The organism is Psychrobacillus faecigallinarum, assembly GCF_014836595.1.
Taxonomy (GTDB): domain Bacteria; phylum Bacillota; class Bacilli; order Bacillales_A; family Planococcaceae; genus Psychrobacillus; species Psychrobacillus faecigallinarum.
This window is the reverse complement of sequence record NZ_JACSQO010000014.1, coordinates 1-57,671: the sequence shown is the minus strand read 5'-3', so window position 1 is coordinate 57,671 and position 57,671 is coordinate 1. Positions and strand designations below refer to the sequence as shown.

At 37.0% G+C, this 57,671-nt stretch carries 56 protein-coding genes and 1 riboswitch (1 of these 57 running past the window's edge); of the genes, 30 read left to right on the top strand and 26 right to left on the bottom strand.

From position 1 onward, the window contains the following. Positions 1–677, bottom strand: partial view of a M20 family metallopeptidase gene (locus tag H9650_RS19145; RefSeq protein WP_144541369.1) — the 5' portion only. 388 nt of this gene lie to the left of the window's left edge; 677 of the gene's 1,065 nt are visible here — the first part of the coding sequence; it begins with the start codon at positions 675–677; the stop codon falls past the left edge of the window. Positions 678–779: 102 nt separating this feature from the next. After that, a riboswitch (TPP riboswitch) is annotated at positions 780–871 on the top strand. 62 nt (positions 872–933) lie between these two features. Between H9650_RS19145 and thiT the strand changes: the two genes are divergently transcribed. Both thiT and map read left to right on the top strand, forming a co-directional pair. Beyond that, a complete protein-coding gene (gene thiT / locus H9650_RS19140) occupies positions 934–1,512 on the top strand; it encodes an energy-coupled thiamine transporter ThiT (RefSeq protein ID WP_144541371.1) in 579 nt (192 codons plus the stop codon). Positions 1,513–1,563: 51 nt separating this feature from the next. Then, the gene (map, locus tag H9650_RS19135) at positions 1,564–2,313 is read left to right on the top strand and encodes a type I methionyl aminopeptidase (protein WP_144541373.1); all 750 of its coding nucleotides are present in this window, start codon (positions 1,564–1,566) and stop codon (positions 2,311–2,313) included. A 97-nt stretch (positions 2,314–2,410) separates the two neighbouring features. Here map and H9650_RS19130 read toward each other — a convergent pair whose 3' ends face one another. Further along, entirely contained in the window at positions 2,411–3,139 is a 729-nt protein-coding gene (locus H9650_RS19130) for a tryptophan-rich sensory protein (protein WP_144541374.1), read from the bottom strand. A gap of 158 nt (positions 3,140–3,297) precedes the next feature. On the opposite strand from H9650_RS19130, the gene H9650_RS19125 reads away from it, so the two are divergent. Both H9650_RS19125 and H9650_RS19120 read left to right on the top strand, forming a co-directional pair. Further along, positions 3,298–5,100: a M3 family oligoendopeptidase gene (locus H9650_RS19125; protein ID WP_191697923.1), complete on the top strand. Its 1,803-nt coding sequence runs from the start codon at positions 3,298–3,300 to the stop codon at positions 5,098–5,100. A 6-nt stretch (positions 5,101–5,106) separates the two neighbouring features. Then, positions 5,107–5,652: a GNAT family N-acetyltransferase gene (locus tag H9650_RS19120; protein WP_144541378.1), complete on the top strand. Its 546-nt coding sequence runs from the start codon at positions 5,107–5,109 to the stop codon at positions 5,650–5,652. 158 nt (positions 5,653–5,810) lie between these two features. Here the strand turns inward: H9650_RS19120 and H9650_RS19115 are convergent, their stop codons facing one another. The 4 genes from H9650_RS19115 to H9650_RS19100 form a co-directional block, all read right to left on the bottom strand. Continuing rightward, a complete protein-coding gene (locus H9650_RS19115; protein WP_144541380.1) occupies positions 5,811–6,380 on the bottom strand; it encodes a beta-class carbonic anhydrase in 570 nt (189 codons plus the stop codon). A gap of 87 nt (positions 6,381–6,467) precedes the next feature. Continuing rightward, on the bottom strand, positions 6,468–7,475 hold the full coding sequence (gene mreBH / locus H9650_RS19110) for a rod-share determining protein MreBH (RefSeq protein ID WP_144541382.1): 1,008 nt from the start codon (positions 7,473–7,475) through the stop codon (positions 6,468–6,470). A gap of 257 nt (positions 7,476–7,732) precedes the next feature. Then, entirely contained in the window at positions 7,733–7,873 is a 141-nt protein-coding gene (locus H9650_RS19105) for a hypothetical protein (RefSeq protein ID WP_154310020.1), read from the bottom strand. Positions 7,874–7,965: 92 nt separating this feature from the next. After that, on the bottom strand, positions 7,966–9,198 hold the full coding sequence (locus H9650_RS19100) for an aminopeptidase (protein WP_144541384.1): 1,233 nt from the start codon (positions 9,196–9,198) through the stop codon (positions 7,966–7,968). A 189-nt stretch (positions 9,199–9,387) separates the two neighbouring features. On the opposite strand from H9650_RS19100, the gene motA reads away from it, so the two are divergent. The 4 genes from motA (at position 9,388) to H9650_RS19080 (ending at position 13,055) form a co-directional block, all read left to right on the top strand. Continuing rightward, positions 9,388–10,191, top strand: coding sequence for a flagellar motor stator protein MotA (motA, locus tag H9650_RS19095; protein WP_144541386.1), 804 nt, complete (start codon positions 9,388–9,390; stop codon positions 10,189–10,191). Further along, the gene (gene motB / locus H9650_RS19090; protein ID WP_144541388.1) at positions 10,175–10,939 is read left to right on the top strand and encodes a flagellar motor protein MotB; all 765 of its coding nucleotides are present in this window, start codon (positions 10,175–10,177) and stop codon (positions 10,937–10,939) included. Before motA ends, motB begins: the two co-directional genes overlap by 17 nt. Before the next feature lie 104 nt (positions 10,940–11,043). Next, the gene (locus H9650_RS19085) at positions 11,044–12,144 is read left to right on the top strand and encodes a carbohydrate kinase (RefSeq protein WP_151112898.1); all 1,101 of its coding nucleotides are present in this window, start codon (positions 11,044–11,046) and stop codon (positions 12,142–12,144) included. After that, entirely contained in the window at positions 12,141–13,055 is a 915-nt protein-coding gene (locus H9650_RS19080) for a pseudouridine-5'-phosphate glycosidase (RefSeq protein WP_144541392.1), read from the top strand. The genes H9650_RS19085 and H9650_RS19080 overlap by 4 nt, the downstream gene beginning before the upstream one ends. Positions 13,056–13,390: 335 nt before the next feature. Here H9650_RS19080 and H9650_RS19075 read toward each other — a convergent pair whose 3' ends face one another. Both H9650_RS19075 and H9650_RS19070 read right to left on the bottom strand, forming a co-directional pair. Further along, positions 13,391–13,612, bottom strand: coding sequence for a DUF1128 domain-containing protein (locus H9650_RS19075; RefSeq protein WP_144541394.1), 222 nt, complete (start codon positions 13,610–13,612; stop codon positions 13,391–13,393). A gap of 68 nt (positions 13,613–13,680) precedes the next feature. Continuing rightward, positions 13,681–15,036: an alanine/glycine:cation symporter family protein gene (locus H9650_RS19070; protein ID WP_144541396.1), complete on the bottom strand. Its 1,356-nt coding sequence runs from the start codon at positions 15,034–15,036 to the stop codon at positions 13,681–13,683. 260 nt (positions 15,037–15,296) lie between these two features. Between H9650_RS19070 and H9650_RS19065 the strand changes: the two genes are divergently transcribed. Both H9650_RS19065 and H9650_RS19060 read left to right on the top strand, forming a co-directional pair. Then, the gene (locus H9650_RS19065) at positions 15,297–15,689 is read left to right on the top strand and encodes a YtxH domain-containing protein (RefSeq protein ID WP_191697922.1); all 393 of its coding nucleotides are present in this window, start codon (positions 15,297–15,299) and stop codon (positions 15,687–15,689) included. Positions 15,690–15,708: 19 nt separating this feature from the next. After that, on the top strand, positions 15,709–16,680 hold the full coding sequence (locus tag H9650_RS19060; RefSeq protein WP_191697921.1) for a YihY/virulence factor BrkB family protein: 972 nt from the start codon (positions 15,709–15,711) through the stop codon (positions 16,678–16,680). 1,040 nt (positions 16,681–17,720) lie between these two features. Here the strand turns inward: H9650_RS19060 and H9650_RS19055 are convergent. From H9650_RS19055 to H9650_RS19045, 3 genes are all read right to left on the bottom strand, one after another. After that, positions 17,721–19,622, bottom strand: a complete 1,902-nt coding sequence (locus H9650_RS19055) for a heavy metal translocating P-type ATPase (protein WP_191697920.1) — start codon at positions 19,620–19,622, stop codon at positions 17,721–17,723. Between the two features lie 152 nt (positions 19,623–19,774). Continuing rightward, complete coding sequence (locus H9650_RS19050; RefSeq protein ID WP_318245423.1) at positions 19,775–21,304, bottom strand: fumarate hydratase; 1,530 nt, start codon at positions 21,302–21,304, stop codon at positions 19,775–19,777. A 226-nt stretch (positions 21,305–21,530) separates the two neighbouring features. Next, positions 21,531–21,716 carry an SE1561 family protein gene (locus H9650_RS19045; RefSeq protein WP_144541402.1) on the bottom strand — a complete coding sequence of 62 codons (186 nt, stop codon included), beginning with the start codon at positions 21,714–21,716 and terminating at the stop codon, positions 21,531–21,533. A 373-nt stretch (positions 21,717–22,089) separates the two neighbouring features. On the opposite strand from H9650_RS19045, the gene H9650_RS19040 reads away from it, so the two are divergent. Together H9650_RS19040 and H9650_RS19035 are read left to right on the top strand one after the other, a co-directional pair. Beyond that, positions 22,090–23,277, top strand: coding sequence for an MFS transporter (locus H9650_RS19040; RefSeq protein ID WP_151112908.1), 1,188 nt, complete (start codon positions 22,090–22,092; stop codon positions 23,275–23,277). A 163-nt stretch (positions 23,278–23,440) separates the two neighbouring features. Further along, a complete protein-coding gene (locus H9650_RS19035) occupies positions 23,441–24,349 on the top strand; it encodes an EamA family transporter (protein ID WP_151112910.1) in 909 nt (302 codons plus the stop codon). A 34-nt stretch (positions 24,350–24,383) separates the two neighbouring features. On the opposite strand, the gene H9650_RS19030 is transcribed toward H9650_RS19035, so the two are convergent. Together H9650_RS19030 and H9650_RS19025 are read right to left on the bottom strand one after the other, a co-directional pair. Continuing rightward, positions 24,384–25,523 (bottom strand): zinc-dependent alcohol dehydrogenase, encoded by a 1,140-nt coding sequence (locus H9650_RS19030; protein ID WP_151112912.1) that lies wholly within the window; start codon positions 25,521–25,523, stop codon positions 24,384–24,386. Between the two features lie 115 nt (positions 25,524–25,638). Then, the gene (locus H9650_RS19025) at positions 25,639–25,935 is read right to left on the bottom strand and encodes a YetF domain-containing protein (protein WP_191697919.1); all 297 of its coding nucleotides are present in this window, start codon (positions 25,933–25,935) and stop codon (positions 25,639–25,641) included. A 305-nt stretch (positions 25,936–26,240) separates the two neighbouring features. Here H9650_RS19025 and H9650_RS19020 point away from each other — a divergent pair, with 305 nt between their 5' ends. After that, on the top strand, positions 26,241–26,933 hold the full coding sequence (locus tag H9650_RS19020; protein WP_151112916.1) for a hypothetical protein: 693 nt from the start codon (positions 26,241–26,243) through the stop codon (positions 26,931–26,933). Positions 26,934–27,197: 264 nt separating this feature from the next. Here the strand turns inward: H9650_RS19020 and H9650_RS19015 are convergent, their stop codons facing one another. The 8 genes from H9650_RS19015 to H9650_RS18980 all read right to left on the bottom strand — a co-directional run bounded on the left by H9650_RS19015 (position 27,198) and on the right by H9650_RS18980 (position 36,058). Continuing rightward, positions 27,198–27,773 carry a DNA-3-methyladenine glycosylase I gene (locus tag H9650_RS19015; protein WP_151112918.1) on the bottom strand — a complete coding sequence of 192 codons (576 nt, stop codon included), beginning with the start codon at positions 27,771–27,773 and terminating at the stop codon, positions 27,198–27,200. Between the two features lie 119 nt (positions 27,774–27,892). Further along, the gene (locus tag H9650_RS19010) at positions 27,893–29,308 is read right to left on the bottom strand and encodes an alanine/glycine:cation symporter family protein (RefSeq protein WP_151112919.1); all 1,416 of its coding nucleotides are present in this window, start codon (positions 29,306–29,308) and stop codon (positions 27,893–27,895) included. A gap of 296 nt (positions 29,309–29,604) precedes the next feature. Further along, entirely contained in the window at positions 29,605–29,964 is a 360-nt protein-coding gene (locus H9650_RS19005) for a DUF779 domain-containing protein (RefSeq protein ID WP_151112921.1), read from the bottom strand. Between the two features lie 23 nt (positions 29,965–29,987). Continuing rightward, positions 29,988–31,508, bottom strand: coding sequence for an acetaldehyde dehydrogenase ExaC (gene exaC, locus H9650_RS19000; protein ID WP_151112923.1), 1,521 nt, complete (start codon positions 31,506–31,508; stop codon positions 29,988–29,990). A gap of 551 nt (positions 31,509–32,059) precedes the next feature. Next, the gene (locus H9650_RS18995) at positions 32,060–32,584 is read right to left on the bottom strand and encodes a YehS family protein (RefSeq protein ID WP_191697918.1); all 525 of its coding nucleotides are present in this window, start codon (positions 32,582–32,584) and stop codon (positions 32,060–32,062) included. A 136-nt stretch (positions 32,585–32,720) separates the two neighbouring features. Continuing rightward, the gene (rlmD, locus tag H9650_RS18990; protein ID WP_151112927.1) at positions 32,721–34,094 is read right to left on the bottom strand and encodes a 23S rRNA (uracil(1939)-C(5))-methyltransferase RlmD; all 1,374 of its coding nucleotides are present in this window, start codon (positions 34,092–34,094) and stop codon (positions 32,721–32,723) included. A gap of 126 nt (positions 34,095–34,220) precedes the next feature. After that, positions 34,221–35,030, bottom strand: a complete 810-nt coding sequence (locus H9650_RS18985; RefSeq protein WP_151112929.1) for a polysaccharide deacetylase family protein — start codon at positions 35,028–35,030, stop codon at positions 34,221–34,223. A 131-nt stretch (positions 35,031–35,161) separates the two neighbouring features. Then, on the bottom strand, positions 35,162–36,058 hold the full coding sequence (locus H9650_RS18980) for a TIGR01777 family oxidoreductase (RefSeq protein ID WP_191697917.1): 897 nt from the start codon (positions 36,056–36,058) through the stop codon (positions 35,162–35,164). A gap of 101 nt (positions 36,059–36,159) precedes the next feature. On the opposite strand from H9650_RS18980, the gene recX reads away from it, so the two are divergent. The 3 genes from recX to H9650_RS18965 are packed head-to-tail and all read left to right on the top strand — an operon-like array spanning position 36,160 to position 37,550. Next, positions 36,160–36,975, top strand: coding sequence for a recombination regulator RecX (gene recX / locus H9650_RS18975; RefSeq protein ID WP_191697916.1), 816 nt, complete (start codon positions 36,160–36,162; stop codon positions 36,973–36,975). Further along, positions 36,965–37,294, top strand: a complete 330-nt coding sequence (locus tag H9650_RS18970; RefSeq protein WP_144541426.1) for a YfhH family protein — start codon at positions 36,965–36,967, stop codon at positions 37,292–37,294. The genes recX and H9650_RS18970 overlap by 11 nt, the downstream gene beginning before the upstream one ends. 1 nt (position 37,295) lies before the next feature. Then, the gene (locus H9650_RS18965; RefSeq protein WP_144541428.1) at positions 37,296–37,550 is read left to right on the top strand and encodes a YfhJ family protein; all 255 of its coding nucleotides are present in this window, start codon (positions 37,296–37,298) and stop codon (positions 37,548–37,550) included. A gap of 32 nt (positions 37,551–37,582) precedes the next feature. Here H9650_RS18965 and H9650_RS18960 read toward each other — a convergent pair whose 3' ends face one another. Beyond that, positions 37,583–38,563, bottom strand: a complete 981-nt coding sequence (locus H9650_RS18960) for a metal-dependent hydrolase (protein WP_191697915.1) — start codon at positions 38,561–38,563, stop codon at positions 37,583–37,585. A gap of 126 nt (positions 38,564–38,689) precedes the next feature. Between H9650_RS18960 and mutY the strand changes: the two genes are divergently transcribed. The 10 genes from mutY to H9650_RS18910 all read left to right on the top strand — a co-directional run bounded on the left by mutY (position 38,690) and on the right by H9650_RS18910 (position 49,145). Continuing rightward, a complete protein-coding gene (gene mutY, locus H9650_RS18955; RefSeq protein WP_191697914.1) occupies positions 38,690–39,760 on the top strand; it encodes an A/G-specific adenine glycosylase in 1,071 nt (356 codons plus the stop codon). Continuing rightward, the gene (fabL, locus tag H9650_RS18950) at positions 39,757–40,500 is read left to right on the top strand and encodes an enoyl-[acyl-carrier-protein] reductase FabL (RefSeq protein ID WP_144541434.1); all 744 of its coding nucleotides are present in this window, start codon (positions 39,757–39,759) and stop codon (positions 40,498–40,500) included. The genes mutY and fabL overlap by 4 nt, the downstream gene beginning before the upstream one ends. Before the next feature lie 104 nt (positions 40,501–40,604). After that, positions 40,605–40,814 (top strand): gamma-type small acid-soluble spore protein, encoded by a 210-nt coding sequence (locus tag H9650_RS18945; RefSeq protein WP_225216174.1) that lies wholly within the window; start codon positions 40,605–40,607, stop codon positions 40,812–40,814. A 135-nt stretch (positions 40,815–40,949) separates the two neighbouring features. Further along, entirely contained in the window at positions 40,950–41,489 is a 540-nt protein-coding gene (gene ntdP, locus H9650_RS18940) for a nucleoside tri-diphosphate phosphatase (RefSeq protein ID WP_144541438.1), read from the top strand. A 57-nt stretch (positions 41,490–41,546) separates the two neighbouring features. Further along, positions 41,547–43,298, top strand: a complete 1,752-nt coding sequence (locus tag H9650_RS18935) for an ABC transporter ATP-binding protein (protein ID WP_144541440.1) — start codon at positions 41,547–41,549, stop codon at positions 43,296–43,298. 189 nt (positions 43,299–43,487) lie between these two features. Next, positions 43,488–44,507, top strand: coding sequence for an ABC transporter ATP-binding protein (locus tag H9650_RS18930; protein WP_151112939.1), 1,020 nt, complete (start codon positions 43,488–43,490; stop codon positions 44,505–44,507). Next, a complete protein-coding gene (locus H9650_RS18925) occupies positions 44,482–45,465 on the top strand; it encodes an ABC transporter ATP-binding protein (RefSeq protein ID WP_191697913.1) in 984 nt (327 codons plus the stop codon). The genes H9650_RS18930 and H9650_RS18925 overlap by 26 nt, the downstream gene beginning before the upstream one ends. Positions 45,466–45,489: 24 nt before the next feature. Next, positions 45,490–47,100 carry an ABC transporter substrate-binding protein gene (locus H9650_RS18920; protein WP_151112943.1) on the top strand — a complete coding sequence of 537 codons (1,611 nt, stop codon included), beginning with the start codon at positions 45,490–45,492 and terminating at the stop codon, positions 47,098–47,100. 123 nt (positions 47,101–47,223) lie between these two features. Next, positions 47,224–48,228, top strand: a complete 1,005-nt coding sequence (locus tag H9650_RS18915; RefSeq protein ID WP_144541449.1) for an ABC transporter permease — start codon at positions 47,224–47,226, stop codon at positions 48,226–48,228. 23 nt (positions 48,229–48,251) lie between these two features. Beyond that, positions 48,252–49,145 (top strand): ABC transporter permease, encoded by an 894-nt coding sequence (locus H9650_RS18910; protein WP_225216176.1) that lies wholly within the window; start codon positions 48,252–48,254, stop codon positions 49,143–49,145. Positions 49,146–49,202: 57 nt separating this feature from the next. On the opposite strand, the gene H9650_RS18905 is transcribed toward H9650_RS18910, so the two are convergent. Both H9650_RS18905 and H9650_RS18900 read right to left on the bottom strand, forming a co-directional pair. Continuing rightward, positions 49,203–50,285: an FUSC family protein gene (locus H9650_RS18905; RefSeq protein WP_144541452.1), complete on the bottom strand. Its 1,083-nt coding sequence runs from the start codon at positions 50,283–50,285 to the stop codon at positions 49,203–49,205. A gap of 26 nt (positions 50,286–50,311) precedes the next feature. Next, the gene (locus tag H9650_RS18900) at positions 50,312–51,610 is read right to left on the bottom strand and encodes a glutamate-1-semialdehyde 2,1-aminomutase (protein WP_154310031.1); all 1,299 of its coding nucleotides are present in this window, start codon (positions 51,608–51,610) and stop codon (positions 50,312–50,314) included. Positions 51,611–51,788: 178 nt separating this feature from the next. Here H9650_RS18900 and bcp point away from each other — a divergent pair, with 178 nt between their 5' ends. From bcp to perR, 3 genes are all read left to right on the top strand, one after another. Then, entirely contained in the window at positions 51,789–52,271 is a 483-nt protein-coding gene (gene bcp / locus H9650_RS18895; protein ID WP_144541456.1) for a thioredoxin-dependent thiol peroxidase, read from the top strand. 4 nt (positions 52,272–52,275) lie between these two features. Continuing rightward, positions 52,276–53,220: a D-2-hydroxyacid dehydrogenase gene (locus H9650_RS18890; RefSeq protein ID WP_191697912.1), complete on the top strand. Its 945-nt coding sequence runs from the start codon at positions 52,276–52,278 to the stop codon at positions 53,218–53,220. A gap of 112 nt (positions 53,221–53,332) precedes the next feature. Then, positions 53,333–53,776 (top strand): peroxide-responsive transcriptional repressor PerR, encoded by a 444-nt coding sequence (gene perR, locus H9650_RS18885; RefSeq protein WP_151112951.1) that lies wholly within the window; start codon positions 53,333–53,335, stop codon positions 53,774–53,776. Positions 53,777–53,812: 36 nt separating this feature from the next. Here the strand turns inward: perR and H9650_RS18880 are convergent, their stop codons facing one another. Together H9650_RS18880 and H9650_RS18875 are read right to left on the bottom strand one after the other, a co-directional pair. Beyond that, a complete protein-coding gene (locus H9650_RS18880; protein ID WP_154310033.1) occupies positions 53,813–55,498 on the bottom strand; it encodes a methyl-accepting chemotaxis protein in 1,686 nt (561 codons plus the stop codon). Positions 55,499–56,006: 508 nt separating this feature from the next. Then, positions 56,007–56,351, bottom strand: a complete 345-nt coding sequence (locus H9650_RS18875; protein WP_144541464.1) for a YgzB family protein — start codon at positions 56,349–56,351, stop codon at positions 56,007–56,009. 129 nt (positions 56,352–56,480) lie between these two features. Here H9650_RS18875 and H9650_RS18870 point away from each other — a divergent pair, with 129 nt between their 5' ends. Beyond that, positions 56,481–57,347: a nucleotidyltransferase-like protein gene (locus H9650_RS18870; RefSeq protein WP_144541466.1), complete on the top strand. Its 867-nt coding sequence runs from the start codon at positions 56,481–56,483 to the stop codon at positions 57,345–57,347. The last annotated feature ends 324 nt before the right edge of the window (positions 57,348–57,671 follow it).

Here is a 57,671-nt window from a genome sequence, read left to right as displayed (position 1 = left end):
TTATAGCGATCTCCTGCTTCTATTTTTGCCAAGTTTAAGGAAGGATAATCATAATATTCATTGCTTGCCTCCATAAAAGAGCAATTTCTTAGTTCCTTATCGAATAATATTGCTTTTTCAATCGCATTATCTCCTTCCCAAGGACGGCTTCCGTGCGCGGCTTTCCCTTTTAAATGGATATCCCATTGTAAAATTCCTTTAGCCTGAAGACCGATATTAACATGAGTTGGTTCACCACAAATAACGAAGTCTCCACAATGACCTTGTTCAACTAAGTGTTTGGAGGTTTTTCCTCCTGTTTCTTCATCAGTAACTATATGTAGCTGGACTTTTTTTGTAAGCTTATGTTCATCTTGTGAGAGTATATAAAAAGCCTGCATCATTGCAGCAACGCCTGCCTTCATATCTGCAGAACCACGCCCATATAGTCTATCATCAATAATTTTTGGTTCAAATTGCTCGGGATTTCCTGGAACGACATCAATATGGCCATTCCATACGATAGTTTCCTCACCGGCTCCTATTTCAGCTACAAGCATTAGCTTAGTGTTTAATTCATAGGTTTTTGTTGATATGTTTCTCTTTTCTAGCCAGTCCTTACAGTAAAGCAGTGCCTCGTTAGCTCCGTTCAAATCATTACTCTTTATTTTGATTAAATCCATAAGTAAATTTATCAACCAAAACACTCCTAATAATAGATTTATTATTACTACTATAATACCTTTGGGGGTTGCAATATAAACATGTATCGGCTACAATGAACTCAAATCAAATAAATTCTAAACCACAAGGGGCGTCGCTATAGCGGCTGAGATAGTACCCTTAGAACCTGTAAGTTCATGCTTGCGTAGGGATGTGGATGGATACTGACAATCGCGCGATGTCTGGCTCTGTCCCGACGGCGTTTTTTTGTGGTCAAAAAAGGGGATTACAATGAGAAATCAGCGTGTCGTATTGTTAGTAGAAATAGCTATATTCGCAGCATTAGGTTATATATTGGATTTAATAGGATTTGGGATGCCACAGGGTGGAAGTGTTACCTTTGTGCTTGTACCCATTATTTTAATAGCATTTCGCCGTGGTATAGTGGCAGGTGTTGTGACAGGATTTTTGATTGGACTATTGCAGGTAGTTACGGGGCGCTTTTACCCGGCGCCATTATCCTTTGAAATAGTAGTTATTCAAGTAGGAATCGATTATTTTATTGCTTTTATGGTGGCGGGATTGGCAGGTCTATTAAGACCAGCATATATGAAAGCATTTGAAAATCAAAACAAGAAAAAAATGGCGATAGCAATTGTAATAGGTGCCTTAATTGCCTCATTTTTGCGCTACTTGGCACACGTTTTATCAGGGATACTATTTTTTGGTGAATTTGCTGAGGGAGAAAACGTAATTCTTTATTCCTTAATTTATAATTCTACTTATATGATTCCTGTGTTCTTGTTTGCCGCTTTTATTTGTGCGATTCTATTCGTAAAAGCCCCACGCCTATTAATGCCGAATTCATAAGATATATGATATGATAATCATACATCTAAGTGAAGAAGGGATCTTGTAAAGATGATAGCAAAAACAAATGAAGAGTTAGAAATGTTAAAAAAAATAGGCCAAATTGTTGCTGAAGTACGAGAAGCGATGAAGGCTGCAACTAAACCGGGTGTAACTACCAAGGAGCTAGATGAAATAGGCGGCGAGTTATTTAAAGAAAAAGGCGCTATTTCTGGACCTATGGGAGAGTATGATTTCCCGGGGTATACTTGTATAAGTGTGAATGAAGAAGTGGCTCATGGAATTCCAGGCTCCCGTGTGATTAAAGAGGGTGACCTTGTAAATATTGATGTATCCGGTTCATACGAAGGGTTTTTCGCAGATACTGGAATATCATTTGTAGTAGGCGAAGGGTACGAAGACAAGGAAAAGCTTTGTCAAGTAGCGGAAAGTGCATTTAATCGTGCTATGCTGAAGGTAAAAGCAGGTTCTCGTCTAAACCAGATTGGTAAAGCAGTGGAAAGAGAAGCGAAGGATAATGGATTACATGTCATCATGAACCTAACAGGTCATGGTATCGGAAAGTCCCTGCATGAAGCACCCCAGCATGTCTTAAATTATTATGATGCTTGGGATCCAACAATTTTAAAAGAAGGTATGGTTCTAGCAGTAGAGCCCTTCATCTCAGCAAAAGCTGAACATATCGTAGAGTCAGGGGATGGATGGACGTTTGTAACTCCTGATAAATCTCTCGTTGCACAAATTGAACATACAATTATAGTTACAAAAGACGAACCGATTATATTAACTAAATTAATATAAATGAGTGAATTTCATTAAATAGGGCTTTTCTATTAAATACAAAATTTGTCCCTCTGTTAATTTAGCGGCAGTAGGCAATATAAAAAACACCAACGATTTAATTTTTCGTTGGTGTTTTCTTTATAAATAGAATTCCCGCTACTAAGACAGCGCTTAAAAACAGGGAAGCTGTTGAAATTAATAATTCATTTATATTATGACGGACTGCTATACCGATAAAAGCCCATATAAAAACTAATACAATAGCACGATCATCATAATGATACCTAAAATGTAGAGCGATAGCTGTTGCCAATGTTAAGAAAATGACAACCCATAAGGAGATTGTAATGCCAAAACCGCTAAATTCATAATAAGTAAGTACATAATCTAAATTTGCTAGCGTCGCAACAAAAATCCATCCCAAATAGATAGATATTGGCACTCGACTCTTCCAATTGGACTCATTGTTGGAATAAGTTAGATATAGTAAGAATAAGAACCAAAGTAGGGCAATGATTGTAATGAGGGCAAAGCTAAATTTTTCATAATGCCATAGTAAAATCCAAGAGATATTGAATATACATGTTGCTAAAAATAATAATACTCTACGTAGGGGTATCTTCTGTTGATTTCTATATTCTCTTATAACATTCCAAATCCAGAATGCAAGTAATATATAAATAAAGATCCAAATTGAAAATACATAGCCTGCTGGTGTAAAAAGTGCTGGTATTCTAGAAGATATTTCACCAGTTGTTTGACCATTTATAGGTAGAGTATTTGCAAGTATATTAACAATAATCGTTGCAATATAACCACAAATCAAAAGGATAATTTTGATCAATAGATCCCCCTCCTTCTATATTTAATAAGTATACCTTTCAAATAAAGAGCGCACAAATTCAATTATAGAAATAATGTGACAAAAAAACGAATAATTGACATGGTGAAACATGGTATAATAGATTTCAAGGTAATTTTTAAAATAGGGGGAATTTTCTGATGTTAAAACAAAATTATCCAATAGTCTGGGATCTAGATCGTTTTTTTCTAGGTGGCAGTAGCTCGTCAGCTTTACAACAACATTTAGATGAAGTAAAAGTGAAATTAGGTAACTTTGAAGTAAATATAAAAAAATTAGAAGTTCCAACCGCTGTACAAGAGGCGAAACAAATTAGCCAAACAATTGAAGAATTAAGGGATGTAGCAGTAAATTTGTCGGAAGCTAGTGCTGTGATTGGCTGCTATCTAGCTCAAGATACGACAGATAAAAAAGCAACATTATTACAAGGTGAAGTTGGTTCATTGTATGCTAGGTTGTCTTCCTTAATGAATACTATACAACAGGTATTTAGTAAAACGGAAGGGTCAGTTTGGGAAGAACTTTTAAAGACAGATGAACTTTCACAATTCGAGTTTGTATTGAATGAATGGAGAGAGAATGCGAGTAAAATGCTCTCTGAAAAAGAGGAAGATTTAATAACTACACTTGAGGTGGACGGTTATCATGCATGGGGCCAATTATACGATATGCTTGTAGGAGACATTCGTATTAAAATAACTATTGACGGAGAAGAAAAATCTCTTTCAGTAGGACAAGCAAACAATTTGAGCTCCAGTGACAAAGCTGAAATCCGTAAGGAATCGTTTGAAGCATTGGAGCTTGCATGGACAGAAAAAGAAGATTTTATAGCAAAAGCGCTTAATCACTTAGCAGGCTTCCGCCTAGCGACCTATAAAAAGCGGGGCTGGGACAATGTTTTAGAAGAACCACTATCTATTAACCGTATGAAACAAGATACACTAGATGCAATGTGGGGAGCAATCTCTAAAAATAAAGCTCCGTTTGTGGAATATTTAAATAGAAAATCGGCGATGCTAGGCGAAAAAGCGATGCATTGGTATGATCTAGATGCACCAGTTAGTGCCTCTACCGAAAAAATGGATTTTCAACAGGGTGCTGAGTTCATATTAAAGCATTTTAAAGAATTTGGACCAAAGCTAGAAGAGTTTTCTCGTCATGCTTTTGAAAATGGGTGGATTGAAGCAGAGGATCGTCCGAATAAACGCCCTGGTGGGTTTTGTACGGGTATGCCAGTTTCACAAGAATCTCGTATCTTCATGACCTATAGTGGTACTATGTCGAATGTTTCCACACTTGCACATGAATTAGGTCATGCCTTCCATTCATATGCTTTAAGACCGGTTCATTGGATGAATACGAGATATGCAATGGGTGTTGCGGAAACTGCTTCGACCTTTGCTGAAATGATTGTAGCTGATGCCGCTGTTCGTGAATCAAAATCGACAGATGAGAAAATCGCTTTGCTGGAGGATAAAATTCAACGCAGCGTAGCTTTCTTCATGAATATTCACGCTCGCTTCTTGTTTGAAACAAGATTTTATGAGGAACGAAAAGAGGGAATTGTTTCTGCTACACGTTTAAATGAATTAATGGAAGAAGCTCAACGTGAGGCTTATGGAGATGCGTTAGACACAGTCCATCCACATTTCTGGGCTTCTAAATTACATTTCTACATTACCGATGTTCCTTTCTATAATTTCCCGTATACTTTTGGTTACTTGTTCTCTTTAAGTATTTATGCAAAGGCAAAAGAGGAAGGTACAGGTTTTGAAGAAAAGTATATTGCGTTATTACAGGATACAGCGGTCATGTCGGTAGAAGACTTAGCTATGAAACATCTACAAGAGGATATTACAGAGGAAGCGTTTTGGAAGAAGGGTATTGACCTTTGTATACAAGACGTCCAAGAATTCTTGCAATTAACTAATGCTAAAGGGTGACGGTGCTTGATTTATTTAGAAGGAGCTAGTTGTTACTTAAGAACTTTGAATGTGAAAGACGCACCTGCTCTTGCGAATTTAGTGTATGACAATAAAATGTATTGGTCTGTTTTTGAACCATTACATCAAGAAGAATATTATACAGCTAGTGTACAAAGAGAAAAGATTCGAGAATCACTTATGCTCATGCAGGAAAAAAGAGAATATAGTTTTGGAATTTTTACACATGAACGAGATGACTTGATTGGAAGTATATCGCTTTATAGTTTAAAGCGAATGCCTTTTTCAAGTGGCCTCATTGGATACTCTATTGATCAAAGACACGTCGGAAAAGGAATTGCCTCAGAGGCAGTTCGACTTGTTAAACAATTTGGTTTACAGGATGTTCAGTTAAATCGTATCGAGGCATATGTATCTCCAAGAAACTTTGGTTCTATCAAGGTATTGGAAAACAATCACTTTGTTCGTGAAGGCTTACTTCGCAAGCTGTTATTTATCAATGGGAAATGGGAAGACCATTATATGTATTCTTCTATAAGAGGAGAGTTATAGCGTAAAAGAGGAGGCTATTCTAGAATAGCCTTTTTTTATTGGAAGGGTAAAGGAAATTATAATCACTGTAGTAGAGAAGAATTTAAAATAAAAAAGATTTAGCCTCTGACTTTATCAGAAGCTAAATCTCTTATTATGACGATTTCCTGGGAAATATATTATTTTTTGTCGATATTACCATCTGTAACAAGGTCTAATTTGCCAGTGTGAGGGTCAATAATGAGTCCATGAACTGGAACCTCTGGAATCATTAATGGATGACTTCGAATCATATCAACGCTATGTAAGACACTTTCCTTTACGTCTGAAAATCCTTCAAGCCATTCTTCTACCTCGATACCTGAGTTTTTTAGTACATCAAATACACGAGGGTCAACTCCACGAGCTGTCATCTTTTCAAGAATCTTATCCGTTTGTATAGAACTCATTCCACAATCATGATGACCAATTACATAAATCTCATCTGCTTGAAGCTCGTATACAGCAACGATTAAACTACGCATGATTCCACCAAAAGGATGGTTAATAACAGCACCAGCACTTTTAACAATCTTTACATCACCATTTTTCAGGTTCATAGACTTTGGAAGCATTTCAACTAAACGCGTATCCATACAAGTTAGAATAACTATTCGTTTGTCTGGAAATTTAGTCGTTACGTAAGGCTCGTAGAGTTTATTTTCTACAAATGATTTGTTGTAGTTTAAAATGTCGTTCAAACTTGGCATAGTAATTCCTCCTTCTTTATCTATATATTATACGAAAAAAAAGGACTTTACTTAAGATTTGTTTGAAACTTTCCTAATTTTTTTTAATTATCTCATTGCTCTTCTTTTATTAGTGGTAATAAAAAATGATTTACCTGTACCGATAGCTACAGATTGCAATGGTTCTGGAGCAAGGTGGACAGGGACTTCGATTACACTACTTAACCATTCTTCTAAGCCTTTTAATAGAGCGCCTCCACCAGTGAGAACTACACCGTGATCCACAATATCACCTGAAAGCTCAGGAGGACATATTTCTAAAGTAGCACGAATTGCTTCTAAAATAGCCTCTAGAGATTCTCTTAATACTTCTTGAATTTGTGTGGAGGATAGCTTTACTACTTTTGGTAATCCTGTCACAACATCTCTTCCGCGTATTTCCATTACTTCTTCAGTATGAGGAACAAGTGCATATCCAATAGTCATTTTTACTAGTTCAGCTGTAGGTTCTCCAATGATTACATTAAACTCTTTACGGATATAGTGAATGATTGACTCATCCATACGATCACCAGCAGCTTTAACAGTATTTGAAGCAACTACTCCACCGTAAGAAATAATGCCTACTTCTGTTGTACCCCCACCAATGTCTACAATCATACTTGCAACTGGCTCATTAACTGGCAAGCCTGCGCCAATTGCTGCGGCAACAGGCTCTTCCATAAGCTGGACTTCCTTTGCTCCACTTTGACGGACAGCATCCTGAATCGCTCTACGTTCTACAGATGTTGCCCCTGATGGTGTACACACAATAACCGTAGGTTTCCGAAGTGCATTTCCCATTTTCTTGCTCGCTTTTTGCATGATCAACTTTAAAAGCTGAGTTGTGACATCAAAGTCAGCGATTACACCATCCTTAAGAGGTCTAATGACTTCTATAGAGGTTGGTGTTTTACCAATCATTTTCTTTGCTTCTGATCCAAAAGCAACGATTTCTTTTGTTTTTGTGTTTACTGCAACAACAGTTGGTTCATCTATAAGTAAGCCTTTATTTTTCGTATAAACTAAAGTATTAGCAGTTCCTAAATCAATACCAATATGTGAATTTGACAACATATGTCTTCCTCCATTTCAATTGCTCTACGTTATTATAATGGAAAATAAACTAAATGCCATTTGTTACATAATGGAAGATTACATGTGTTTCAATCCTTGCAATTAGTAAAAGACTATTAAAAGGTAGGGAACTGATTATATTAGCCTAATTTGTTTTCATTTTGTAATACAAACGTATTCAAAATGAAATGAAAAAAATAAGAAGTAACAAGCTTTAAAATAAAAAACAACCGCAATTGTCATTGCGGTTGCTAAGATTAAAATTTATTTGTTGGTTTTGGATCTACAATAATTGCATCTTGGTTGTTCATTGGCCCTGAGAAATAGAACATGATTACTGCTCCAATTGCTAGAATACCTCCAGCGAAACCAAGAACTGTTGCTATGAATAAGCCCATTTTTAACACCTCACTATTCATATTACTATCATTATAACTTATTTTCACTAGATTTGTAAAAGGAAAAAGTTATTTTTGTGAACAGATTGTGATTAAAAAGCCCAGTTCCCATTTCGGAAAATCGGTTCTTTTGTGCCATCTTCTTTTATTCCATCAATATTCATATTTTCAGAACCAATCATAAAGTCTACATGAGTAATACTTTCATTTAAACCGTTGGAAGCTAGTTCTTCACGAGTCATTTTTTTACCGCCTTCGATACAGAATGCATATGCACTACCAATCGCTAAGTGGTTTGAAGCATTTTCATCAAATAATGTGTTGTAGAATAATAGATTCGAATTAGAAATCGGAGAATCATGTGGTACAAGTGCTACTTCTCCAAGATAATGGGAGCCTTCGTCTGTTGCAACTAAATGCTCTAATACTTCTTGGCCTTCTTCTGCTTCTACTTTTACAATGCGACCCTTTTCAAAAGTTACGGTAAAATTATCAATAATATTACCACCGTAGCTTAAAGGCTTGCTACTAGCTACGTAACCATCTACGCCAGTTTTTAATGGAACAGTAAACACTTCTTCAGTAGGCATATTGGCCATGAAGTCCTCACCTTTTTCATTAGTGCTACTAGCTCCACACCAAAGATGACCGGTAGGCAACTCAATTGTTAAATCTGTACCAGGTGCCGTGTAATGAAGCTTTTTATAATTTTTGTCATTTAGGTAGTCTACCTTTGTATGCAATAATCGGTCATGCTCTTTCCATGCAGCAACTGGGTCTTCTAAGTCAGCTCTCACCGCACTAAAGATTGCTTCCCATAATGCTGGAACTTGCTCATCTTGAGGTAGGTCTGAAAATACTTTGGCTGCCCATTTTTTTGAAGGTGCTGCAACAACAGACCAACTAATTTTGTCCGATTGAACATATTGACGATATTTAGACATTGCTTGACCTGATGCCTTTTGGAAAGCTGAAATTTTACTAGAATCTATACCTTTTAGTAAATCAGGGCTTTGACTAACAATGCTCATGAACGCAGCTCCAGATTCAGCTAATTGTTCTCTTTCCTGTACTTTCCACGGAGGGAAGAAATCAAAAGAATCTTTAGGGGCTAATTCATATCGCATACGTGTTAACTCGTCATCTGAAAAGTCTACATATACTGTTTTTGCACCAACTTCATAAGCTTTTTTAGTTACTAAGCGAACGAAATCCACACTTTCTGTAGATGCAGCAATATATAAATCTTGCCCCTTTTGAATATTAACTCCTACTTCAACAGCTAAAGCAGCATACTTTTCTAACTTATTTTCAAAGGTTGACATATTCATACTTCCTTTCTTTACTTAAGAATATAGTATCAGTCTTTAGGGTGCTTTATCAATCCTTCACAGATAATTATGACAAAAAATGTCCACATAAATTAAATAAAATTTATAGTTAGAATCTTTTTATTAAAATACTGATAAATTAACCGAAATAAAGTACAGAAATAGAATGTGGGGGTTAATGAATTGGATAAGTCTACAGTAATTGGTCTCATCTTAGGAATAGTAGCTTTAGGAGTAGGAATGGTTCTTAAGGGAGTAGGGTTAGCTGCACTATTGAATCCAGCGGCTATTCTGATTATTATCGTTGGAACCATAGCAACAATTGTCATAGGATTTCCTATGGATGAGTTAAAAAGAATTCCTAAGCTTTTTGGTGTAATTTTTAAAGAAAAAAAATTAGTGCCTGATAGTGAGGTTATTAAATTGTTCTCCAATTGGGCTGATTTGGCTCGTAGAGAAGGGTTACTTGCGTTAGAAAGTAAAACAACAGAAGTAGAGGATCCATTTCTAAAAAACGGCTTAACTTTGGCGATTGACGGTCAAAATGCTGACTATATTAGAGATGTCTTAACAGAAGAGATTAGCGCATTAGAAGAAAGGCATTCAACAGGGGCACAAATTTTCACTCAAGCAGGTACATATGCACCAACCCTTGGAGTACTTGGTGCAGTAGTAGGTTTGGTAGCTGCCTTGGGAGATATGAACGATGTTGAAAAGCTTGGACATGCTATTTCTGCAGCGTTTATCGCTACATTGCTAGGGATTTTTACTGGCTATGTCCTTTGGCATCCGTTTGCAAATAAACTAAAAAGAAAATCAAAACAAGAAATTAGACAAAAAACAATGATGCTAGAGGGAATTCTTTCCGTTTTAGAAGGAGATGCACCTCGCGTGATAGAACAAAAGCTGGCTTCTTATCTATCTATGTCTGAACGTAAAAAAGTTTTAAATGAAAGCGGGGAGGCTGGCCTTGGCAAAGAAGCATAAAAAACATCAACATGAAGAGGAAATGAGTGAATCTTGGCTTCTTCCTTATGCAGATATTTTAACCCTGCTATTGGCATTGTTCATCGTGTTATTTGCTTCTAGTACCGTAGACCAAGAAAAGCTAAACCAAATGTCTGCAGTTTTTAATCAGGTATTTGATGGAGGCACGGGTCTAATGGAACAGCCATCTCCTATGGATGTTCCTAGAAATAACAATAGTGGTGACTCCAATCAAAGCATGGCTTATATTGAAGACCAGCAAGCATTGTCTGAGATTCAAGATAGTGTAGATGAGTATATTGCAGTGAATGCACTCGAAAAACAATTCGCAACTGAATTAACAGATGAAGGATTGTTAGTGACTATTAGAGATAGTATTTTATTTGATATGGGAGAGGCAGAAGTAAAGCAGGAATATAGACAAATTGCAGAAGATATTTCTGATTTGTTAGTATTTGATCCACCTCGAAATGTGGTCATTACAGGACATACAGACAATATTCCGATATCTAGTAACATTTATGCCTCTAACTGGGAGCTAAGTGTTATGCGTTCGGTTAACTTTTTGAAGATATTAGTGAACAATCAAACAATCGATCCGCTATATTTTAGTGCGAAGGGGTATGGAGAGTTTAGGCCAGTTGCGTCAAATGACACGGGGGAAGGACGAGCAAAAAACCGACGTGTTGAAGTATTGATACAACCACGTGTATTAGAGGATGGTAGCTTAAACGATCAGCCACAGTAAAGATGAAACTGACAATTATTTAAAATAGTTGTCAGTTTTTGTTTGACTTTCTTAAACAAAAGTTTATAATTAAAACAAAAGTTCAAAAGAGAGGAGGTAAAGGTTTGGAATCAAAGGAAATTAAAGTTTTAACATATCTCCGTAAAAACCCATATGCTTCGCAGCAGGAAATGGCAGATGAGCTAAAGATGTCTAGGCCAGCTGTAGCTAACATCATTTCTCAGCTTATAAAAAGCGGGAAAATAATTGGACGTGCATATATATTGCCCGAGAATAAAGAAATTATTTGTATAGGTGGAGCGAATGTTGATAGGAAGTATATTGTAAAAGATAAATTACAAATGGGAACTTCCAACCCAACCACAAGTCTCCAAAGCATAGGGGGTGTAGCCAGAAATATCGCCGAAAACTTAGGCAGGCTTGGAAATACCGTTCGCTTGCTTACAGTTGTCGGCAATGATATGGAATATGCCTCGATTGAAAAGGCTTCTAGTCATTGGATGAATTTATTTTCTGTGGAAAAACTTGCAAACTACTCCACGGGAACTTACTCAGCTGTTTTAGACAGAGGAGGAGAAATGTTATTTGCTTTAGCCAATATGGATATTTATGATCAGTTGACAGTAGAATACATGAAAAAACAAGAGGCTTATCTGACCAATGCACAGCTTATTATAATAGACATGAACTGTCCTAAGGATGTCATGGAATACATTCAAGCCTTGGCAGTTGGAAACAAAATACCACTTGCTATTATTCCAGTATCATCTCCAAAGATGAATAGGATGCCAGAATCATTAGAAGGTATAGAATGGCTCATAACTAACAAGGATGAAGCCGAAACTTATTTTCAAAAACAAATTATCGATGAGGATTCATGGAAAAACACTGCTGAAGCATTCGTTCAAAAAGGTATACGTCACGTGATAATCACTAATGGCAGCAAGGGTGTCGTGTTTGCTGGAGAAGAGAAGGAAACTATGTTTATGCCTGCTATACATACTGAGCAGGTTGTTGACGTGACTGGAGCAGGTGATGCATTTGTCTCTGGGACTCTTCATGCGTGGCTAGAGGGAGCAGAGGTACAACAGGCAGTGTTAACAGGAATGATAAACGCAACAAAAACACTACAATCTGCAGAAACAGTAAGAACTGAGCTATCTAAAATGAAGCTAACTAATGAACTGGAGGAATATACACAATGAAAAAATATTTAACATACTCACAAGAAGTAGAACAAGGAATGGCAGAAGGAAAAGCAATAGTAGCACTAGAGTCAACAATCATTTCCCATGGAATGCCTTATCCTCAGAATATAGAGATGGCAAGAAAAGTGGAGCAAATCATCCGTGACAATGGAGCAGTTCCAGCAACAATAGCAATAATGGACGGGAAAATTAAAATTGGACTTTCAAATGAAGAATTAGAAACTCTTGCAACTAGTAGTAATGCTAGAAAAACTTCTAGAAGAGATTTACCTTACGTAGTGGCTTCAAAAGAAATTGGTGCTACTACTGTTGCGACAACAATGATTTGTGCAGATCTTGCAGGAATCCAAATGTTTGTAACTGGAGGTATCGGTGGTGTTCATAGAGGAGCAGAAACTACAATGGATATTTCTGCAGACCTTGAAGAGCTTGCTTCTACAAATGTTGCGGTAGTTTGTGCGGGGGCTAAATCTATTCTAGATATTGGATTAACATTAGAATATTTAGAAACAAAAGGTGTGCCAGTTGTAGGTTTCCAAACAGAAGCATTCCCAGCATTCTATACAGCTACTAGTCCTTTTAAATCTAACTTCCGTATGGATGAGGAAAAAGATGTTGCTGAGATGTTAAGCGTGAAGTGGGAGCTTGGTCTTCAAGGAGGAGCTATTATCGCAAATCCAATTCCAGCAGAGTACTCATTGGATGAGGAATATATGAATGGAGTAATTCAATCGGCATTACAGGAAGCAGAAGCGAATGGTATTAAAGGTAAAGACGTTACACCATTCCTACTTGGAAAAGTAAAAGAGCTAACTGAAGGTAAATCGTTAGAATCTAATATCGAGCTTGTATACAACAATGCAAAAGTTGGGGCAAAAATTGCAGTTGAATTGAATAAATTATCTTAAGTCATAAAATCCTTTCCTAATCTTAGGGAAGGATTTTTTTGTTACATTTACATGAAAAGCATGAATAGATGGCAGATTTCCACTTTCGGCGAGCGCTTTCCGTGGGGTGAGCGAGAAGCCATCCCCGATGCTTGCGCGTTGTATGTGATGACTTATCTGCCTCAATCATCCCACAGGAGTCGCCGATTGTCGCTCCAATTTTGGTTTAGGTAATTGGAATGGTTATAGAAAAGAAAAAGAGAGGTAACCTTGGAATAGACCGGGTTACCTCTCTAATAGTTTGTTTTTCCTGTGATACAGTCGATTTAGACTTGCGAAAAAGACTTATGCTCAGCTTACTTTCTTAAACTACCAAGCTCTGCAACAATTGCTTGCATTTCACTTGGACTAAAAGAATCTCTTTTGTTGACCATTTCATATAAATATACGAGATCTTCATAGGCTGTAGCTTTAAAATCCTCTGATTTCATCGCATCTACATTTACCATACGTAATTTTTCCTTGATTGTTTCAAGCATATAGCTGATATTTTCAACGGAAGGTTGAGTTAGATCCATTCTTTTGTACCTGCCTTTCATACATTAGAAATATCATTTCACGCTACGGATGGAATGTCAAATACTAATTAAGACTTGCTAGCTAGTTTTTCTTCTTTTAGCTTGTTTTTTATACGTTTCGTTTCATAAACTATAACTCCGGATAGGCCAAGTAATCCTATTAAGTTAGGAATAGCCATTAAAGCATTGGTAATATCCGAAAAGGTCCATATCAAATCTAAAGAAACAACGGATCCGATGAACACCATGGCAACAAATGCAATACGATAAATGATTAACAACGACGGATTCTTAAATAAGTACTGGAAGCATTTTTCTCCGTAATAGGCCCATCCGAAAATTGTAGAAGATGCAAAGAAAATTAGACCTACAGCAATTACTATTGGCCCCCAATCCCCAAGGAAGTGACCAAAGGCTGCTGAAGTAAGATCTCCACCAGTTATATTAGGATCTTTATACATCCCAGACATTACAATCGTAACTCCTGTGATTGAACAGATTATAAACGTATCTAGAAATACTTGAGTCATAGAAACGAGAGCCTGTCGACCAGGTAAATCAGTTTTTGCAGCCGCGGCAGCTATTGGAGCGGAACCAAGTCCTGCCTCATTAGAGAATACTCCGCGTGCAATACCATAACGGATAGCTGCACCAACAGCTCCGCCAACAGCTGCTTCTCCTGTAAACGCAGATTTAAAAATAATAGCAAAAGCTTCAGGGACTGCTGTAATATTGGTAACCATTATTACAAGACCTGCGAGTATGTAAAATAAAGCCATTACCGGTACAAATACTGCAGTTACGTTACCAATAGATTTAATACCTCCAAGAATAACGAGTGCGGTAAAAATAGTGAGAACTATGCCAGTAATCCACGTTTCAATTCCAAAGGTAGATTCAACTGCGCTCGAAACTGAATTAGCTTGTGTGCCGTTTCCTATTCCGAATGCAGCTAATGCGCCAAAAATAGCAAACAGCACTGCTAACCACTTTTGTTTTAAGCCATGTTCTATGTAATACATAGGTCCGCCGGCCATTTGACCTTTAGCATCCTTTACACGATATTTAACTGCTAGTATTGCTTCACTATATTTGGTTGCCATCCCAAAGAAAGCGGAGAACCACATCCAGAAAACTGCACCAGGACCTCCTAGTAAAACTGCAGTAGCAACACCGACAATATTACCTGTCCCTACAGTAGCGGCAAGTGCAGTAGTTAGCGCCTGAAATTGTGATATATCTCCTTCCGCTGTCTTATCATGCTTTCTAGAAAAAGTAAGTCTTAAAGCTACTGGCAGCAATCTAATTTGTAGGAAACCGACTCGGATGGTTAAAAAAATTCCTGTCCCTACTATTAGGATGAGTAGAGGGATTCCCCATAGTACATCTGAGACACTTTTTAATATTTCTAGTAACTTATCCAATTAATATCCTCCTTAATTCGTTTTGTTATTAAAGTTTTTGCTAGCATCTCAAAAAATGAGGAAATAACAAAATTTTAATAAACTAAATTTATTTGCATTCAATTCCTTTCACATTAATTTTTATCCTTTTAACAATATTCGTAAAATTCTCTCAAATAGTCAAGCTTATTTTTGTAAAATATTATTATTAATAGTTTGATTCGTAAAAGCCAGGGTATAATAAAATTAATATAAAATAGCTAAATTTGGAGGTCATACGTATGAGTGAAAGCAAATTCGTTAAAGGGATACTATACGGTGCTATTCTTGGTGGGGCGCTTACAATGTTAGATCGAAAAACAAGAGATTCCGTAATGAACCAATCTCGCCGAGTTAAAAACGAGATTAAATATTACAATAAAAACCGTGATGAGCTGAAGCAAACTATTGAACAACAGGTGACTAAATGGCAATCAGTTTATAATCAGTTCACTTCAGATGCAAAATATATTTCACAAAAAGTAAATGAGGTTAAAGAAATTACACCTCAAGTTAAAACTCTTGTTTCTGATACAAAAGATACTTTCTCTCAATCAAAAGAAGAGTATAAATCAATTGTAGTTCCAGAAAATGAGGAACCTAAAAGTATTTACGAACCAAAATTACAATCTTAAATGTAAAGGAGAGGAAGAAATGGTATCAAGGATGGATCAACCTCATAAATCAAATAAGAAATCTTCCTCTCCAGGCTGGTATCAAAAGCTAAAATTTTTAAATTTTAAAAAGAAGGAGAAAAAGAAAGAGGAGCACCATGACTTAACATCGTGGTCTGGGTACTTCAAGCATTTAATCGCTCATATCCAGCGAACGGATATTACTGGTCTGGCAGCACAGTTAGCGTACTTTTTCCTTTTATCATTATTTCCTTTATTAATTTTTATCGTTACATTACTGCCTTATCTCAATTTAGATGAGGCTCAGGTTTTCCGCTTCATAGAAAACTATGCACCAGCAGAGGTTTATAAGTTAATTAATGGTACTGTCTCGGATGTACTAGTCAGCCGGAATGGTGGGTTATTATCTATCGGGATTCTCGGTACGATATGGTCTGCTTCAAATGGGATGAATGCAATTGTGAAATCCTTGAACAGGTCTTATGATATTGAAGAGACTAGACCCTTTTTTATCGTTAGAGCTTTATCTGTAGTCTTTACTTTGCTGATGATACTGCTTTTCGCTGTAGCACTTGTTCTACCGGTTTTTGGTCAACAGATTGGTACTATCCTATTTTCTTATTTTGGTTTCCAAGAGGACTTTGTGAATCTATGGAATAATATCAGATGGACACTTACTCCGATCATAATGTTTATTGTGCTTTGTGCACTATATTGGATTGTCCCAAACATTAAGCTAGGACTAAGAAGTGTTTTCCCTGGAGCAGCATTTGCTACTTTGGGATGGATTCTCGTATCTCTAGTATTCTCTTTCTATGTAAGCAACTTTGCTAACTACTCTGCGACTTATGGAAGTATTGGGGGGATTATCATCCTCATGTTATGGCTCTACTTCACAGGAATAATTCTGTTGGTTGGTGGCCAAATCAATTCTGTAATGCAAGAGAGAAAGTTACAACTAGATAATAAGAAAGGAATGAAAAAAGCTTAATAAACACCCATGGGTTGAAGATATTTATGAATTCAACCCATGGGTGTTTTTTGGGTTAGAGGATTGAAATGGGTCTTTTATCGGGTAAATTGCGCGGACGCCACTAAAAAGATGAAAACGTCACGTAAGTAGGAGAAATGCGCCCGTAAAGTATGGCAAAGTGTCTCGTAACCAAGAAAAGCGCCCCTAAGTAGAGAGAAGTGTCTCCTAACCAAGAAGAAAGCGCCCGTAAAGTATGGCAAAGTGTCTCGTAACCAAGAAAAGCGCCCCTAAGTAGAGAGAAGTGTCTCCTAACCAAGAAGAAAGCGCCCCTAAAGTAAGGCAAAGTGTCTCCTAACCAAGAAAAGCGCCCCTAAGTAGAGAGAAGTGTCTCCTAACCAAGAAGAAAGCGCCTCTAACGTATGGCAAAGTGTCTCCTAACCAAGAAAAGCGCCTCTAACGTATGGCAAAGTGTCTCGTAACCAAGAAAAGGCGCTCCTAAGTAGAGAGAAGTGTCTCCTAACCACGAAGAAAGCACCCCTAAAGTATGGCAAAGTGTCTCCTAACCAAGAAAAGCGCCCCTAAAGTAGAGAGAAGTGTCTCCTAACCACGAAGAAAGCACCCCTAAAGTATGGCAAAGTGTCTCCTAAACAAGAAGAAAGCACCCCTAAAGTATGGCAAAGTGTCTCCTAACCAAGGAAAGCGCCCCTAAGTAAAGAAAAGTGTCTCCTAACCAAGAGGAAAACGCCCCTAAAGTATGGCAAAGTGTCTCCTAACCAAGGAAAGCGCCCTAAGTAGAGAGAAGTGTCTCCTAACCAAGGAAAGCACTCCTAAAGTAGAGAGAAGTGTCTCCTAACCAAGAAGAAAGCGCTCCTAAAGTAGAGAGAAGTGTCTCCTAACCAAGAAGAAAGCGCCCCTAACGGAGGGAGCTGCTCACAAAAAGGTTTGATTAGAAACAATAAAAATCGTTCACTCAAATCAAACAATTTCGCACAGCGCCCGAATTTTTTCTCTTAACAATAAAAAAGCATCCGTCTAAACAAGACGGATGCTATGCTACATTAAATTTTACGATTTAACATTCTTAAGCCATTTAAGATAACGAGAATGGTGCTGCCCTCATGTCCAATAACTCCTAAAGGTAAGTCTACAACCTGTAAGAAGTTGGAAACGATAAGAATGGTGATTACTGCAAGAGAGAAAAAGATATTTTGTTTTACGATTCTTTGCATTTTACGAGACATTTTTACTGCATAGGCAATTTTGCTTAAGTCATTTTTCATTAAGATGACGTCGGCAGTTTCTAACGCCACGTCAGTTCCTTCGCCCATTGCAAAGCCAGTTGTTGCTGTTGCTAGGGCAGGGGCGTCGTTAATTCCATCCCCAACCATTCCGACAAATGAATGCTCCGCTAATAGCTCCTTCATATGCTGAACCTTTGTTTCTGGGAGACATTCGGCAATATATTGGTCTATTCCAGCCTCTTTAGCGATTACCTTTGCTGTTTTTTCATTGTCGCCGGTTAGCATGACCGTTTTGATACCTAGCGATTGTAAAAGCTTAATAGCCTCTTTAGCTTCTTCGCGTACCGTATCTTTCAAGGCAGCAGCAGCTGCAATTCCCTTTTCATCACGCATGAAAATTACTGTTTTTCCTTCATCAGCTAAGGCAGCAGCGACTCCACCTTGGAAAGCAAAAGCATCCGCTTTATTTACGAATTCAGGCTTACCAACTAAAATTTCCTGACCGTCCATTGAAGCTCTCAGCCCGAATCCTGGTCTGTCTTCAATGGAGATGATTGGAAGTTGTGTAATTCCCTCTGTCTTAGCAAATGCCGAAATAGCCTGTGCAAGTGGATGATTGGACTGGGATTCGATTGTAGCAAGAATAGTTAGAGTAGATAAACGATCTAAATCATCCCTTACAAAGAAGTCTGTTACGACTGGTTTCCCTTGAGTCAGTGTACCAGTTTTATCTAGAGCGATTGCTTTCATTTCACTAATATTTTCTAAATGCATTCCACCCTTAAACAATATTCCATTTTTTGCACCGTTTGAAATAGCTGCTAGAGTTGCGGGCATGATAGATGCTACAAGCGCACAAGGCGAGGCAACAACCAATAAAACCATTGCTCGGTAAAAAGTTGTGTTCCAATCCCATCCAAGTAAAAAGTGGGGGAGAACCATCATAACTGCTACTGCAATTAGAACTACTTTTACATAAGTACCCTCAAAACGTTCTATAAATTGTTGGGCAGGAGACTTTTCATCTTGCGCAGTTTGAACAAGATCAATAATCTTTTGGAATAAAGAGTCCTCGTTGGTCTTAGTCATTTCCATTGTAATGGCGCCGCTTAAGTTAACTGTGCCGGCAAATAGAGTGTCGTTTGGTTGCTTGGAAAGGGGAATAGATTCACCACTAATAGCTGCTTCATCAACGGAGGTCATTCCATTAATCACAATCCCATCAGCAGGAATTCTTTCTCCTGGTTTTACTACTAAATTATCACCGACTGCTAAATCCTTTATTGAAACACGTATGGTGCTTCCATCAGCTTGAAGCTTCCATGCTTCTTCTGGTTGGAGCTCCATTAACGAAGAAATCTCTTTTCGACTTTTATTCATCGTATATGTTTCCAAAGCGCCACTTACAGCGAAAATAAAAATAAGAATAGCACCCTCAGTCCAATAACCAATAATGGATGAACCAATTGCTGCAAAAATCATAAGCATTTCTACATTTAATTCTTTTTCCTCTATCGTTGCCTCTATTCCTTCCTTAGCCTTTGCAAATCCACCAATTATAAAAGCTAATACGTAAAAGACGATGGAGACTGTTTCAAAACCTGATTTACCTATAAACCAGGCGATTAATATTAAAATCCCGGAAAATAGAGCCGCAATCAATTCTATATGGGGCATTACTTTTGATAGGAAAGTATTCTTTTCTTCTATAGTCGACATATAAATCCTCCTCTTGATAGTGATTTTCATTATTAATTCTCTGTAAAATAGAGTAAAACTGGATTTTCACTATGGAAAATCCAGTTAATTTAAATTAACTATTACTTTATAATAATTATAATCTAGAGAATTTTAACTGTCAACCATTAAAATTAAGAGAATACAGGCTCTTTATACAATGACAATTTTTCTAAAGATGATTTGTCTACATCTGCATGAAGACTATTACCATGAGAGTCCATGGTCACAACCGCCGTGAAATTTTCTACTCGTAAATGCCACATTGCTTCTGGAATTCCAAATTCCATTAAATCTACGCCTTCTACTTCTTTAATGCAGTCAGCATAGTATTGTGCAGCGCCACCAATTGCGTTTAAGTATACTCCGCCATGCTCGTTAAGTGCAGCTAACGTTTTAGGGCCCATTCCACCTTTACCTACAACTGCACGTATACCAAACTTTTTCATGATATCACCTTGATATGGCTCCTCGCGAATAGAGGTAGTTGGTCCGGCAGCTCGAACATGCCATTTATCATTATTGTCCTTTTGCATTACCGGACCGCAATGATAAATAATATGGCCATCAAGATCTACTGGTGCATCGTGGCTCATAAGGTGGTGATGAATAGCATCGCGACCAGTGTACATACGTCCAGTAATTGAAACGACATCTCCTACTTGAAGGGAACGAATTTGCTCTTCGGTGATAGGGGCAGAAAGCTCTATAACTTTTTTAGGTGCTTCTTTTTGAGTTTCGTCTTTAAATTCAATTTTCTCACCATCTTGATAATGCCATTCTATAATTTCACCTGTGGAAGGATCAATATTAATGGCCATACGGCGATATGCCCAACAATTGTATGCTACCGATACATAGAAACTCGCTGGGATACGGTGCATGACGCCAATTTTACAACCAAGCAGAGTTGCCTCGCCTCCAAAGCCCATCGTACCAATTCCTAATGTATTTGCTTTTTCCACGATATAAGCTTCTAGTTTGGCTAAATCTTCATTTTGATTAATATCATCTACGGAACGGAATAATTGCTCCTTCGCCAAATCATATCCAGAAGAGCGGTCGCCACCTATTCCTACTCCTATAAAGCCGGCTGAGCAGCCTTGACCTTGGGCCTGATACACAGAATGAAGAATGCATTTACGGATGCCATCTAAGTCTCTTCCTGCACGTCCAAGACCTTCTAATTCTGTTGGAAGGCTATATTGGATGTTTTTGTTTTCACATCCGCCACCCTTAAGAATAAGCTTCATTTCTATATAGTCTTTTTCCCATTGTTCAAATTTAACTACAGGTACACCTTCTCCTAAATTATCTCCACTGTTTTTTCCGGTTAAAGAGTCAACGGAGTTTGGACGTAGTTTAGCATCTTTAGTAGCAGTAACGATAGCTCGTTTAATAGCTTCCTTAATTTCTATTTGATTTACACCAACAGGAGTTTTAATCTTGAAGGTTGGTAGTCCTGTATCCTGACAGATAGGTGAAATATTTTCATCTGCCATTTGAATATTATTTGTAATTGTATCTAAGCTCATTGCAGCACGAGTACCTTCATTTTCAGCAGCTTTTGCTTTTTGAATCGCTCTTCTCACATCTTTAGGTAAGTTGGTAGAAGTTTCGGTAATCAAATCATAAATACTTCTCTCTAGTTGTCCCAATTGCATTTGGTAGCGCCCCTTTTATGTATGTAGTAACAAACATTACAAGTATACTATTTTAATGGATTGAAAAAAAGAGCAGCTTAGCGACTGCTCCTTTATACAATGATGACGTTTATATTTCATGAACCTTGTTTCATTGAAAGGAAAATAGAATTCTAGAAACAATAATAATTACTCCAAAAACAAAAGGTATCGGAAATTAATTTTCCGATACCTTTAGCTAAAAATACTACTCTTTAGAGTTTTTAAATTGTTCCATTTTTAGTTCTAAATCATCCATCATTTGAATAAGTCTGTCTATATCTTCTAAATCAGTCGTCTCAGGTTCAATAGAATCAAGTACTTCTAGAAACATTTGAAGTCGGTCTTTTAAATAAGATACTTGTTGTTCTGAATTTGATATTTGATTGCCCACAGAATAACACCTCACTTTATAAGATAAGAATATAACATCAGCGGCATAAAAGATAGGTAAAAAGAGTTATTTTATTAATTAATGCATTCAAAATATTTACACTATTCTGTTTATGTGATAAGGTATGAATAAGTTATACGAAAGGAGGCCGTAGTGAATAGTCGAAACCAATCAATCATTAGAAGGAGGCGGTTCAGACATTTCACCGGCAAAATAGCCGCAAATGCAGTTATGAATACTCACAAGGATTTTAGTAATATATAAAGGCTCGGTCAATCTTAAGTGATATTGACTGAGCCTTTTGTTGTTTAAATAGCATGAAAATTTTGTTATGATAACCTGGATTATATTAAAAAGATGAAGAGGTTATCCAATGCAACAATTTACAGCTTTAGAGAGCAGACGTTTTAAAATATTAGTTATTATAGTTTCCATTTCAGGATTTTCGCAGGGGATGCTCTTGCCTTTAATCTCGGTCATTTTTGAACAGGATGGGGTAAGTGCAACATTAAATGGATTGAGTGCGACAGGTTTATACATAGGTACTTTGTTAATCTCCCCGTTCATCGAGCCACCACTACGCAAATATGGATACAAGCCGATGATTGTTATAGGTGGGCTTATAGTTATAGTTTCACTTCTGCTTTTTCCTTTATGGAAAAGCGTAGCCTTTTGGTTTGTGCTTCGTTTGTTAATAGGAATTGGTGATCACGCACTCCATTTTTCTACTCAAACGTGGATTACTAGTTTTTCTCCTCAGGATCGCTTGGGAAGAAATATAGCCATTTACGGACTTTCTTTTGGGCTAGGCTTTGCAGTTGGACCTTTGTTTGTTCAACTGGTAGAAATTTTTGAGGGTCTTCCGTTTATCGTCTCAGGGCTTTTATGTTTATGTGCCTGGGTTCTAGTATTTTTCTTGAAAAATGAAAAGCCAGAAACAATTTCTTCTTCAACTGTAAACGGGACATGGAAACGATTTGGAGCAACTTTTGCTGTAGCATGGATTGCTTTTATTCCGCCATTTAGTTATGGCTTTTTGGAATCTTCCCTGAATGCTATTTATCCGGTATATGCTCTACGGAACTCGATTGAAATTAGTCATTTATCATATATTTTAGCCGCATTTTCCATTGGGGGAGTAGCTTCTCAATTACCCCTTGGCATGTTGAGTGATCGCTTGGGCAGAAGGCAAGTTTTGTATAGTATGCTTGGATTAGGTGCTTGTACATTTGGAGCAGCTAGCTTTTTTGAAACCTCTGCAATAGTTGTAGGTGCTTTCTTCTTTATAGCGGGAACCTTTGTAGGATCTACCTTTTCTCTCGGCATAGCTTATATGACTGATTTAACCCCAAAAGAGCTATTGCCTACTGGAAATTTAATCTGTGGTATTTTTTTCAGTCTAGGAAGCCTTTCAGGCCCCTTCTTTGGAGGATTGTTTATTCAATTGTTTGAGGGAGTTAGCTTTCTAATTCTCATCGCTATACTTCTCGGTGTTCTTGCTATACTTATATTTTTTACAAAATCTAAGAATCCTATCCACTTTGTGACCGATAAAATGTGAACCAATATTTGGCTACCATCACTCACTTGAGCAATGGTAGCCAAATTTATTTAGTATTCCAACTTATTCCTAGAGTATTGACATTACAAGTTCATTTAATATAATTGTATAGCTTCATTTACATTTGATATCTCAAGAATTGAAAGAGAAAAGGGGAAGACTTATGTGGTTTATATTTGCTCTTTTGACTGCCTTAGCATGGGGAGGAGCAGACTTATTTTATAAAAAGGGTACAGATCCCAAGGATAAATTTAGCCATTTAAAAATAGTTGTAATGGTAGGTTTGGTCATGGGAATTCATGGAACATTGTACATGTTCCTTAAGGGCATTCAATTTGATCCGATGGATATGGTGTTGTATCTACCTGTTTCTGCACTTTACATACTATCAATGGCTATAGGATATATTGGGTTGAGATACTTAGAACTCTCAATAGCATCGCCGGTTCAAAACTCCTCTGGCGCTATTACAACGATACTCTTATTTATCTTTTTTACCCACTCGCTAAGTGCTTTAGAAATAATATCTATTATTATTATTACATTAGGGGTAATCGGACTAGCTGTTTTTGAAAAACAACTGGAAAAACAAGTGCTGCAAGCAAAACCTAAAACTATAGATACTAAATATACTATTGGATTTATGGCTATTATATTTCCAATTTTGTACGCATTAATTGACGGGCTTGGAACGTTTGCTGATGCAGTATATTTAGATGAGCTTAGTTTAATCGGGGAGGACGCAGCTCTACTAGCGTATGAGTTTACATTTTTTATTTGTGCGGTAGTGGCTTTTGTTTATCTGAAGGCTATAAAAAAAGTCAAGTTTAATATATTCAAAGAAAGAGACAAGACAAGTGCAGCTATTTTAGAAACAATAGGTCAGTTCTTTTATGTATTTGCCATGTCTTCAAATGCAATCATTGCGGCTCCAATCATTGCTTCCTATAGTATTTTTTCTGTGTTACTATCTAGAGTCTTTTTAAAAGAGAAGCTAACGAAGAAGCAATACGGTGTAATAATCGTAGTAATCGTGGGCATTGCTTTATTAGGAATAGCAGATGAGTTATAAAAAACGTAAGCTTCTAGCTTACGTTTTTTGTGTTTTATGGTTTTAAGACAAATTTAATACTTTCCTCTTCATGATCATGAAATATTTTATAGGCTTCACTAGCCTGCTCTAACGGGACTCTATGCGTAATAATTTGAGTAGGATCAATATCTCCATTAGTAATCATTTCATATAGTTTAGGCATATAGTGTACAACAGGTGCTTGTCCGGTTTTTATAGTTACATTTCGCTCAAAAATATTACCGAGAGGGAACATATTGTAATTGGAACCATAAACACCGGTTAATTGGATTGTACCGAACTTTCTTACCGCTTCTATTCCAATATCAATGGCGCTTAAAGTACCACCCTGCAATTTAAGCTTTTGTCCGACTTTTTCCATTGTAGACATTTTGCCATCCATACCAACGCAGTCGATAACCACGTCTACACCGCCGTTTGTAATTTCTCTAATGTATTTACCCATATCATCGTATTCTTCGAAGTTGTATGCTTCTACTTTGTTCATTTTAACAGCATGATTTAAACGATATGCTAAATGATCGACCGCTATAACACGTTTTGCGCCTTTCATCCAAGCAAATTGCTGTACCATGAGTCCGATAGGTCCAGAGCCAAGTACTGCAACTGTATCTCCTTGTTTCATCCCTGAGTGCTCGATACTCCAGTAAGCTGTAGGAAGTACGTCTGAAAGGAACAGCAATGACTCATCTTCCAATTCACAGGATTCTGGTATTTTGAAAGGCATATAATTTCCATAGGGCACACGTAAATACTCGGCTTGGCCACCAGGGAAGTTGCCATATCGCTCTGTGTAGCCTAAGTAGGCTCCAGAGTCGATTAGCGGATTATCATTGGAATTATCACACTGACTTTCCATTTCATTTTGACAATAAAAGCATTCTCCACATGAAACGTTAAAAGGAATTACAACCCGGTCACCCTTTTTTACTTTTGTTACTGATGGACCTACTTCTTCCACTATTCCCATGGGTTCATGCCCGATTACAAAATCCTTACGTGTTGGCATACCGCCTCTGTAAATATGTAGGTCTGACCCACAAATAGCAGTAGTAGTAATACGTACAACAATATCGTCGCTTTTTTCAATTTTGGCATCGGGAACTTCTTTAACTTGTATATCCTTTGCACCTTGATAAGTTACTGCCTTCAAGCTATCTCCTCCTTTAAAATGTTTTCTATATTAATTATTACCCTGGAGGAAGTAAAAAAAACTTCAAATTCAAAAAATAGCATAGTGCATTAAATTAACTATCTTGGCTTGCGCGTCATGATCGATTTTTTATGTTAATTATTGTATCTTCCTTGGAATGGTTAGATTTTGGGATGATAGAAAGCTCACCAATGGATTCTAAAATAACGACTTGAACTTCATCCATAGATAAATTACCATCCATTCGAACCGATTGGATAACTTCATCTTCACGTATTCTTTCTTTTTTCATTGTTTTATAAAAATAGCTTCCACTGTAATAAAGCAATGCTACATCTGCAGTTACAATATCATCAAAAGTATCTGATTTTTTACTGCTAAACGAAAATAGCCATTGGAGAGCAATTAACACAAATAAAGCTGCAATTCCATCGAAAATAGAGACCTTACAAGCATAATAGTAGCAAATACTGAACCAATAGATACTGTGATTACAAGTCAAAGGCATTTAACTGTGCTAAGGAGCGTTTTCCAGCAAGTCTCAACATGATGATTTAGACGATATAAGCCATGACACCTAATAGGATTATTCGCCAGATTTCCATCCAGTTTAAATCAAACAATTGACACCCTACTAAAGTTGTTTTTTTATTTCTTTACCACAACATCTATTAGGAAAACATAAGGGACGTCAATATTTATTGAAGGAGAGATGACATGAAGAAAATAAATATATTTTTGTTGGGATTGATAATTTTGAGTATACTTACAGCCTGTGGTAAGGATGAGGAAATTTCTAATGGTACAGGTATAGCTGAGGAGGAGCATGACGGTCATGACCATGATGACCATGAGGGACATAGCCACGAAGGTGAAGAAAATATTGTGGAATTAGATTATGCAAAGTTAGATCAAGCAATTGAACAGGTTTTGGAGGAAATCCCTAGCTTTTCAGTTCAAGAAGAAATTGAAAAGGGTACAGAGGAGAGCCTCTCAACTTACTTCAATGAAGACAAAATGGAGTTCCGCTTAAAGGTAGAAAGCGTTATAGGAAATAAAGAATATGATAAAAAGGAGTTAAAAGTATACTCCCAATATTATGTGAAGGAAAATTTGTTGGCGATAGAAATGGCTAAAAAGAAATATAATATCGAGGTTAAACCTTCAGAGGTTGCTAGCTATATAGAAGAGAATGTAAAGGGCATTGTTCCAGAAGAAAAGGAGCAATATGCTAAAAGCATTGGAGTTACTTTAGAGGAGTTAGATAATATCTTTGATCGAGATATCTATATAATGGATGTACTTTGGTCTAAGCTAACACCAATTTTAATGGAAAAATACCAACAGGGAGACGGAGAAAGTGAAGAGGAATACATGGAGAGGCTCACAAATGAATTCTATAATGCATAAAAGAGTAATCTAAACGATAGCTTTAATCCCTTTGATTATAGGAGAGCATCTTGATCTTAGCTTTAGACATCGTGTTTTGCGGGGAATGATAATCCTTCAGCATTGTAGGAAGTCTACGGACAGGCATATCTATAAGATTATTAAAAAGACGTAAAGTCAGTGGACTCAACAGTCTAAAATTATTCGGCAATGATATAGAATAAGTCTGTCCAAACCTACATTAAAACAAGGGAAATTAGAACTAAAGGGCAAATACAGTATATTTTAACGCTTTTTTAAGTTGGAGGGATGAAGATAACAGTCTATCGTGTGGTCGTTGATCATTCCAACAGCCTGCATATATGAATAGCAAATAGTGCTTCCAACAAAAACAAAGCCATCTTTTTTTAAACGTTTACTCATTGAATCACTTATTTCATTGGAAGTAGGTACATCAGTAACCGAATTCCAATGATTAATAATAGGAGAGCCATCAACAAAATTCCAAATATAATTAGAAAAAGATCCATGTTCCTTTTGAATTTTTAGGAAAGCGTGGGCGTTAGTTATCACACTAAGAATTTTAAGACGGTTTCGAACAATTCCGCTGTTCTCACGAAGAGATTGAATCTTTTCTTCATTGTAATTAATAATTTTGTTGGCCTCAAAGTTATCAAATGCTTGGCGATAATTTTCACGTTTTTGTAGTATTGTCCACCAGCTAAGTCCTGCTTGAGCGCCTTCGAGACATAGCATCTCAAATAGGTGTCTATCATCATAAACGGGGACACCCCATTCTCGGTCATGATATTCTTTGTATAAAGGTTCCTTGCCAACTACCCAATTACATCTATTCTCCATGTTTAAGGTCATCCCCTTTTAATGCGAACGTATATTCTGTTTTCATTGTATTATAGAAAATACTAAATAGCAATAAAAAATGGTTGATAGTGATATTTCACTACCAACCATTTATAATGTTAACGATCTTTGTCTTCATCACCCCAGCATTCTACTTCTCCTATGTCAGGCACATTTTTCTTGTAGAATACAGGATCCAATCCTTTTTTTCGTTGTAACACATAATCATTTATAACACGTTTGGCAATTTTCCATAGCATAAGGATAGCAACTAGGTTAATGATAGCCATTAAAGCCATAAAGAGGTCAGCTAAATCCCATACAAGTTGAACTTTTGCCACAGAACCAAACATAACAAAACCGACTACAAGCACACGGAAAATAAGTAGCATAGTCTTGGACTCCTTGATAAATCCGATGTTTGTTTCGCCGTAATAGTAGTTACCTATTACTGAGCTATAAGCAAACATAAATATCGCGATGGCTAAAAATGTACTTGCCCAGCTACCTAAGCTATCAACTAAAGAAACCTGTGTTAAATTGACCGAAGCCGCTTCAGATTGAAGGTATGCATCGCTTAGTAAAACAATGGCAGCTGTTGATGTACAAACAATTATTGTATCAATAAAAACACCAAGTGTTTGAATGAGACCTTGTTTCACAGGATGAGAAACGGAAGCAGTCGCCGCTGCGTTTGGGGCAGAACCCATCCCTGCTTCATTTGAGAATAATCCTCTTTTAATCCCATTCATGATGGCAGCTCCGACCATCCCTGCAAATGCTTCTTCAAAACCAAATGCTGATTTGAATATAAGAATGAATACATTTGGTAACTCACTAATGTTCAAAAAAACTACAAGAAGAGCAACAGCAATATATGCTAATGCCATCACTGGTACTAGAATTTGCGTAACACTTACTATTCGTTTAAGACCACCGAAAACTATGACTGCAGTAAATATTGATAAAATGATACCAACTACTACTCGACTAGATCCAAAGCTCTCTTCAAAAGCAATAGTGATAGTATTGGCTTGCACTGCATTAAACACAAATCCATATGTAAGAGTAATCACAACTGCAAAAAGAATACCCATCCAACGCTTATTTAATCCTTTTTCCATATAGTACGCTGGTCCACCACGGTACATATTACCATCTTTAACTTTGTACACCTGTGCCAGAGTACTTTCTATTAAAGAAGAAGCACCACCAATAATAGCAATCATCCACATCCAAAATATTGCTCCAGGTCCTCCGAGCGCAATAGCGGTTGCAACACCAGCTATGTTGCCGGTACCAATGCGAGAGGCCGCAGATATTGTAAAAGCCTGAAAGGAAGAGACGCCTTTTTTTCCAGAACTATCAACAGTAGCTTTTTCTGTAACAACACGGAACATTTCTGGTATTAATCTAATTTGAATAAACTTTGTCTTTACTGTGAAAAATATTCCTACTCCTACTAAGAGTATGATTAATATGTAAGAATATAAAGCATTATTCACATCCTGTAACATACTTTCAAACAAACTCATTATTAATTCCTCCTAAAAATCCGTAACGCTAGTTATGTAATACCTATTTTATATAGATTGGTTTAATTTCTCTTATCTAAACATCTCACAAGTACTCATTTTGTAAGATGAATAGTGTTGAGTAAATAAATAGAGTTGGTTTTGTGTAAAAACCAACTCTCTATTTTCAAACAGAAATATTACAATCTAATAATTTTATAATAAAAATTTCAAAGAGGAAAGTCTAATTACACTATTTGTGTAAATAGGTATAAAAAAATATGGATAAAAAGATTATTCTTTTTATCCATATCAAGTTAAAGAGTAGGTAATTCCGCTCTTTCCTCATCTGAAAATACACGAGAATGAATATGAAATGCAATACCTTCTGTGCTTTCGAGAGAAAAGGCGGCCCCCATACCCTCGACGACATCTAATATTAGCTGTGTATGTTGCCAATAAGTGTAGTGAGACTGGTGCATATAGTAGGGCGCATTTCCAACTGTACCAATTAGGAGGTCACGACTTCCGATATAGAAGTCTCCCTGCCTGTAGCACATTGGAGCAGAACCATCGCAGCAGCCAGCAGACTGTACGAACATAATTGCCCCATGCTTTGTCTCAAGCTCATTGATTAGCGTAAGAGCTTTTTCTGTTGCTACGATGCGTTCTACCATTCTTTCATCTCTTTTCTAACTTTTTAGAAGAAGCCCATTGCTGATTTGTTGTAGCTAACTAGCATACATTTAGTTTGTTGATAGTGTTCAAGCATCATTAAGTGGTTTTCACGACCGATACCAGATTGCTTGAATCCTCCGAATGCTGCATGAGCAGGGTATTGGTGGTAAGTGTTTGTCCAAACACGACCAGCTTGGATTGCACGACCAGCACGGTAAGCCGTGTCAATGTTACGAGACCAAACTCCAGCACCTAATCCGAACTCAGAATCATTCGCAATTTCCATTGCTTCGTCAAAGTCTTTGAATGTAGTAACAGAAAGTACTGGTCCAAAGATTTCTTCTTGGAAGATACGCATTTTATTGTTCCCTTTGAATACTGTTGGAGCAACATAGTAACCGCCTTCGTGGTCACCTTCAAGTTTATTTTGAGTTCCGCCGATTAACAATTCTGCGCCTTCTTCTTTACCAATTTCGATGTAAGAAAGAATTTTTTGTAATTGTTGGTTGGAAGCTTGAGCGCCCATCATAGTTTCTGTATCTAATGGGTTACCAATTTTAATAGCTTTAATGCGTTCTAATGCACGTTCCATGAATTTTTCATAAATTGATTCTTGAACAAGTGCACGAGATGGACAAGTACAAATTTCACCAGAGTTAAGAGCGAATAATACCAAGCCTTCGATTGCTTTGTCTAAGAACTCATCATCTGCATCCATAACGTCTTCGAAGAATACGTTAGGTGACTTACCACCAAGCTCTAATGTTACAGGAATAATGTTTTCAGTTGCATATTGCATGATTAAGCGACCAACACCAGTTGAACCAGTGAACGCTACTTTTTGGATACGTGGGTTTGTAGCAAGTGGTTTCCCAACTTCTGCACCGAAACCGTTTACAACGTTTAAAACACCAGTTGGTAGGATATCTTGGATAAGCTCTAATAACACCATTAATGAAGCAGGTGTTTGTTCAGCTGGTTTCATAACAATTGTATTACCTGCAGCTAAGGCTGGAGCGATTTTCCAAACAGCCATTAGTAGAGGGAAGTTCCAAGGAATAATTTGTCCTACAACCCCGATTGGCTCATGGAAATGATAAGCTACTGTATCGTTATCAATTTGACTAATACCGCCTTCTTGAGCACGGATAGCCCCTGCAAAGTAACGGAAATGATCTATTGCCAATGGAATATCAGCATTTAATGTTTCACGAACAGCTTTCCCATTATCCCATGTTTCCGCAACAGCAATTTTTTCTAAGTTTTCTTCCATGCGGTCAGCAATTTTGTTTAAAATAATCGCACGGTAGGCTACAGATGTAGCAGCCCAAGCACCTTTAGCAGCATGAGCAGCATCTAATGCAAGCTCGATATCTGCTTCTGTAGAACGAGCGGCTTTAGTAAATACTTTACCTGTAAGTGGTGAGACTACATCGAAGTATTCTCCGTTAACTGGAGCTACCCATTGTCCGCCGATAAAATTATCGTAATGATCTTTAAAGTCAACTACTGCACCAGCAGTATTAGGATTTGCATAAATCATATTTATTGCCCCCAAAAATAATATTTTTATCACTTAATGCTCAGACGTCTGACGCCTTGCAATAATCACATCATGCACCAGAAAAAAAAAGAAAGCAAGAAATAAATTCATTTTTTATTCACAATTAGAAAAAAAAGTTTCTTTTTAAAATTGAAAATATACAATTGGTTAATATACAATTATTTAACATTAGATAATTGATATATAACAATTATCTATATATTTAAGTGGATTTTTGTATAATGTATTATAACAGAATAATAAAATAATTCATGAATTTTTATGCATGTATAATGAATCTTTATTCTAATTTTAATTAAGATTTAGATTGGCTTTCATAAGGGGTATGTCTTTGCTAAATTAAAAATATATTATTAAAAAATATTTTCAGTAAACTGTTTCTAAAAAGATAATATTTATGCTGGTAAGCTCTTAAAAATGGTCTGAAAATAGAACATATAAAAAGGCAAGAATGTTGGTTTAACAGCAGCATTCTTGCCTTTTCAATATATTTTAAATGATAGAGGACTCAGAGGACAGTCACCGAGGATTTATAAACCTCTATATTTGATGGCCAACCCTTTTAAGAAATTTCTAGCAAATTTGTCGCCACATTCTTTATAGTTGCGGTGACCTTCTTTTCGTAGGATGGCACTTAACTCACTTTTCGTAATAGCTACTCTTGACTCTTCGAGAATATCAATCATATCCTCACTAGTTAATGCCAATGCTATTTTCACTTTCTTCATAAGCATGTTATTGACACTTTCACTATTTCCAGATGGGGATGGTGGGGCTACTTGTTGTCCTGGTTTTTGCTCCTGTGGTCCTCTTTTAAAAGTAATAAGACCATTTAAAAAGGATTCTAACATTTTATTGTTACATTTTAATTGGTTATCCTCTTCCTCAGGACTCTCATCATAGTCACTTTCAAAGCTATCCTTGGATTTAGTTAACAGCTTCAAAACGTCTTCCTTGGAAATTTCTACGCCACCAAGTTTAAAGATTTCAACCATTTCTTTGTTTTTAATATCTAATGCATATCTCAATCGTATCAATATATCATTATTTTCCATTTATAATCCTCCTCTAGCATTCAAATGCATATGCTTCTAATGTTATGTAATAGCCTTCCTTCTACAGTGATAAACAACAGTATAGAAGAAAATCCGAGAATCACTCAGATTCCCGGATCCTTTTTACAATGAACCATTATTTTAACGTAAGCAAAGTAACTACTTCAATATGAGCTGTCTGTGGGAACATATCAACAGGCTGCATATATTCTACATGGTAAATTTTCGTCAACTCCTGCAAGTCCTTTGCAAGAGTGGAAGGATTACATGAAGTATACACAAAACGTTTAGGTTTTATTTCTAGCACTGTTTTAAGAAGCTCCTGATCTAATCCAGTTCGAGGCGGATCTACTGTCAGTACGTCTGGTACAAACCCTTCGCTCTGCCATTGTTTCAACCATTTTTTTGCAGTTCCATGAACATACATCGTGTTTTGGTAGCCGTTACGTTTAGCATTTTTCTTAGCATCCTTAATAGACTCCTCAATAATGTCCATACCACGAACCTCTTTTGCATTTTTAGCAAGCCAAAGCCCGATTGTTCCGACACCACAATATGCGTCCACTACTGTTTCTTTACCCGTTAACCCGGAAGCTTTTTCAATTTCATCGTAAAGGTGCTCAGTTTGTTCAGGATTCAATTGGAAGAATGCACGGGCAGATAGGTCAAATGCCAATTCTCCAAGTTTTTCATGAATGATTTCCTTACCAAATAAATTGAAGGTCGTTTCACCAAACACTAAAGATGTTTTTCCAGGGTTAATGTTCTGGCTAATGGACACAATATTAGAATCGATTTTACGAATCATTTGTACAAGATCTTCTTTACGTGGCATTTTCTTTTGGGTAGTCACTAAAGTCACTTGGATTTGCCCAGTTTTCATTCCGGTACGCACAACAATAGTACGAACAAGTCCCTGAGGATTTTTATCGTCATAAATTGGAATATTAAGCTCTTTTAAGTACGCTTTTATTTCGTTTGTGATACGGGTAGTGGCAGGATGTTGTACCATACATTCGTTAATATCGATTAACTTGTTAGTACCTTCTGCATATAAACCGGCGATTACATCATTACCTAGCTGTCTTGTTTGAAACTGGCTTTTGTTTCGATATAACCATGGGTTTTCCATCCCAAGCGTAGATCTGACCTCAATCGTTGGAGTTAGGTCTTTCATATATCGCTCAAGCGCTTGGATTACCATATCTCTTTTTTCAATTAGCTCTCGCTCATAGGTCATATGCTGAAGTTGGCATCCTCCGCATGCTTCGTATACTGGACAAGGTGGTTTCACTCTGTCTGGAGAAGCCTGTCTGATTTTTTTTATCGTTGCTTCTGCGTATTTCGGAGTTACTATAGTTACTTGAGCAGTTACCACTTCTCCAGGAAGTGCTCCTTTAACAAATACTACGTTGCGCTTAAAGAAGCCGACTCCTTCACCATTAATGCCTAGCCTCTTTATAGTAAGTGGGAACTCTTGTCCTACTTTTATAACTGTTTGTTCTTTCATATCCTTCACGTCCTTTATCAACCAATAAAACAGTATAACTTTTTTATATGGTCGGTTGCAAGTTAAAGGTGCCAGTTAATGATACTAACTGGCACCTAGTTGCATTAACATCTATTATAAAGGAATTTACTGTGGAAGAGAATAATCAGGTATATCTAGTTTGGATAAGTTAAGATCATTAATCCTACCAAATGTATAGCCTCGTTTTTTCGCTTCTTTAATAAAGGCCGGAAGCCCATCTGCATTGTCAGGAGACACGGTATGCATAAGGACGATTGCCCCTGGATGAATTTGTGTTATTAACTCGTTGTAAGCATATTGACCACCTTTTTTCTGATCTCGATGCCAATCAATAAAAGCGATTGACCAGAAAAAATGCTGATGACCAATTTCATTTGCTGCAGCTAATACATCTTCATCAAAAATTCCCTCGGGAGGTCTAGTGACAGTAGTTCTCTCTAAAGAAGTAAGCTCTTTTAGACGGTTATCAAATTTCTGTAGTTCTTTTTTTATTTCATCCTTTGACATTTTTGCAAGATTTGGATGCCCGTAAGAATGGTTACCTATTTGATGTCCTTCTTCAATCATACGTTTTACGAGTGGGGTGGCACTCTCTAGATAGTGGCCTGTTAAAAAGAAGGTGGCACTAATATTTTCTGCTTTTAATGTATCTAAAATACTAGCGGTATAGCCGTTCTCATAACCATTATCAAAGGTGAGGTATATAATCTTCTTGTCAGCAGGGCCTTTATAAATTGCCCCGTGTTTTTCTAACAATGCATCTAGTTCTGCTCCAGCCTCAGGTGGAACTTCATCTCGAGCTTTTTTAAATCCCCAATGTATCTCCTTCGCTTCTGCCGTAAATGGCTCATAGGAAAAGCCGAGGCTTATGATAAAGGTTGCTATTATAATTCCTATTACGTGCTGCTTCCACATAATTATTTGCTCCTTTTCTAATGAATGTTTGCACAAAAAAGCGCAATCTCTTTAAAAATAGATTGCACTTGGGAATGGGATTTATTCATTTTTACCAGTTGGTTAGTTTTACTATAATGCAAGTGGACTTACTATTTATATATATCATTTAAGGCACTTTCTAAATCAGGGAAGTCGAAGGCGAATCCAGCTGCTATCAATACTTCAGGAAGTACTTTTTGACCTTCTAAGACAAGTTGGCTTTTTTCGCCAAGTGCAAATTTTAAAGCAAATGCTGGAACCGGAAAATAATGCGGTCTTTTTAATACGGTCGCCAGTGTTTTACTAAATTCATTCATCTTTTTAGGATCGGGGGCAACTACATTAAAAGGTCCGCCTATATTGTTCTCAATTGCAAATAAAAGTGCATTAGCGACATCCTGAACATGAATCCAGGACATCCAATTATCTCCTTTTCCTATAGGACCGCCAACAAACATTTTGTAGGGGAGTGCCATTAACGGAAGCGCTCCTTCTGTTCTGCCTAATATAATTCCAAATCTCCCAAAAGCTACTTGGACTCCATATTCCTCAGCAGAGGAAGCTTTTTGCTCCCAATCAGCTACTGTTTTAGCTAAGAAGTCATGTCCTTTCTCAGTAGAACGTTCGTTATATATTCTCTCGTTAGAAGCGGGGTAAATTCCTATAGCGCTTGCATTGATTAATACTTTTGGTTTTTGCTCTAATACTCCTATAATACGAATTATTTCGTTGGTGGCTTGCATTCTGCTATCATAGATTTTTTCTTTTTGCTTTTCTGACCAACGTCCGTTATTAATCGATTCTCCAGCTAAATTTACTATTGCATCAATACCCTCCAAATATTCCTCAGGTCTAGTATCATTTGAAAGCCAGTTAATGTATGTGACGTTACCTTGTTGTTGTGAGCGTGACCTCGATAAAATAATAACTTCATGTCCTTTATGTTCCAACAGCCTTGTCAAAGCTCTTCCTACAAAACCAGTTCCGCCAGTTATTGCTACTCTCATCTAAATCAGCCTCCTCTTTATACTATAGTAACAGTTCAATCATTTATCACATATGAATTTATACGTTATACTTGAAGTAAGTGGAATGGAGAGATTATCGTATGCCGATTATTACAAAAATAGGACGTCAAAAAAAGAATAATGAACGGTATAATTTATATTTGGATGAAAAGTATGCCTTTAGTGTAGACGAGGCAGTCTTGATAAAATATCAACTGACTAAAGGAAAAGTCATTGAGGCTTTCACTTTAGATGAAATTGTTTTTGATGATGAAGTGCGAAAGGCTTATAATAAAGCCATCAATTATTTAAGCTATCGGATGAGAAGTGAGCATGAGGTAAAGCAAAAGCTATTACATAGTGAGTTCGGCGAGGCTGTCGTGTTAGAAGCTATTCGTAAATTGTATGAGCACGGATTTCTAAATGATGAAAGTTTTACAAAGGCTTTAGTTGAGACTCAAAAAAATAGTAGCAAGAAAGGCCCTGCTGCTATTCGTCAGGAACTGAAGAAAAAAGGCATAGAAAAGGAACTTCAGGAGGAAGTGCTTGCTACATACTCGGAAGAGGAACAGGTTTCTATTGCCAAAAAGCTAACTGAAAAAATTATCAATCAAAACCAAAATAAAACCCCTCGGCAAATCAAACAAAAGGTGCAGGAAAACCTTCAAAGAAAAGGTTATAACTTTAGCATCATTTCTCAAGCAATTGATTCCTTTGAGCTAGAAAAGAAAGATGAAGAATGGCTAGACATAATTGCAACTCAAGGAGAGAAAATCTGGAGGAAGTATTCTTCCAAGTATAGTGGCTTTGATCTGAAACAGCGTGTGAAACAGGCACTTTACCTAAAAGGATTTCCTGCTGAGCATATAGATTTGTATATAGAAAAGAAGGAGTTGGAAGCACTAGATGAACAATAAAAAATATAGTCAGATGTCTGAGCAGGAGCTTCGAACTGAAATTGCTAACTTAAAAGAAAAGGCAAGAAAGGCAGAGCAATTAGGCATCGTTAATGAGTATGCAGTATATGAACGAAAAGCAATGATGGCTCAATCTTTCCTCACTGATGTCAATTCGATTAAACCAGGAGAAATGTATAGAATTAGTGGGGACCCAGGGATGTTTTTTCAAGTAGAATATTTAAAAGGTAAATTTGCTTGGGGATATCGTTTAGGTGGAGATAAGTACGAGGAAGCATTACCAATTTCTATACTAGAGCCATTAGAGGAAGGAAAATAATATGGAAACTAAAATAAATGAGTTAACAAATTTATTACTAGAGAAAAATGATAAGCTGTCCTTTGAAAAGGCAAGGGCTTGGATAGAATTACTATGGTCTGATTTTGAATCATCCTATGCGCGCGCAGGTTATGAATACAAAGGCGCAGCGGTGACAGAAATGGTCATTAAAAAATGGATAGATGGCTACGGCGGACAATTGCATGAGTTTGCCACCACGAACGAAAAATACAAGCATTTACTGGATACAGATTAAACGCTAGGAATAGGATTCCTAGCGTCTCTGTTTTAATGAGGTAAAAAGTCTAATTTTTTTCTTAGTTTATCTTCACTGAATATCCAGCCTGTGTATGAGTTGATAATCTCTAAGTCTTCATTCAAGTGCACAACTGCCACAAAAGGATAATAATCATTACTTCTATAACGTAAATCGATAAGACGTACTTCGTGAATATGTTCGAACTTTGTTATTTCCCATCTGTAAATAGGCGAAAACGAAGTGAAGGCACTTAGGTTTGTATCTTTAAGCGCTGCCTCTACTAAAGGAGAATCAGGAATTTCCTCTCGTTCAAACTTATCATAAATTGTAATGGAACGTCCGTATGCTCTACCTACATAATGATGGGTCTCTGAGCTAGCTGCAATTCTCCATTGAAAAAATTTTATAGTGGGAGCAACAATAATTTCTGTTGTATCTGGAATCGTTTTCCTTACACTATTTTTAACAGCACTTTGCACCGCAAAGCGTAAAATGTAATAAATAGCGATTATAGCGTACATTGTTAGGAATGTAGGTACTGGATTAAATCCAAACATCCATAATAATAGGCCTAGTATATGAATGCCAAATATGATTGGATCGAATGTATTTATGACTCCCAATGCCACCCATTTTTTAGAGAAGGGGCGCAATGCCTGAGTTCCATATGAATTAAAAATATCAACAAAGACATGAAGAAACACTGCTAAAAACGTCCAAAGCCAAAGATGAAGCCAATTTGCTTCAGGGATAATTAACCACAATACACCAGATATAAGTAACGGCCATAAAAGAACGGCTGGAATAGAGTGGGTAATACCACGATGATGGCGTATGTAGATTGCATTATTTCTTAATTTTAGAACAGTATCTATATCAGGGGCTTGAGATCCGATTATAGTTCCTGCAATTACTGCAGTAGTAGTTAGAGAACTACTTGTAACGACGGGATCTGCCATTGCCAAACCACCAAGTGCAATACCCATAACGATATGTGTACCTGTATCCATGTGTGACCAGCTCCTTTAGGAAACAAGTTATCTTAATCATAAGATAAAGTAGATAAATTAACAAAGTAATTATTAAAGTTATACCCTATTATTACATACCATAATCGCAGGGAAAGGAATCTAAATGTGAACGAATTATATAATAAGCAAATTGGTGAGTCACTAGTATCCTGGTTTTTAGAGGAAAAACGAGATTTGCCTTGGAGAAAAACAAAAGATCCATACAAAATTTGGGTCTCCGAAGTAATGCTACAGCAAACAAAGGTTGATACAGTTATCCCTTATTATGAGAGATTTATCTCTAAATATCCCTCTCTGGAATCACTTGCAGAAGCGGAAGAGGGAGAACTATTAAAAGAGTGGGAAGGCTTGGGCTATTATTCAAGAGCCCGTAACCTGCAAGCAGGAGTAAGGGAAGTTGTAGAAGAATATAATAGCGTAGTACCGAACAACCGAAAGGAAATATCAAAGCTAAAGGGCGTTGGACCTTATACGGCTGGAGCAGTGTTAAGCATTGCATATGATATTCCGGAGCATGCAGTCGATGGAAATGTAATGAGAGTGCTCTCTCGAATTTTATTGATAAAAGAGGACATTGCTAAACAAAAGACGAAAAAGATATTTGAAGAAGCTGTTATGAACTTGATGTTTAAGGATAACCCTTCAGCTTTCAACCAAGGTTTAATGGAACTTGGGGCTATTATATGCACTCCTACGAAGCCCAAATGTTTACTTTGTCCAGTGCGAGAATATTGTTCGGCTTTTTATGAGGGAGTTCAAGAGGAATTGCCAATAAAAACGATAAATAAAAAGACAAAATTACATAAAATGAAGGCAGTAGTGATTCAACGAAATGATGGTAAAATTTTGTTAGAGAAGCGTCCCTCTAAAGGATTGCTTGCAAATATGTGGCAATTCCCTATGGTTGAGCTACCAACTTCCACCCATACAGTTGAGGAAGTGGTAGAGCTTGACTATGGAGTGGAAATTCAAAAAGGAAAAGAATTGATAGCATTTAAGCATATTTTTTCTCATCTTGTTTGGGAAATCGAAAGCTTTGAAGCAAAGCTTATGAACGAAAAAAAAATATCATTGAATAGCCAATGGTATTCTATAGAAGAAGTTAACGATCAACCAATGCCTATTCCCGTATTAAAAATGTGGAATGCATGGAAGGAAAGGAAGAGTATCACATGACAAATCCGGTAGCATTAGTAACAGGTAGTAGCAGGGGTTTAGGAAAATCAATTGCCATCGAGCTTGCGAAAAATGGCTATGATATTGTGGTCAATTATGCTCGCAGTAAAACAGCTGCATTAGAAACTGTTCAAGAAATTGAAGCTTTAGGTCAAAAAGCTTTGCTTATTCGTGCAAACGTAGGAGATATAGAGAAGCTTCGTGCGATGTTCCAAACAATCAAAGATGAGTTCGGTCGTTTAGATATTTTCGTTAGTAATGCTGCTTCTGGCGTTCTTCGACCGATAATGGAATTAGAGGAATCCCATTGGGACTGGACGATGAATATTAATGCAAAAGCAATGCTTTTCGGAGCACAGGAAGCTGCGAAGCTTATGCCAAATGGCGGTAAAATTTTAGGCATTAGCTCATTAGGATCCATTAGATATTTAGAAAACTATACAACAGTAGGTGTATCTAAAGCTGCTATTGAGTCTATCACTCGATATTTGGCAGTAGAGCTGGCTGAAAAAGGAATTGCAGTTAATACAGTTTCCGGTGGAGCATTAGATACTGATGCTTTAAAGCATTTCCCAAACAGAGAGCAATTATTAGAGGATGCTCGATTGAACACTCCGGCAGGTCGAATGGTTGAAATTGAAGACATGGTAAAAACAGCAATGTTCCTGCTATCCGACGACGCATCAATGATCCGTGGACAAACTATTATAGTGGACGGTGGACGTTCGATTAAAATGTAATTGTTAGTATGTGGTCATTAATTTGGACCGCATAGAGAGGAAATCAATTACTTTCTTCCAGTTCGCCGCAGTAAAAAATTCAATTTAACATTTTTAAATTTCAAATGAATATTATCTCCAAAAGTGCACATGATATATTTTGTACGGAGGTGAAATCCATGAAAAAGAATAACAGTCAACAACCAAACAAAAGACAAGAGTTTGCTTCAGAAACTGTAATTCAACAAGTTAAAGAGCAAAACCGTCAAGCTGAAATGAAAAAACAACAAGCTAGCGGGAAGTTTTCGAACGGTTCTTCTAACCAATCAAAATAACATGGATTCACCAAAAATCAGCGAGGGCATTTTGCCTTCGCTGATTTTTTTACTACAGTTTTTTCCTATGGATTGCTATAATAGGGAAATAAGTATAATATTCAATTTTGCGCTTGGTGAAAAGGTGGCTAAATCATGGCGATTCCAACAGAAGGAGAAATTATTCAAATTCACAGCTACAAGCATAATGGCCGTATCCACCGTGTCTGGCAGGAAACGATGGTTTTAAAAGGCACCAAGAATATTGTGATAGGTGCAAACGAACGTACTCTTGTAATAGAGGCAGATGGCCGAACATGGATTACAAGAGAGCCTTCCATTTGTTACTTTCATGCAGAGCATTGGTTTAACATTATTTGTATGCTTCGAGAAGACGGCGTATATTACTACATCAACATTAGTTCGCCATTTGTCTACAACAATCAAAGGTTAAAATATATTGATTATGATCTAGATGTGAAGGTCTTTCCAGACATGACCTACACTATTTTAGATGAGGATGAATACGAACAGCATAAAAGAGAAATGAATTATCCAGATGAGATGGATGCTATTCTTGAGCGAAATATAGAAAAACTAATTTCTTGGATTAAGCAAAGAAGAGGGCCGTTTGCTCCCGACTTTATAGAGGCATGGACAAGTCGTTATCATTTTTATAAACAGCTGAATGAATAGTTGAAGAACCTGTTGATTTACAACAGGTTCTTCCGTTTTAAGAAAGGAAGTAATTTTGTGAGTACCATGAAAAGATATATGGAATTTGTAAAACCTTATAATTGGCAAATATTCCTGACAATTGTTATTGGGGTTATTAAATTTGCAATTCCACTATTTATACCTGTATTGATTAAGATTGTCGTTGATGATATTATTGGCGGCGATATGTCAACGGATGAGAAAATCCAACAACTGATTTATTGGCTTGGTGGTACCGCATTGGTATTCTTAATCGTTCGTCCACCAATCGAGTATTATCGACAATATTTGGCACAATTAGTCAGCAATAAAATTTTGTATGATATACGTCAAAAGCTATATATACATCTTCAAAAACTCAGCTTAAAATACTATTCCAACACACGTGCAGGAGAAGTGATTTCTCGCGTTATTAATGATGTAGAACAAACAAAAAACTTTGTTATGATTGGCTTGATGAATGTCTGGCTTGATCTAGCTACCATTCTAATAGCTATCGGCATTATGTTGACAATGAATGTCAAGCTAACATTAGTTACCTTAATAGCATTTCCGTTCTACGCATTCAGTGTTAAATTCTTTTTTGGAAGACTTCGTGATTTAACAAGAAAGAGATCCCAGGCTCTTGCAGGAGTACAAAGCTATCTTCATGAACGTGTCCAAGGGATGAGTATTATTAAAACCTTTACACTCGAAAAACATGAACAAAAATTATTCAATGAGACGAACGGAGAATTTCTAGATAAAGCAGTGGATCAGACGATATGGAACGCAAAAGCATTTGCTGTAGTTAATACTATTACGGATATTGCTCCACTATTAGTAATTGCTTACGCTGGATATGAGGCTATTCATGGAAGATTATCTGTAGGAACGATGGCTGCGTTCATAGCTTACATTGAGCGCCTTTATAGTCCCTTAAGACGATTAGTTAATTCTTCAACAACATTAACACAATCCTTTGCTTCTATGGATCGAGTATTTGAGTTGATGGATGAGAAATATGATATTGTCGATAAACCTGAAGCTAAAAAGTTAGGCAATACATATGGGGAAGTAACCTTTTCCAATGTTTCCTTCCAATATGAAAAAGACGGTCAAACTATCCTTAATAATATAAACCTTAGAGTAAATGCTGGTGAAACAGTTGCATTTGTCGGGATGAGTGGTGGGGGTAAGTCCACTATTATTAGCCTGATTCCCCGATTTTATGATGTGACATCAGGTAGCGTACAAATCGATGGAAAAGATGTTCGCGACGTGACGATTGAATCGCTTAGACAACAAATAGGAATTGTCCTACAGGATAATATTTTGTTTAGTGACTCCGTAAAATCGAATATCTTAATGGGTAAACCAGATGCAAGTGATGAAGAAGTAATAGAGGCGGCAAAAGCTGCTAATGCACATGACTTCATTATGGAACTGCCTGATGGATACGAAACAAAGGTTGGAGAGCGTGGAGTTAAGCTTTCAGGAGGTCAAAAGCAACGTGTCGCAATTGCACGTGTATTTTTAAAAAATCCAACGATATTGGTTCTAGATGAGGCGACTTCAGCATTAGATTTAGAGAGCGAATCTTTAATTCAAGATTCTTTAGAGCGTTTGGCACAAAATCGAACAACAATTATCGTAGCACATAGACTTTCCACAATAACGCACGCAGATAAAATATTTGTTATAGAAAATGGAGAATTAGCAGAGGAAGGTTCTCATGCTAAACTCATGAAGGACAAAGGGGTATATTATAACTTATTTCAAATACAACAATTAGATACTGTGGACTAACAAACACACCCAATAAGGCGATTTTGTTCTTATTGGGTGTTTTTTTATACTATTTTTATGGATTATTGAATATAGGGAAGGTTTTAAATAGTCCGAAAAGTATTGCATAAAATGCTAAAATGTGTAAAATATCAATATGAACAAATATAATGAAAATTTTAAATAGTCTTGTAAAAAAGGAGAGTTATCATGGAACAAGGAAAAAAAGTATTAGAAGTGAAAGGTCTTCAAACTTCCTTTTTTACAGATGATGGTGTTATTCCATCTGTTGATTATGTAGATTTCCATGTTAGAGAAGGGGAAATCTTAGGCATTGTAGGCGAATCAGGCTGTGGTAAAAGTGTTACCTCACTATCAATTATGGGTCTAATTCCTAGTCCCCCTGGAAAAATAACAAATGGAGAAATCTTATTTAAAGGCAAGGATTTAACTACTTTCTCTGAAAAAGAGATGAGAAAAGTAAGAGGAAATGAGATTGCTATGATATTCCAGGAGCCGATGACCTCTTTAAATCCTTTATTTACAATTGGGAATCAGCTTATGGAAGCTATAACCCTACATAAAAAAGGATGGAGTAAAAAACAAGCTAAGGACAGAGCGGTTGAGATGCTCAAGCTTGTTGGTCTTCCTAGAGCAGAAGCACTTATGAAGGACTACCCTCACCAACTTTCAGGTGGTATGCGTCAAAGGGTTATGATTGCAATGGCGCTTGTATGTGATCCAGAGGTATTGATAGCTGATGAACCGACTACAGCATTAGATGTTACGATCCAAGCACAAATCCTAAAGCTAATGCGAGATCTGAATAAAAGACTAAATACAGCTGTACTTCTTATCACTCATGATCTTGGTGTAGTGGCCGAGACCTGTGAACGTGTAGTGGTCATGTATGCAGGAAAAGTAGTAGAAGAAGGACTAGTTGACACTATTTTTAAAAACCCTCAGCATCCATATACAAAGGGGCTACTTGCATCAGTGCCTGACATGAGATATAAAAAGCAACGACTATATTCTATTCCTGGTAATGTACCAAAGCCAGGAGTTATAAAGCAGGGCTGTCGATTCGCTGCAAGATGTGAATTTGCATTCGAACGCTGTCTGCAGGAAAATCCTCCTCTTTTTGAAACATCGGAGGGACATAAAACAAGATGTTTCTTGTATGACTCTAAGGAGGTTGCAGATTATGACAGAGCCGCTGTTAAAAGTTGACGGACTGAAAAAATATTTTCCTATTCGTTCGGGTGTTTTGTCAAAAAAAGTGGGTTATGTAAAAGCAGTAGATGACATATCTTTCTTTGTGAATGAGGGAGAAACGTTAGGGATTGTTGGAGAATCAGGCTGCGGTAAATCTACTACAGGCCGTATGCTTATGAGATTGCTAGAGCCAACAGAAGGAAATGTGATGTTTGAAGGAAAGGATTTAACGAAGATTTCAGACTCGGCCATGCGCAAGGTTAGACGAGATATCCAAATGGTGTTCCAGGATCCTTATGCTTCTCTAAATCCTCGTCATACAGTGGAGAAGATTTTAATGGAGCCGCTTATAGTTCATCAAATCGGAGATCCTAAAACTCGCAGACAAAAGGTTCATGACTTTTTAGAAATTGTAGGATTGAGCAGCTATCACGCAAAACGATATCCTCACCAGTTCAGTGGTGGACAAAGACAGCGTATTGGAATCGCTAGAGCACTTATGACCAATCCAAAGCTGATTATAGCGGATGAGCCCGTTTCTGCACTCGATGTATCCATTCAAGCTCAAGTTTTAAATCTTATGCAGGATTTGCAAAAGGAGTTAAAACTGACCTATATATTTATCGCCCACGATTTAGGAGTGGTCCGTCACATTAGCGACCGAGTAGGGGTTATGTATTTAGGTAGAATGGTCGAACTTGCACCTAGTGAGAATTTGTATGCAGAGCCGCTGCACCCTTATACAAAAGCACTTCTCTCTGCTGTGCCAGTACCTGATCCACAATTTCAAAGGGAGCAAATTATATTAGAAGGAGATATTCCAAGCCCTTCTAACCCTCCTACAGGCTGTACATTCCATACACGTTGTCCTTTTAAAATGGACGTTTGTACAACCATTAAACCGAAGCTAGAGGAAGTTAAGAACAGTCATTTTGTTGCCTGCCATCTTTATAATGAGGCAGTCCAGCATTGATAATATAAATTTGGAGGGGTCCATGTGAGAAAAAAGAAATTATTGTCTTTTATGTTTTTAATGATATTTGCTGCTTTTACAATTGTTGCTTGTTCAAGTGATGAAACCGGAGGAGATAAAAAAGGAGAATCCTCCTCATCATCAGGGGATAAAGTATTAGTGTTTGGTCGAGGGGGAGACTCTGTTTCTCTAGATCCTGCTATAGTAACTGACGGTGAATCATTTAAAGTTACACAAAATGTATTTGAAACACTATTAAATTTTGGTGAAGAAGATACTACTATTCAAGCAGGCCTTGCCAAAGAATGGGTAACATCTGATGACGGTTTAACTTATACATTTACTTTAGAAGAAGGAGTTAAATTTCACGACGGTACAGATTTTAATGCTGAGGCTGTTGTGAAAAACTTTGAACGCTGGGCTAATGGCTCAGAGGAAAAATTCTATTACTATGGCTCTATGTTTGGAGGATATGCAGGCGATGAAGGACATGTAATTGAGTCAGTTACTGCTGATGGTGATTACACAGTAGTATTTAAACTTAAACGTCCACAAGCTCCTTTCTTAAAAAATATTGCTATGAGTCCATTCGGAATAGCAAGCCCAACGGCATTTGAAAAAGATGAAGAGAAATTTGGAGATAATCCAGTAGGAACAGGTCCATTCAAATTCGTAGAATGGAAACGAAATGATTCCATTACAATTGAAAAATATGAAGATTACTGGGTAGATGGTATGCCTAAGCTTGATAAAGTTGTATTCCGTGCTATTCCGGATAACGCAGCACGCTTAAACAACCTACTAGCTGGAGACATTGATTTGGCTGATGGAGTAAATCCGTCTGATCGTAAAACAGTTGAGGGTGATTCTACTCTACAACTGTATGAGCGCCCGTCCATGAACGTTGGTTACTTAGGTCTAACGAATACTAGACCGCCTTTTGACAACGTAAAAGTACGCCAAGCAATGAATTATGCTATCGATAAGCAAGCAATTGTAGATGCTTTCTTTGAGGGCGGAGCTGAAATCGCTAAAAACCCTATGCCTTCTTCTATTAGTGGCTACAATAACGATATTCCTGGTTACGAATATGATCCAGAAAAAGCAAAGGAACTTTTAGCAGAAGCTGGATTAGCAGATGGCTTTGATATGGAGCTATGGGCTATGCCGGTTCCAAGACCTTATATGCCAGACGGAGCAAAGGTCGCAGAAGCAATTAAAAATAACTTAGAAAAAGTAGGCATCAATGCAAAAATCGTTTCTTATGAATGGGCAACATATTTAGAAAAAGCTCGTTTAGGAGAAGCTGATGCTTTCTTACTTGGATGGACTGGTGATAACGGGGATGCGGATAATTTCCTTTATGTATTGCTAGACAAAGATAATATCGAAAGTAATAACTACACGTACTATAGCAATGACCAATTACACGAAATTCTAATCGAAGCACAATCAGAGGTAGACGAAAACAAACGTATTGAATTATATAAACAAGCTCAAGAAATAATATTTGAAGATGCACCATGGGTTCCACTTGCTCACTCAACACCATTACTTGCTGGTAAAGCAGAATTGACAGGCTTCACACCACATCCAACTGGCTCAGACAAATTAGGAAACGTTGACTTTAAGTAAAGACTGATGGGGGAGGGAATCTTCTTGATTCCTTCCTCTTTTAAAGGATAAGAAGTATTTTAATTGTCAGGTCAAAGAGAGAAGCTTGTATTTCATATTTTAAGATGAAGAGGGTGAAAAAACATGCTTCACTATATTGGAAAGAGGCTGTTGCAGCTTATACCAGTATTGCTTGGTATGACTTTTTTAGTTTTTATGATTATTCGTGCTATCCCAGGTGATCCAGCACAGGTTATTCTGGGACAATTAGCTTCTAAGGATGCTATTGAATCACTAAGAGAAAGCCTAGGCTTAAATAATCCTTGGTATGTGCAATATTTTGATTATTTATTTGGTCTTCTTCAAGGTGATCTTGGTGAGTCGATGCGAACTGTTAAGCCAGTAGCTTCTGAAATATGGCCGTATCTTGCTGCTACGTTTGAGCTAGCGTTCTTTGCAATTCTAATAGCAGTTATTATAGGGGTAAACGCGGGAATTATATCTGCATGGTTCCAGAACTCTTGGTTCGATTACTTAGCAATGGTACTAGCTTTAATAGGTGTTTCGATGCCAATATTTTGGTTGGGGTTAATGGAGCAATGGATTTTTGCCGTAGAATTACACTGGCTTCCAACAGGTGGGAGGCAGGAAGCAAGAGACCCAGTTTCAGCAGTCACCAACTTATATGTAATTGATACTATTATTAATGGCCGTTTTGATCAGCTTGGTGTTGTTCTCAAGCATTTGTTATTACCTAGTATTGCCTTGGCTACTATTCCAATGGCTATTATTGCTCGAATGACCAGATCTAGTATGCTAGAGGTTATGAGAGCGGATTATGTACGAACAGCAAGAGCTAAAGGCCAAAAAATGTTTTGGGTAGTATATAAGCATTCTTTGAAAAATGCCATCATTCCAGTCTTAACAGTAATCGGTCTTCAAATGGGCTTACTTTTAGGAGGAGCTATATTGACAGAAACCATCTTTGGATGGCCGGGAATTGGTCGCTATATTTACGATGCCATTCAGTTCCGTGATTACCCTGTTATTCAATCTGGAATATTAGTAGTTGCTTTTATATTCGTTATGATCAATTTATTCGTTGATATTTTATATGGATTAATTGATCCACGCATCAAGTATGACTAAAAGGAGAGATGATGATGACCCAAATGGTTCCAAAAGCACCGGATAATTTATTGGCTACCGAAAAGGACATATCAGCTGGTCCTTGGAAAGAAGCGTGGAGAGGTTTCCGGAAAAACAAGGTGGCGCTTGTCGGCACTTTTATCGTATTTTTCTTTATAGTAGTCGCACTAATAGGACCTTTTCTGGTCCCACAGGGCATTGATGAACAATCCATGACGAAACATCGACTTTTAGCACCATCTAGTCAGTTTTGGTTTGGCACGGATGATTTTGGCAGAGATATATTCTCTCGAATTGTGCATGGGGCTAGAATTTCTCTATGGGTAGGTTTTTCCTCAGTAATCGGCTCTGTCATTATAGGAAGTATATTGGGAATAGTAGCCGGCTACTACGGGAAATGGGTTGACATGATTATCTCCCGTATCTTTGATATTCTACTTGCTTTTCCTAGCATTCTTCTAGCGATTGCAGTAGTTTCTGTGTTAGGTCCTTCTTTGCAAAATGCTTTGATTGCGATTGCAATCATCAATATTCCTAACTTCGGGCGACTCATCAGATCAAAAGTGTTAAGTATTAAAGAAGAGGAATACATAACCTCTGCTAAGGCAATTGGTATGAAGGATTTTCGTATCCTTTTCTCGCATATTTTACCTAACTCTATGGCACCTGTTATTGTGGCTGGAACCTTGGCCATTGCTTCTGCAATTATAGAGGCTGCCGCACTAGGTTTCTTAGGCTTGGGAGCACAGGCACCAACACCCGAGTGGGGCAAAATGCTAGCGGATGCACGAAACCACCTCCGAACAGCACCGTGGACAATGATTTTCCCAGGACTTGCTATCATGTTAACAGTCCTTGGTTTTAACCTTATGGGTGATGGCTTAAGGGATGCATTGGATCCAAGAATGAAAAACTAAAAAACACGTATCTCCTAATGGCACTCATTGCCAAATGGAGATACGTGTTTTTTAGTTTTAATAAGGAGTTTCCTCAATCTGTACAGTTAATTCCTTACTGTGGAAGTTCTGATAAGCAGTTATGAGCTTATCCACATGCTCTAGCTGTTCTTCATATTTTAAAATAGAAGAAAGTAAATGCAGGAGATGGTACGTAGAGAACTCCTCCTCTATTTGGGTTAAGGCAATTTGTTGGACGAATATATTCATAACCTCTTGTCTTTGAATAAATGCCTCTGGACCGTGCCATTCCATGTGATCTGCTTTAAGCTTGCCAATAAATTTCAAATGGAGCTGCTCATGATAAGTCAAAAGTGAATCTAATCTTTCTGTTATCATCATTCTAAAATGCTCTGGAAGGTCATTTAATTCATTTTCATGGAGATGCAATCTTTTTAATACTTCTAAGCTATTGTATGAAATCTCGATGAGCTCGCGATAAACGACTGCTTTTCTACCTTTTGAATGTGTTGCTTTTTTTGTATATACTCTTTCTTCCTTAAAAAAGGAGTATATTTGATCGATTCGTTCTAGTCTACCTTTTAGCTGACTTATTGCCTGCTTACTAGACTGATGATCGGCCGCGTTTCTGGAAGCGATTCTAATCCATCTTATAATTTCATCCTGTGTGTAATGAATAGAGTTAAAAAGCTTTGTCTCAAATTTAGGTGGAAGAAATACTAGATTTACGACAAAGGCTGAAATTACCCCAACGAGAATGGTACAAAATCGAATCAGTGCAAAGGTTAAAAATTCATCGCTTTGTATCTCCATAATAGCTATCACAGTAACTAATGCTAACGAAACAGTTTTTTCTAGCTTAAATTTGAGCATGATGGAAATGGCGACAATTGCAGCAAAGCCAACAGCAATAATATGATTGCCAAAAACTAATGCAAAAATGACTGCTATAGCTGCTCCAATTAGGTTAGATTGTATTTGTTCAATAACGGTTAAGTAGGATCTATAGATAGATGGTTGTATCGCAAAAATTGCTGCTATTCCTGCAAAGACAGGACTAGGAAGCTGAAGTAGTTCAGCTATAAACAAGGAAAATACTATAGCAACTCCAGTTTTAAATATGCGTGCGCCTAATTTCATTCCATCCTATCCTTTCGTTAACCTTATTACTTTGATTTATTTAGTTGAGCAAAAGCATTGTCTACAGCATTAATTGTCTCTACTATATCATTTTCTGTGTGAGCTGTAGTAATAAACCAAGCTTCGTATTTAGAAGGTGCAAGATTGATACCCTGCTCAAGCATAAGCTTGAAGAATTTAGCGAACATCTCACCATCACTAGCTTCTGCCTGTTCGTAGTTTTCAACCTTTACATCGGTAAAATAAACGGAAAGTGCACCTTTTATGCGATTGATTGTAATTGTAATATTATTTTTCTTAGCTGCATCTAAAATTCCTTTCTCTAACAATGCACCTAATCTATCTAGCTCTTCATATAAACCGGGAGCCTGAAGAACTTCTAAACAAGCAATTCCTGCTTGCATTGACGCAGGATTACCAGCCATTGTTCCAGCCTGATAAGCAGGTCCAAGTGGTGCTACCTGCTCCATAATTTCTTTCTTACCGCCATATGCACCAATCGGAAGTCCACCGCCAATAATCTTACCCAATGCAGTTAAGTCCGGTATTTGGCCAAGCATAGTAGATGCAGCTCCATAATGGAAGCGGAATGCTGTAATTACTTCATCATAGATAACAAGAGCTCCCTTTTCTTTTGCAATTTCGTGAACTAGCGCTAAAAATCCTTCATTAGGCTCCACCATTCCAAAATTACCTACAATAGGTTCCACTAAAATACAGGCTAATTCAGAACCCCACTTTTCCATAGCATCCTTGTATGCCTGAGGATCATTGAATGGAATCGTTATAACTTCTTTTGCGATAGATTGAGGTACTCCGGCAGAATCGGGAGTTCCAAGAGTTGCTGGGCCAGAGCCTGCTGCAACTAAAACTAAATCAGAGTGCCCGTGATAGCAGCCAGCAAATTTCATTACTTTTGTTCTTCCTGTATAGGCACGTGCAACTCGTATTGTAGTCATTACTGCTTCCGTCCCTGAGTTAACAAAGCGCACTTTATCCATTGAAGGTATAGCATCTTTTAGCATTTTAGCGAATGTAACCTCATGCTTTGTTGGGGTACCATATAATAAGCCTGTTTGGGCCGCCTTTGTAATAGCTTCTGTAATATGCGGGTGAGCGTGTCCGGTAATAATAGGACCGTAGGCTGCTAAGTAATCGATATACTTGTTTCCATCTACATCATAGAAGTATGCACCTTCTGCTCTTTCCATGACAATAGGTGCTCCGCCTCCAACTGCTTTATAGGAGCGGGAAGGGCTGTTTACTCCTCCAACGATATGTTCTAATGCATGTACCTGTATTTGTTCAGATTGTGTATGTTTCAATGTTCTACCTCCATTATTGAATGTATGTAAGATGAAAATTATAACTTGTCTTTCCTAAAACTTCTAGTCATAGTGGTTACTTTTAATATTTTAGACAAATAAGAGGAAAAAGGCTAAAGAAATTGAACATACTTATAAAGTTCGTTACGATATAACTAATATTAGAGGAGGGATTTTGATGGAACAATTAGAAGGAATGGCCGCACCTAAATTTTCATTAAAAAATGAAAAGGGTGAAGTCGTATCATTGGAAGACTTTGCTGGAAAGCAGTATGTCATTTTGTACTTTTACCCTAAAGACTCCACACCGGGCTGCACGACGGAAGCATGTGAGTTTAGAGACGCCTATGAAGATTTTTCTGATTTAAATGCAGTCATTCTTGGAGTAAGTGCAGATGGTGAGAAGGCCCATACAAAATTTATAGAAAAGCATGGACTACCTTTTTCTTTATTGATCGATGATACTCATGAAGTTTCAGAGGCATACGGAGTATGGGCATTGAAGAAAAACTTTGGGAAAGAATATATGGGAATTGAACGTACAACCTTTTTGATCGATCCAACTGGGACAGTGGTGAAGGAGTGGAGAAAGGTTAAAGTAAAAGATCACGTAGAAGAAGTGCTACATACATTAAAATCCTTAGTAAAAGCTGGTGAATAAATAGATGAAAATATTATTTTCCTTTTTACCGAAGGAGGAGCAGCGATTAAGCTTGATCAATCGCTTTCCCCAAGTAGATTTTATCTTCCATAAGGACTTAAATGAGAATGAACTTAAAACAGCTAGTGTTTTTGTGACGTATGGGGAGGACCTTAAACCTTCACATATAGAAGGTGCTAAAAAACTGAAATGGGTTATGGTTGCCTCAGCAGGTTTAGAAAAAATGCCTTTACAAGAAATAGCCCAAAGGAACATACTTCTCACAAATGTGAGAGGTATTCATAAAACACCTATGGCCGAATCCATTTTGGCTCATATACTTTCTATTAAAAAGTCCCTGCCTCTCATAGCTGAAAATCAGAAAAAGGCAGAATGGTCGAAAAGAGTTCCCTCATCGGAGCTTTATGGATCAACAGCATTAATAATAGGGCCGGGGGCAATTGGAGGAGAAGTAGGAAGACTGTTACAAGCATTTGGAGTACACACAATTGGTTGCAATCGTAGTGGAAAAACAGCATCTTATATGGATGAGATGGTATCCTTCAAGTCATTAAAAGAGGTATTACCAAAAGCTGATATAGTAATCTCCATACTTCCTAGCACTGAAGAAACGAGAGGACTGTTAACATACGAGCACTTCAAATCTATGAAAGAGAGTGCTATTTTTATGAATTACGGACGTGGGGACTTATTGAAAGAGCAGGATTTGAAACAAGCCTTGGAGGATAATTGTATAGCCTATGCTGTATTAGACGTTTTTGCAAAGGAACCACTTGAAAGTGATCATCCGTTTTGGAGTATGCCAAATGTAATCATCTCCCCACATATCTCTAGTCACTCCTCTCAATATGTGGTGAGAGCACTTGAAATTTTCTCTAGAAATTTAACTTCCTATTTAAATGAAGAAAGCAATTTTGAAAATGTTATAGACGTTTCACGAGGATACTAAAGTGTATTAATACTATGTTAATAGTCGAAAAATTTGACAGCGATAGTATTTCTTCTTTATACTTATTATAAACTTATCATTTAATAATGATTATAAAGAGAGGTGCATAGCGATGACGGAAGTACATTTAAGAGACGCTTTGGATACATTGAAATCAACCGGTGTACGTATAACGCCTCAACGCCATGCGATTCTGGAATTTATTATTCAATCTATGTCACATCCCACTGCGGACGATATATATAAAGCGCTTGAAAGTAAATTTCCCAGCATGAGCGTTGCTACTGTCTATAACAACTTACGTGTGTTTAGAGAAGCGGGCTTAGTAAAGGAATTAACATATGGCGATAATTCAAGTCGTTTTGATTTCATCACAAATGACCACTACCATATGATTTGTAATTCTTGCGGTAAAATAGTTGACTTCCATTATCCAGGATTAGATGAAGTAGAGCATCTTGCCTCTCATTTGACCGGTTTTGATGTTAGTTCTCACCGAATGGAGATTTACGGTTCGTGTCCTACATGTAAGGAACAAGCAACTAAAGTCCAATAAAAAACCGAGCGTATATTCGCTCGGTTTTTATTTTGTCTAAATTTTAAAGCGGCCAATAAGTTGTTCTAAATCCACTGCTTTTTCTGTTAAGTCCTGCGCCACTGTGTTGATTTCCTGCATGGTTGCTGTCTGTTCCTCTACAGCAGCAGAGATCATTTCGGTCTGGGAGGATGCTTCTATCGTATGGCTGGCAATTTCAGCTACTGATGCTGCAACTTCTTCAGCACTTGCTGAGATTTGCTCAGATGTAGCTGAAATATCTTCTATCTGGTAGGTAACTTGCTCAATGGAGCTAGCAATTGATAGGAAGGAAGTATTGGCCTCGTTAATTACTTCCACACCTTCTTCAGCATTTTGAAGTCCGACCAAAACGGATTTTTCCACATTTTTTGTATCCTTTTGAATTTCTATAATTAAGGATACTATTTGGCTAGCAGACTGTTTAGATTCCTCAGCAAGTTTCCTTACTTCATCGGCAACTACTGCAAATCCTTTTCCATGTTCTCCTGCTCGAGCAGCTTCAATAGCAGCGTTTAAGGCAAGTAAGTTTGTTTGCTCAGAGATAGCTGTAATAACTTTTGTGATATTCTCAATTTCAAGGGATTGCTCACTTAATTTTTTAATAAGCTGATTCGTTTCATTAGATGAATCATAAATCAGTTGCATTTGTTCTTTGGCTGTTTTTAATATTTCTTCACCCTTACTAGCAAACTCAATTGTGTTTGATGCATTGCTATGTAAAATTTGGGTAGATTCAGCAATACGTTGCACTCCGGCAGCAGTCTCATCCATAGCAGTCGCACTTTCTTTGGCAGATCTTGCAGAGCTTTGTGCACCTTCGGCAGTCATTTCCACACGATTTGCCACATCCGTAGACGCAATGGTCACTTCCTCTGTGCTAGCAGAAAGCTCCTCAGATACACTCGATAAATGATTGGCATTTTCATGTAAGCTAATGATTAGATCTTTCAGGTTAGATTTCATTTTATTAAAGGATTTAGCTAGATCACCTATTTCATCCTTTGCTTGGCTATTAATATCAGGTGCTGTTAAGTCACCATTCGCTATAATCTCAGTTGCCCTTGCTACTTTCACAAGAGGAATAGTAATGGATTTTTTTATAAATATAGAAATTCCAGAAGCGACCATAATACTAATAGCAAGTATCGCCAGACTAAAAATAATTGTATTTTTGACTACCTGTTTAGTCTCATCTGTAATTACCTTTAATTGACCTTCTTGATATTCATTTATTTTGAGTGCTGTGGCTAAAACACCTTCATTTGCTATTTGAGCGTCATTATTTACTATTTGTAACGCACTGTCTTTGTTTCCCTTGTTTAATGCGTCCATAGCTTCTGTAGCAGCAGTGTTAAACGCGTCGTTATGTTTATGGATATCACTCAAATAGCCCTTCATTGTGTCTGATGAAGCCAAATTTTCTAAATTTAGAATTGCCTCATTCAACAAATCTTGATGCATAACTAAGGAGTCCTTTGCCTTATCTGTATTATTTAAAATCATAGCTCTTATGTAAAGTCCTTGCATACCAAGCTCTGTTTGAATATCGTCCGTTAAGAGCTGTTGTTGTACACGATTATCTAATGCATAATCAAATTTTTCTTCAATAGATAGTAATTGTAGGAATGTTACCCCTAAAGTGATAAGTAATAAAAAGAAAATAGATAAAAAGGAAAAGTTCAGTTTTTTTCTAATAGACATAATGGTACCCTCCACTTCTTTCGCTTTAAGTCTAAAGTAGTATTAATTATCCGTCAACTACAAATATTTTGATTAATTTTATTCTTAAAAATAAAACAATACAATAAAGTGAAAAATAATTGATACGTATAGGTAATTAAACACGGGAATAGTACAAGGTCGATGACTGCCTAAACAAATGGAGAAATTAGTTCTCAAAGCCACCTAGACTATTTTATTTAACCTAAATAGGAAAGGTACGCAGAGTAAATGGGGAAAATTATTTTGATTTACAATACATAGTAAGAAATCGTCGATATCCATTCCAATTGATTAGTGTTGGCTAATTTAAAAAGTGAGGAGTTTCTATATCTTCTAAGAAACAGAGGTGCTGGTTATCATGATGATGCTAATAATGCGATGCTTGCAATATGGAGAGTAGAGAAAGAAGACTTCGTTTCATTTCACTCTATATGAGTATACTATGTTAATATAAAAAAGCACCTTGCTTAAAAGCAAAGTGCAGGGATTATTTCTTTCTATTGTAGCTAATATCAAATTCTTCACCTTCAAGAGTAGGATCCAATGTAAGTGGTTCTTTGCAATACATACACATATCTACTCGTCCTAAAACTTTCGTGTGTTTTCCACAGTTGGGGCATACTACTTGAACGGCTTTAGTAGATAATAAACCTATCCATCCATATACAGCTGTACTTCCAATAATAGAAAGTAACCCAAGTGTCATAAATATTGTTACTAAGATAGCGTTCTCTCTAAAGAAGATAGCCCCGTACATGATAATAAAGCCAAAGAATATTAAACCAAGAGCAAAGGAACGAATTCGATTTATTTTGTTTTTATAGGGTTTCATTTTTTAGCCTCCTAATTATACCTACACTATAACATATTTTTTTATAAAGGAATGTTATTAAAGTTTAAAGAGGAAATATCAAATTATTGTCGAAGAATAATACATAAGTTAATAAAGGAGGCTTTCACATTGGAAGCGTTGTTAAGACCTATCTATCAAGAAAGAGCCAGTGATTCAAATACATTAGGCATAATATTAATAGAAAAAATAGAAGAAGTCAGTCCTATTACTGATACCTTTGATTCCATATTGTTCATTATAACTAAAGATTCTCCTATTCCGGTTTTTACTAAGCATTATACGTATAACGACAAAAAGGCAGCATTGCATATTATTACGGAAAAACAAATTAGAAAATGGTTTATAGTAGGAGCCAATCCTAAGTTAGTGGGCTGGATGATCAATGGGAGAGTAATATTTGATCGAAATGAATATGTAGAAAACCTTAAAAAGGAATTACAGGATTTCCCGGTAAACGGCCGAAATGTAAGAATGGGAATAGAATTTGCAAAGCTTAGTAGAAGCTATATGCAAGCTAAAGTATTCTTTGAGCAATTAAATTATCTAGATGCTTATAATCATATTGTAAACTCACTGCATCATCTAGCTAGATTAGCTATTATTGAAAAGGGGATGCACCCGGAGGTTATGGTGTGGAAGCAAGTAAAGCAATTAGATCCTTCTATATATAAATTGTACGATGAGTTAGTGTCGAGTGGAGAAACATTAGAGAAAAGATTAGAACTTTTATTTTTAGCGAGTGACTTCTTAATTCATTCAAGAACAAAGGATGGGGCACGGCATATAATCGAAGTACTTTCTTCTAAAGAGTATTGGACGATACAAGAGATTCATGAACAAGAGGAATTAAAAAACTATTCCGTTGACCTTGAAGTATTTATAGAATTCTTGGTCGATAAAGGATTAATTCTAATAGAAAAACAACCTACTAAAAGCAGCCATATTCTGCATAGATACTACAAAGTTAAAGAGTAAAAAAAGGTCAACAAAAAACGAAATAAAAAAATGCTCGTTTTTTGTTGACATATACATTAAATATGCGGTATTATAATAAGCGTCGTCAAAAACGAATTAAAAAACAGCAGAAAATTAATAAAAAAAGTTTTTTAAAAAACTTCTTGACTAGCCAGTTGAATGGTGATAAATTAGAGAAGTCGCAAAAAACGACAACGCAAAAATGAACATTGAAAACTGAACATGCAAAACGTTAAGACATATAGCTTCAAACAACTTCGGTTGTATTGACGCAAAACAATTTTTGACATCATTTAATGATGATGCCAGCAAAACAAAATGAGC

Bases quoted from the DNA above. Each gene is read 5' to 3' on its own strand.
- H9650_RS19100 (WP_144541384.1), bottom strand. From the start codon at position 9,198: ATGTCAACCTTTGAAAATAAGTTAGAAAAGTATGCTGCTTTAGCTGTT.
- H9650_RS19060 (WP_191697921.1), top strand. From the start codon at position 15,709: ATGGTATCAAGGATGGATCAACCTCATAAATCAAATAAGAAATCTTCC.
- rlmD (WP_151112927.1), bottom strand. From the start codon at position 34,094: ATGAAAGAACAAACAGTTATAAAAGTAGGACAAGAGTTCCCACTTACT.
- H9650_RS18985 (WP_151112929.1), bottom strand. From the start codon at position 35,030: ATGTGGAAGCAGCACGTAATAGGAATTATAATAGCAACCTTTATCATA.
- H9650_RS19055 (WP_191697920.1), bottom strand. From the start codon at position 19,622: ATGTCGACTATAGAAGAAAAGAATACTTTCCTATCAAAAGTAATGCCC.
- fabL (WP_144541434.1), top strand. From the start codon at position 39,757: ATGACAAATCCGGTAGCATTAGTAACAGGTAGTAGCAGGGGTTTAGGA.
- H9650_RS18930 (WP_151112939.1), top strand. From the start codon at position 43,488: ATGGAACAAGGAAAAAAAGTATTAGAAGTGAAAGGTCTTCAAACTTCC.
- H9650_RS18875 (WP_144541464.1), bottom strand. From the start codon at position 56,351: ATGAAACCCTATAAAAACAAAATAAATCGAATTCGTTCCTTTGCTCTT.
- H9650_RS19080 (WP_144541392.1), top strand. From the start codon at position 12,141: ATGAAAAAATATTTAACATACTCACAAGAAGTAGAACAAGGAATGGCA.
- H9650_RS19035 (WP_151112910.1), top strand. From the start codon at position 23,441: ATGTGGTTTATATTTGCTCTTTTGACTGCCTTAGCATGGGGAGGAGCA.
- ntdP (WP_144541438.1), top strand. From the start codon at position 40,950: ATGGCGATTCCAACAGAAGGAGAAATTATTCAAATTCACAGCTACAAG.
- H9650_RS18960 (WP_191697915.1), bottom strand. From the start codon at position 38,563: ATGGATACAGGTACACATATCGTTATGGGTATTGCACTTGGTGGTTTG.
- H9650_RS19075 (WP_144541394.1), bottom strand. From the start codon at position 13,612: ATGGATCTAACTCAACCTTCCGTTGAAAATATCAGCTATATGCTTGAA.
- H9650_RS18905 (WP_144541452.1), bottom strand. From the start codon at position 50,285: ATGAAATTAGGCGCACGCATATTTAAAACTGGAGTTGCTATAGTATTT.
- H9650_RS19050 (WP_318245423.1), bottom strand. From the start codon at position 21,304: ATGCAATTGGGACAACTAGAGAGAAGTATTTATGATTTGATTACCGAA.
- H9650_RS18945 (WP_225216174.1), top strand. From the start codon at position 40,605: ATGAATATTATCTCCAAAAGTGCACATGATATATTTTGTACGGAGGTG.
- H9650_RS18995 (WP_191697918.1), bottom strand. From the start codon at position 32,584: ATGGAAAATAATGATATATTGATACGATTGAGATATGCATTAGATATT.
- H9650_RS18925 (WP_191697913.1), top strand. From the start codon at position 44,482: ATGACAGAGCCGCTGTTAAAAGTTGACGGACTGAAAAAATATTTTCCT.
- H9650_RS19020 (WP_151112916.1), top strand. From the start codon at position 26,241: ATGAAGAAAATAAATATATTTTTGTTGGGATTGATAATTTTGAGTATA.
- map (WP_144541373.1), top strand. From the start codon at position 1,564: ATGATAGCAAAAACAAATGAAGAGTTAGAAATGTTAAAAAAAATAGGC.
- H9650_RS18890 (WP_191697912.1), top strand. From the start codon at position 52,276: ATGAAAATATTATTTTCCTTTTTACCGAAGGAGGAGCAGCGATTAAGC.
- perR (WP_151112951.1), top strand. From the start codon at position 53,333: ATGACGGAAGTACATTTAAGAGACGCTTTGGATACATTGAAATCAACC.
- H9650_RS19065 (WP_191697922.1), top strand. From the start codon at position 15,297: ATGAGTGAAAGCAAATTCGTTAAAGGGATACTATACGGTGCTATTCTT.
- exaC (WP_151112923.1), bottom strand. From the start codon at position 31,508: ATGATTTATGCAAATCCTAATACTGCTGGTGCAGTAGTTGACTTTAAA.
- H9650_RS19005 (WP_151112921.1), bottom strand. From the start codon at position 29,964: ATGGTAGAACGCATCGTAGCAACAGAAAAAGCTCTTACGCTAATCAAT.
- bcp (WP_144541456.1), top strand. From the start codon at position 51,789: ATGGAACAATTAGAAGGAATGGCCGCACCTAAATTTTCATTAAAAAAT.
- H9650_RS19010 (WP_151112919.1), bottom strand. From the start codon at position 29,308: ATGAGTTTGTTTGAAAGTATGTTACAGGATGTGAATAATGCTTTATAT.
- thiT (WP_144541371.1), top strand. From the start codon at position 934: ATGAGAAATCAGCGTGTCGTATTGTTAGTAGAAATAGCTATATTCGCA.
- H9650_RS18980 (WP_191697917.1), bottom strand. From the start codon at position 36,058: ATGAGAGTAGCAATAACTGGCGGAACTGGTTTTGTAGGAAGAGCTTTG.
- H9650_RS18915 (WP_144541449.1), top strand. From the start codon at position 47,224: ATGCTTCACTATATTGGAAAGAGGCTGTTGCAGCTTATACCAGTATTG.
- H9650_RS18910 (WP_225216176.1), top strand. From the start codon at position 48,252: ATGGTTCCAAAAGCACCGGATAATTTATTGGCTACCGAAAAGGACATA.
- H9650_RS19125 (WP_191697923.1), top strand. From the start codon at position 3,298: ATGTTAAAACAAAATTATCCAATAGTCTGGGATCTAGATCGTTTTTTT.
- H9650_RS18880 (WP_154310033.1), bottom strand. From the start codon at position 55,498: ATGTCTATTAGAAAAAAACTGAACTTTTCCTTTTTATCTATTTTCTTT.
- H9650_RS19015 (WP_151112918.1), bottom strand. From the start codon at position 27,773: ATGGAGAATAGATGTAATTGGGTAGTTGGCAAGGAACCTTTATACAAA.
- H9650_RS18970 (WP_144541426.1), top strand. From the start codon at position 36,965: ATGAACAATAAAAAATATAGTCAGATGTCTGAGCAGGAGCTTCGAACT.
- mreBH (WP_144541382.1), bottom strand. From the start codon at position 7,475: ATGTTGTCAAATTCACATATTGGTATTGATTTAGGAACTGCTAATACT.
- H9650_RS19115 (WP_144541380.1), bottom strand. From the start codon at position 6,380: ATGCCAAGTTTGAACGACATTTTAAACTACAACAAATCATTTGTAGAA.
- recX (WP_191697916.1), top strand. From the start codon at position 36,160: ATGCCGATTATTACAAAAATAGGACGTCAAAAAAAGAATAATGAACGG.
- H9650_RS19040 (WP_151112908.1), top strand. From the start codon at position 22,090: ATGCAACAATTTACAGCTTTAGAGAGCAGACGTTTTAAAATATTAGTT.
- H9650_RS18965 (WP_144541428.1), top strand. From the start codon at position 37,296: ATGGAAACTAAAATAAATGAGTTAACAAATTTATTACTAGAGAAAAAT.
- H9650_RS19105 (WP_154310020.1), bottom strand. From the start codon at position 7,873: ATGGGCTTATTCATAGCAACAGTTCTTGGTTTCGCTGGAGGTATTCTA.